Annotated in this window: 55 protein-coding genes and 1 pseudogene (2 of these 56 only partly in view); 22 read left to right on the top strand and 34 right to left on the bottom strand. The window is 71.6% G+C overall.

Translation table 11 applies throughout. The features are described 5' to 3' along the window. Together OQ02_RS23865 and OQ02_RS23860 are read right to left on the bottom strand one after the other, a co-directional pair. A protein-coding gene (locus tag OQ02_RS23865) for a glycosyltransferase (RefSeq protein ID WP_033440773.1) crosses the window boundary here: on the bottom strand, positions 1-332 show its 5' end (the start). Its footprint begins 1,693 nt before the window's first position; only the first 332 of its 2,025 coding nucleotides appear in the window; the start codon lies at positions 330-332; its stop codon lies beyond the left edge, outside the window. Further along, a complete protein-coding gene (locus OQ02_RS23860) occupies positions 329-955 on the bottom strand; it encodes a DUF998 domain-containing protein (RefSeq protein ID WP_033440772.1) in 627 nt (208 codons plus the stop codon). The genes OQ02_RS23865 and OQ02_RS23860 overlap by 4 nt, the downstream gene beginning before the upstream one ends. 137 nt (positions 956-1,092) lie before the next feature. Here OQ02_RS23860 and OQ02_RS23855 point away from each other — a divergent pair, with 137 nt between their 5' ends. The 3 genes from OQ02_RS23855 to OQ02_RS23845 all read left to right on the top strand — a co-directional run bounded on the left by OQ02_RS23855 (position 1,093) and on the right by OQ02_RS23845 (position 3,815). Next, entirely contained in the window at positions 1,093-2,028 is a 936-nt protein-coding gene (locus OQ02_RS23855) for an ABC transporter ATP-binding protein (RefSeq protein WP_033440771.1), read from the top strand. Positions 2,029-2,096: 68 nt separating this feature from the next. After that, entirely contained in the window at positions 2,097-2,816 is a 720-nt protein-coding gene (locus OQ02_RS23850) for an ABC transporter permease (RefSeq protein WP_081915892.1), read from the top strand. 45 nt (positions 2,817-2,861) lie between these two features. After that, the gene (locus tag OQ02_RS23845) at positions 2,862-3,815 is read left to right on the top strand and encodes a COX15/CtaA family protein (RefSeq protein WP_033440769.1); all 954 of its coding nucleotides are present in this window, start codon (positions 2,862-2,864) and stop codon (positions 3,813-3,815) included. Here the strand turns inward: OQ02_RS23845 and OQ02_RS23840 are convergent. The 4 genes from OQ02_RS23840 to OQ02_RS23825 form a co-directional block, all read right to left on the bottom strand. After that, positions 3,752-4,216, bottom strand: coding sequence for a GbsR/MarR family transcriptional regulator (locus OQ02_RS23840; RefSeq protein WP_033440768.1), 465 nt, complete (start codon positions 4,214-4,216; stop codon positions 3,752-3,754). The two genes, OQ02_RS23845 and OQ02_RS23840, sit on opposite strands and share 64 nt — an antisense overlap. A 176-nt stretch (positions 4,217-4,392) precedes the next feature. Then, complete coding sequence (locus tag OQ02_RS23835; RefSeq protein WP_033440813.1) at positions 4,393-4,917, bottom strand: DUF742 domain-containing protein; 525 nt, start codon at positions 4,915-4,917, stop codon at positions 4,393-4,395. Between the two features lie 7 nt (positions 4,918-4,924). Then, positions 4,925-5,368 (bottom strand): roadblock/LC7 domain-containing protein, encoded by a 444-nt coding sequence (locus OQ02_RS23830; protein WP_033440767.1) that lies wholly within the window; start codon positions 5,366-5,368, stop codon positions 4,925-4,927. After that, positions 5,365-7,998 (bottom strand): sensor histidine kinase, encoded by a 2,634-nt coding sequence (locus tag OQ02_RS23825; RefSeq protein ID WP_033440766.1) that lies wholly within the window; start codon positions 7,996-7,998, stop codon positions 5,365-5,367. Before OQ02_RS23825 ends, OQ02_RS23830 begins: the two co-directional genes overlap by 4 nt. Positions 7,999-8,326: 328 nt before the next feature. Between OQ02_RS23825 and OQ02_RS23820 the strand changes: the two genes are divergently transcribed. Both OQ02_RS23820 and OQ02_RS23815 read left to right on the top strand, forming a co-directional pair. After that, the gene (locus tag OQ02_RS23820; protein WP_033440765.1) at positions 8,327-8,743 is read left to right on the top strand and encodes a DUF485 domain-containing protein; all 417 of its coding nucleotides are present in this window, start codon (positions 8,327-8,329) and stop codon (positions 8,741-8,743) included. Then, positions 8,743-10,317, top strand: coding sequence for a solute symporter family protein (locus OQ02_RS23815; protein ID WP_033440764.1), 1,575 nt, complete (start codon positions 8,743-8,745; stop codon positions 10,315-10,317). Before OQ02_RS23820 ends, OQ02_RS23815 begins: the two co-directional genes overlap by 1 nt. A 170-nt stretch (positions 10,318-10,487) precedes the next feature. On the opposite strand, the gene OQ02_RS23810 is transcribed toward OQ02_RS23815, so the two are convergent. From OQ02_RS23810 to OQ02_RS23800, 3 genes are all read right to left on the bottom strand, one after another. Next, the gene (locus OQ02_RS23810) at positions 10,488-11,339 is read right to left on the bottom strand and encodes an ATP-grasp domain-containing protein (RefSeq protein WP_033440763.1); all 852 of its coding nucleotides are present in this window, start codon (positions 11,337-11,339) and stop codon (positions 10,488-10,490) included. Beyond that, positions 11,336-11,623: a hypothetical protein gene (locus OQ02_RS23805; RefSeq protein ID WP_033440762.1), complete on the bottom strand. Its 288-nt coding sequence runs from the start codon at positions 11,621-11,623 to the stop codon at positions 11,336-11,338. The genes OQ02_RS23810 and OQ02_RS23805 overlap by 4 nt, the downstream gene beginning before the upstream one ends. A 62-nt stretch (positions 11,624-11,685) precedes the next feature. After that, entirely contained in the window at positions 11,686-12,474 is a 789-nt protein-coding gene (locus OQ02_RS23800) for a nucleotidyltransferase domain-containing protein (protein WP_033440761.1), read from the bottom strand. A 106-nt stretch (positions 12,475-12,580) separates the two neighbouring features. Here OQ02_RS23800 and OQ02_RS23795 point away from each other — a divergent pair, with 106 nt between their 5' ends. Continuing rightward, positions 12,581-14,203, top strand: coding sequence for a DUF885 domain-containing protein (locus OQ02_RS23795; protein ID WP_231500186.1), 1,623 nt, complete (start codon positions 12,581-12,583; stop codon positions 14,201-14,203). 97 nt (positions 14,204-14,300) lie between these two features. Beyond that, positions 14,301-15,272: a quinone oxidoreductase family protein gene (locus tag OQ02_RS23790; protein ID WP_033440759.1), complete on the top strand. Its 972-nt coding sequence runs from the start codon at positions 14,301-14,303 to the stop codon at positions 15,270-15,272. A 55-nt stretch (positions 15,273-15,327) separates the two neighbouring features. Here OQ02_RS23790 and OQ02_RS23785 read toward each other — a convergent pair whose 3' ends face one another. Further along, positions 15,328-15,918, bottom strand: coding sequence for an FKBP-type peptidyl-prolyl cis-trans isomerase (locus OQ02_RS23785; protein ID WP_033440758.1), 591 nt, complete (start codon positions 15,916-15,918; stop codon positions 15,328-15,330). Positions 15,919-16,139: 221 nt separating this feature from the next. On the opposite strand from OQ02_RS23785, the gene OQ02_RS23780 reads away from it, so the two are divergent. The 3 genes from OQ02_RS23780 to OQ02_RS23770 are packed head-to-tail and all read left to right on the top strand — an operon-like array spanning position 16,140 to position 18,511. Beyond that, a complete protein-coding gene (locus OQ02_RS23780; protein WP_033440757.1) occupies positions 16,140-17,147 on the top strand; it encodes a hypothetical protein in 1,008 nt (335 codons plus the stop codon). 6 nt (positions 17,148-17,153) lie between these two features. Further along, positions 17,154-17,801 (top strand): hypothetical protein, encoded by a 648-nt coding sequence (locus OQ02_RS23775; RefSeq protein ID WP_081915887.1) that lies wholly within the window; start codon positions 17,154-17,156, stop codon positions 17,799-17,801. A 59-nt stretch (positions 17,802-17,860) separates the two neighbouring features. Then, positions 17,861-18,511 carry an HD family phosphohydrolase gene (locus tag OQ02_RS23770; protein WP_033440756.1) on the top strand — a complete coding sequence of 217 codons (651 nt, stop codon included), beginning with the start codon at positions 17,861-17,863 and terminating at the stop codon, positions 18,509-18,511. Here OQ02_RS23770 and OQ02_RS23765 read toward each other — a convergent pair. Next, positions 18,508-19,332, bottom strand: coding sequence for a hypothetical protein (locus tag OQ02_RS23765; protein ID WP_033440755.1), 825 nt, complete (start codon positions 19,330-19,332; stop codon positions 18,508-18,510). The genes OQ02_RS23770 and OQ02_RS23765 overlap by 4 nt on opposite strands. A 31-nt stretch (positions 19,333-19,363) precedes the next feature. After that, positions 19,364-20,287, bottom strand: a complete 924-nt coding sequence (locus tag OQ02_RS23760) for a heme o synthase (protein WP_051772715.1) — start codon at positions 20,285-20,287, stop codon at positions 19,364-19,366. Between the two features lie 254 nt (positions 20,288-20,541). On the opposite strand from OQ02_RS23760, the gene tkt reads away from it, so the two are divergent. The 7 genes from tkt (at position 20,542) to OQ02_RS23725 (ending at position 30,388) form a co-directional block, all read left to right on the top strand. After that, the gene (gene tkt, locus OQ02_RS23755) at positions 20,542-22,632 is read left to right on the top strand and encodes a transketolase (protein WP_033440754.1); all 2,091 of its coding nucleotides are present in this window, start codon (positions 20,542-20,544) and stop codon (positions 22,630-22,632) included. Between the two features lie 20 nt (positions 22,633-22,652). Continuing rightward, positions 22,653-23,765, top strand: a complete 1,113-nt coding sequence (gene tal / locus OQ02_RS23750) for a transaldolase (protein ID WP_033440753.1) — start codon at positions 22,653-22,655, stop codon at positions 23,763-23,765. A gap of 31 nt (positions 23,766-23,796) precedes the next feature. Continuing rightward, the gene (locus OQ02_RS23745; RefSeq protein ID WP_033440752.1) at positions 23,797-25,413 is read left to right on the top strand and encodes a glucose-6-phosphate isomerase; all 1,617 of its coding nucleotides are present in this window, start codon (positions 23,797-23,799) and stop codon (positions 25,411-25,413) included. 47 nt (positions 25,414-25,460) lie between these two features. Further along, positions 25,461-26,951, top strand: coding sequence for a glucose-6-phosphate dehydrogenase (zwf, locus tag OQ02_RS23740; RefSeq protein ID WP_051772722.1), 1,491 nt, complete (start codon positions 25,461-25,463; stop codon positions 26,949-26,951). After that, a complete protein-coding gene (gene opcA / locus OQ02_RS23735) occupies positions 26,948-28,108 on the top strand; it encodes a glucose-6-phosphate dehydrogenase assembly protein OpcA (protein ID WP_033440750.1) in 1,161 nt (386 codons plus the stop codon). Before zwf ends, opcA begins: the two co-directional genes overlap by 4 nt. Then, positions 28,105-28,875: a 6-phosphogluconolactonase gene (gene pgl, locus OQ02_RS23730; protein ID WP_033440749.1), complete on the top strand. Its 771-nt coding sequence runs from the start codon at positions 28,105-28,107 to the stop codon at positions 28,873-28,875. The genes opcA and pgl overlap by 4 nt, the downstream gene beginning before the upstream one ends. A gap of 235 nt (positions 28,876-29,110) precedes the next feature. Next, on the top strand, positions 29,111-30,388 hold the full coding sequence (locus tag OQ02_RS23725; protein ID WP_081915886.1) for a sensor histidine kinase: 1,278 nt from the start codon (positions 29,111-29,113) through the stop codon (positions 30,386-30,388). A 14-nt stretch (positions 30,389-30,402) separates the two neighbouring features. Here OQ02_RS23725 and OQ02_RS23720 read toward each other — a convergent pair whose 3' ends face one another. Further along, positions 30,403-32,088, bottom strand: a complete 1,686-nt coding sequence (locus OQ02_RS23720) for a serine/threonine-protein kinase (RefSeq protein ID WP_033440748.1) — start codon at positions 32,086-32,088, stop codon at positions 30,403-30,405. Next, complete coding sequence (locus OQ02_RS23715) at positions 32,085-32,942, bottom strand: hypothetical protein (protein WP_156077246.1); 858 nt, start codon at positions 32,940-32,942, stop codon at positions 32,085-32,087. Before OQ02_RS23715 ends, OQ02_RS23720 begins: the two co-directional genes overlap by 4 nt. Positions 32,943-33,023: 81 nt before the next feature. Between OQ02_RS23715 and OQ02_RS45980 the strand changes: the two genes are divergently transcribed. Then, the gene (locus OQ02_RS45980) at positions 33,024-33,905 is read left to right on the top strand and encodes a hypothetical protein (RefSeq protein WP_231500185.1); all 882 of its coding nucleotides are present in this window, start codon (positions 33,024-33,026) and stop codon (positions 33,903-33,905) included. A gap of 75 nt (positions 33,906-33,980) precedes the next feature. Here the strand turns inward: OQ02_RS45980 and OQ02_RS23705 are convergent, their stop codons facing one another. From OQ02_RS23705 to gap, 5 genes are all read right to left on the bottom strand, one after another. Continuing rightward, positions 33,981-34,325, bottom strand: a complete 345-nt coding sequence (locus OQ02_RS23705; protein WP_033440747.1) for an RNA polymerase-binding protein RbpA — start codon at positions 34,323-34,325, stop codon at positions 33,981-33,983. Positions 34,326-34,361: 36 nt separating this feature from the next. Further along, the gene (gene secG / locus OQ02_RS23700; RefSeq protein WP_033440746.1) at positions 34,362-34,595 is read right to left on the bottom strand and encodes a preprotein translocase subunit SecG; all 234 of its coding nucleotides are present in this window, start codon (positions 34,593-34,595) and stop codon (positions 34,362-34,364) included. A gap of 90 nt (positions 34,596-34,685) precedes the next feature. Next, entirely contained in the window at positions 34,686-35,474 is a 789-nt protein-coding gene (gene tpiA, locus OQ02_RS23695; RefSeq protein ID WP_033440807.1) for a triose-phosphate isomerase, read from the bottom strand. Continuing rightward, complete coding sequence (locus OQ02_RS23690) at positions 35,474-36,670, bottom strand: phosphoglycerate kinase (protein ID WP_197043456.1); 1,197 nt, start codon at positions 36,668-36,670, stop codon at positions 35,474-35,476. The genes tpiA and OQ02_RS23690 overlap by 1 nt, the downstream gene beginning before the upstream one ends. 20 nt (positions 36,671-36,690) lie before the next feature. Continuing rightward, entirely contained in the window at positions 36,691-37,695 is a 1,005-nt protein-coding gene (gene gap, locus OQ02_RS23685) for a type I glyceraldehyde-3-phosphate dehydrogenase (RefSeq protein ID WP_033440745.1), read from the bottom strand. A 359-nt stretch (positions 37,696-38,054) separates the two neighbouring features. Between gap and OQ02_RS23680 the strand changes: the two genes are divergently transcribed. Next, positions 38,055-40,166 carry an acyltransferase family protein gene (locus tag OQ02_RS23680; RefSeq protein WP_231500184.1) on the top strand — a complete coding sequence of 704 codons (2,112 nt, stop codon included), beginning with the start codon at positions 38,055-38,057 and terminating at the stop codon, positions 40,164-40,166. Positions 40,167-40,203: 37 nt separating this feature from the next. On the opposite strand, the gene whiA is transcribed toward OQ02_RS23680, so the two are convergent. The 7 genes from whiA to OQ02_RS23645 all read right to left on the bottom strand — a co-directional run bounded on the left by whiA (position 40,204) and on the right by OQ02_RS23645 (position 47,008). Further along, positions 40,204-41,190, bottom strand: a complete 987-nt coding sequence (gene whiA, locus OQ02_RS23675; protein ID WP_033440743.1) for a DNA-binding protein WhiA — start codon at positions 41,188-41,190, stop codon at positions 40,204-40,206. Beyond that, a complete protein-coding gene (locus OQ02_RS23670) occupies positions 41,181-42,206 on the bottom strand; it encodes a gluconeogenesis factor YvcK family protein (protein ID WP_033440742.1) in 1,026 nt (341 codons plus the stop codon). The genes whiA and OQ02_RS23670 overlap by 10 nt, the downstream gene beginning before the upstream one ends. A gap of 2 nt (positions 42,207-42,208) precedes the next feature. Beyond that, positions 42,209-43,066, bottom strand: coding sequence for an RNase adapter RapZ (rapZ, locus tag OQ02_RS23665; protein ID WP_051772721.1), 858 nt, complete (start codon positions 43,064-43,066; stop codon positions 42,209-42,211). A 26-nt stretch (positions 43,067-43,092) separates the two neighbouring features. Continuing rightward, positions 43,093-45,063 carry an excinuclease ABC subunit UvrC gene (gene uvrC / locus OQ02_RS23660; protein ID WP_081915885.1) on the bottom strand — a complete coding sequence of 657 codons (1,971 nt, stop codon included), beginning with the start codon at positions 45,061-45,063 and terminating at the stop codon, positions 43,093-43,095. Positions 45,064-45,543: 480 nt separating this feature from the next. Next, positions 45,544-45,999 (bottom strand): Rieske (2Fe-2S) protein, encoded by a 456-nt coding sequence (locus tag OQ02_RS23655; protein ID WP_231500182.1) that lies wholly within the window; start codon positions 45,997-45,999, stop codon positions 45,544-45,546. A gap of 110 nt (positions 46,000-46,109) precedes the next feature. Continuing rightward, positions 46,110-46,502 carry a Rieske (2Fe-2S) protein gene (locus OQ02_RS23650; RefSeq protein ID WP_033440738.1) on the bottom strand — a complete coding sequence of 131 codons (393 nt, stop codon included), beginning with the start codon at positions 46,500-46,502 and terminating at the stop codon, positions 46,110-46,112. Between the two features lie 14 nt (positions 46,503-46,516). Beyond that, positions 46,517-47,008 carry a hypothetical protein gene (locus OQ02_RS23645; RefSeq protein ID WP_033440805.1) on the bottom strand — a complete coding sequence of 164 codons (492 nt, stop codon included), beginning with the start codon at positions 47,006-47,008 and terminating at the stop codon, positions 46,517-46,519. Positions 47,009-47,456: 448 nt separating this feature from the next. On the opposite strand from OQ02_RS23645, the gene OQ02_RS23640 reads away from it, so the two are divergent. From OQ02_RS23640 to OQ02_RS23630, 3 genes are read left to right on the top strand one after another with little or no spacing between them, the layout of a single operon-like run. Next, on the top strand, positions 47,457-48,842 hold the full coding sequence (locus OQ02_RS23640) for a helix-turn-helix domain-containing protein (protein WP_231500181.1): 1,386 nt from the start codon (positions 47,457-47,459) through the stop codon (positions 48,840-48,842). Between the two features lie 56 nt (positions 48,843-48,898). After that, a complete protein-coding gene (locus tag OQ02_RS23635; protein ID WP_331281548.1) occupies positions 48,899-49,330 on the top strand; it encodes a hypothetical protein in 432 nt (143 codons plus the stop codon). A 30-nt stretch (positions 49,331-49,360) separates the two neighbouring features. Then, positions 49,361-50,335, top strand: a complete 975-nt coding sequence (locus tag OQ02_RS23630) for a helix-turn-helix transcriptional regulator (RefSeq protein WP_033440736.1) — start codon at positions 49,361-49,363, stop codon at positions 50,333-50,335. Between the two features lie 256 nt (positions 50,336-50,591). Here OQ02_RS23630 and OQ02_RS47205 read toward each other — a convergent pair. From OQ02_RS47205 to rpe, 8 genes and pseudogenes are all read right to left on the bottom strand, one after another. Continuing rightward, positions 50,592-50,963: pseudogene (locus tag OQ02_RS47205) on the bottom strand (DUF7919 family protein); the annotation flags it as partial. Positions 50,964-50,976: 13 nt separating this feature from the next. Beyond that, positions 50,977-52,314, bottom strand: coding sequence for a M28 family peptidase (locus OQ02_RS23625; protein ID WP_033440735.1), 1,338 nt, complete (start codon positions 52,312-52,314; stop codon positions 50,977-50,979). Between the two features lie 215 nt (positions 52,315-52,529). After that, positions 52,530-52,967: a PH domain-containing protein gene (locus OQ02_RS23620; protein WP_033440734.1), complete on the bottom strand. Its 438-nt coding sequence runs from the start codon at positions 52,965-52,967 to the stop codon at positions 52,530-52,532. 8 nt (positions 52,968-52,975) lie between these two features. After that, positions 52,976-53,470: a 6,7-dimethyl-8-ribityllumazine synthase gene (gene ribH / locus OQ02_RS23615; RefSeq protein WP_033440733.1), complete on the bottom strand. Its 495-nt coding sequence runs from the start codon at positions 53,468-53,470 to the stop codon at positions 52,976-52,978. Next, positions 53,467-54,735 (bottom strand): bifunctional 3,4-dihydroxy-2-butanone-4-phosphate synthase/GTP cyclohydrolase II, encoded by a 1,269-nt coding sequence (locus OQ02_RS23610; protein WP_033440732.1) that lies wholly within the window; start codon positions 54,733-54,735, stop codon positions 53,467-53,469. Before OQ02_RS23610 ends, ribH begins: the two co-directional genes overlap by 4 nt. Beyond that, on the bottom strand, positions 54,732-55,373 hold the full coding sequence (locus OQ02_RS23605; protein WP_051772712.1) for a riboflavin synthase: 642 nt from the start codon (positions 55,371-55,373) through the stop codon (positions 54,732-54,734). Before OQ02_RS23605 ends, OQ02_RS23610 begins: the two co-directional genes overlap by 4 nt. A gap of 9 nt (positions 55,374-55,382) precedes the next feature. Further along, complete coding sequence (gene ribD, locus OQ02_RS23600) at positions 55,383-56,378, bottom strand: bifunctional diaminohydroxyphosphoribosylaminopyrimidine deaminase/5-amino-6-(5-phosphoribosylamino)uracil reductase RibD (protein WP_033440802.1); 996 nt, start codon at positions 56,376-56,378, stop codon at positions 55,383-55,385. A 14-nt stretch (positions 56,379-56,392) separates the two neighbouring features. Further along, positions 56,393-56,893, bottom strand: the 3' portion of a protein-coding gene (gene rpe, locus OQ02_RS23595) for a ribulose-phosphate 3-epimerase (protein ID WP_156077251.1). It continues 150 nt past the right edge of the window; 501 of the gene's 651 nt are visible here — the last part of the coding sequence; its start codon lies off the right edge, out of view; the stop codon is at positions 56,393-56,395.

Genomic DNA, 56,893 nt, shown 5'->3' with positions numbered 1-56,893 from the left:
CCGGCGGCCAGCAGCACGAACGCCCCGACGCCGAACGTGGTCCACGCGACCGCCGGCAGCTCACGCCGCCGCCCGTCCAGCACGGCGGTGATGCCGATCGCGACCACCCCGACGGGCTGGACCACGCTCAACGGCGCCATCCCCAACGCCGCCGCGTGCACACCGGCGCCGACGACGAGCAGCACCAGGCCCAGCAGCCACCGCGGCCGGCCCAGCAGCTCCCGGACCTTCAACGCGCCGTCGCTCGCCCGCACGGCCTCGTGCTGCAAGCGTGCGGCGAACGCGAAGAACACGGCGCCGAGGACCGCGAGAAGGACGGCGAACCACGTCATGACGCCACCCCACGGCGGAGGACCGCGGAGGCGAGCGCGAACAGCAGGCAGTACAGGAGAGCGAACAGAATCCGCTCGAAAAGCCCCAGCACGACCGCGCCGTTGCCCGGGTAGACCACCGCCGCGTGACTCACCATGAATGCCAGTGAAGTGATCCCGGCGGCGACCGAGAACCGGCGCACCGTGGTACTCGTGATGAACGTCCGGGAAATCAGCCACCCCGCCAAAGGCAGGCTCGCGAACATCACCGCCCCCGCGTACCGGTGCACCGCGCCGGAGAACGACGTCGGCGTGCCGGTCGGGTCGGTGGGGAACACGGTGGCCACGGCCAGCCCCGCCGCCCACAGCCCCATCAGCACCGCGACCGGCCCCCGCCTGGGCAGACCGGACCGGACGAGGACGACGAGCAGACCGACCGAGGCGGCGGCCAGGGACAGCGCGGTGACGGCCAGCAGCCCGCTGCCGTTGTCGACGAAGATGTAGTCGCTGATCGTGTGGCTGATCGGACTAAGTTCGCCGACCGACGCCACGTGCAGGTAAACAATCGGGAACAGCGACAGGACAAGGCCCACAACAGCCAGCGGCAACACCGCCGTCCGACTTTTCCCCCGGATCTCCACCACGAGGAAAATCCTGGTGCGGAATGGCGTCCGAAGATATCCGGAACACCCCCGAGCCGACCCTGAAGCCACCCCGAGAACCCTGGTAGGGCTGACCCCACCATGGAGGTGGGGTCGGCCACGCCCTAGGCTTCCCCGTCGTGAGCCCGCACCAGCACCCTGCCGTCGAAGTGTCGGGGCTGGTCAAGCGCTACGGCTCCACCGTCGCGGTGAACGGGCTCGACCTCACCCTGGAAACCGGCACGGTCCTCGCGCTCCTCGGCCCGAACGGCGCCGGGAAGACGACCACCGTCGAAGTCTGCGAGGGATTCCGGACCGCCGACGGCGGCGAGGTCCGCGTCCTCGGACTCGACCCCAAGCGCGACGGCGACAAGCTGCGCCCCCGGATCGGCGTCATGCCGCAGGGCGGCGGCGGCTACCCCGGCGTGCGGGCGGACGAGATGCTGCGGCTCGTCGCCGCCTGCGCCGCCAACCCCCTCGACCCCGCGTGGCTGATCGACGTGCTCGGTCTGTCGTCGTCGGTGCGCACCCCGTACAAGCGGCTCTCCGGCGGGCAGCAGCAACGCCTGTCGCTGGCCTGCGCCCTCGTCGGACGACCCGAGCTGGTGTTCCTCGACGAACCCACCGCCGGCATGGACCCGCAGGCACGCCGCCTGGTGTGGGAACTGGTGTCGGCGCTGCGCTCGGACGGCGTCACCGTGCTCCTCACCACGCACCTGATGGACGAGGCCGAAGCCCTCGCTGACCACGTCGTCATCGTGGACGCCGGCCGGGTCGTCGCCCAGGGCAGCCCCGCCGAGCTCACCGAACACCACGCCGACGACCGGCAACTCCGCTTCCGCGCCCGCCCCGGCCTGGAACTGACGCTGCTGCGCGACGCCCTGCCGGAAGGCCTGGAAGTCCGCGAAGCCGGCCGCGGCAACTACCTCGTCCAGGGTCACATCGACCCGCAGGTCCTCTCCACCGTCACCTCGTGGTGCGCCCAGCAGGGCGTGCTGGCCGAGGAGCTGACGGTGGCGAGGCGCAGCCTGGAGGACGTGTTCCTCGAGCTGACCGGCAGGGAGCTGCGCTCGTGACCGACTCACCCGGCACCTTCGCACCGGGCACGTTCACGCCCGCCCCCGGCCGGGGCAGGCTCGGCCGGATGCTGCTCGCGCAGGCCCGCACCGAGACCGTGCTCACGCTCCGCAACGGCGAGCAGATCCTGCTGACCGTGCTCATCCCGGTGGCGCTGCTGCTGGCGATGGGCCTCCTGGACGTCATCCCGGTGCCCGAACCGCGCGTCGGCTCGGCCACCGCGCGCATCCTCGCGCTCGCCGTCATCTCGTCCGCGTTCACCGGGCAAGCGATTGCGCTGGGCTTCGACCGGCGTTACGGCGTGCTGAAACGGCTCGCCGCGACCGCGTTGCCGCGCTGGCTCCTCGTCGCCGGACGGGTCGCCGCCGCCCTCTCGGTGGTCGCCGTGCAGGTCACGATCATCGCCGTCGTCGCCCTGCTGATGGGCTGGCGACTACCGTCCGCGACCGGCGTGCTGTGGGCGGTCGTGCTGATCGTCCTCGGCACGTTGTCGTTCGGGGCGCTGGGCGTGCTGCTCGGCGGTGCGCTGCGGGCGGAGATCGTGCTCGCACTGGCGAACATCGTGTGGTTCGGGCTGCTGCTCGTCGGCGGCCTGTCGCTCGGCGTGGACAGCCTGCCGACGTGGCTGGCGACGGTCGTGGACGCCCTGCCGTCGGCCGCGCTGGCGCAGGCGCTGCACGACGCGGTGGTCGACGGCGCCGCACCGGGCCTCGGCCACGTCACCGTGCTGGTGGCCTGGGGCGTGGCGGCCGGCGCGCTCGCCACGAGGACGACGAAGCTCGGCTGACACCCCGGCGGGCCGGTCTCAGCCGGCGGTACCTACCATCGGTCCGTGTCCGCCCCATCCTGGCTCACCACCTTCCTGAGCACGTTCCAGCGCACGTTCGCCATCGCCGTGGTGATCGCCCAAGGCGGCATCGCGGTCACCGGGTCGATCGTGCGGGTGACCGGGTCGGGCCTCGGCTGCCCCACCTGGCCGCAGTGCTTCGAAGGCAGCCTCGTGCCGGTCGAACACCCCGAGGTCGCGTCGCTGCACCAGTGGGTCGAGTTCGGCAACCGCACCCTGACCGGCGTGGTCGGCGTCATCGCCGGCCTGTGCGTGCTGGCCGCGTGGTTCCACCGGCCGCGGCGCAAGCGGGTGCTCACGCTGGCGTTGGTGCAGTTCGGCGGGGTCGTGCTCCAGGCCGTGATCGGCGGCATCACCGTGCTGACCGGCCTGCTGTGGTGGACGGTCAGCGTGCACTTCCTGGTGTCGATGGGGCTGGTCTGGTTCGCGGTGCTGCTGGTCGCGGCGCTCGGCGAGGGCGACGAACCCGCCCGGCCGCTCGTGCCGAAGGCGCTGGTCGCGCTCCAGGCCGTGCAGGCCGCCACGCTCGGGCTGCTCCTGCTGGCGGGCACTTTCGTCACGGCCGCCGGGCCGCACGCCGGTGACGCCGCCACCCCGCGCCTCGACCTCCCGGTTGACACGCTGTCCCAGGTGCACGCCGACCTGCTGTTCCTGTTCCTCGGCATGCTCATCGCGCTGGGGTTCGCGTTGCGGAGCCACCCGGTGCCCCGGCGGCCGTACTACGCGCTCGTCGCCACGGTGCTCGCGCAGGGTTCGTTGGGCATGGTGCAGTACTGGACCGGGGTGCCGGAGGTGCTGGTCTCACTGCACGTGCTGGGTGCCGGCGCGGTGGTCGTCGCTACGGCGGCGTTGTGGGTTTCGACCCGTGACCGGACTCACCGCGAGGACGAGGGCCTGCGCTCCCAGACGGCCGGCAGTTCGGTCGCCAGCCAGGTGTAGAGGTCGTCCACCGTCCGCAGCCGCATGGCGCGTTCGGGGTCACCGCTCATCAGCCGCATCCCGGACTCGGTCAGCTCCCGCACGCTCACCAGCGCGTCCAGCTTGCGCTGGATCAGGTCGACCCACCGCTTCTCGTCGATCCGGTACTGCGCCGCCTGCCGTCCGCGCCGGGTGCGTTTCGTCACCAGGCCGGCGTTGACCAGGAACTTCAGGTTCGTGCTGATCGAGCCGCTGCTGGCTTCGAGTTCCTGCGACAGCTCGGCCGCGGTGCGTTCCGTCGGCTGGCATACCAGCAGGTAGCCGAGGATGCGGCCACCGATCAGCGGGATGCCTTCTTCGGCGAAGTGCGCCGCGAACCGCTCGATCCACGCCGACAGCCGCGTTTCCCGTCCGACGCTCATCCGACCCCCTGGGCTCTCCGGTCGACACTTCGGTCGACACTGAAGCCATAGTAGGTCGGATGCTGATCATCGCGCAAAGGCCACGCCGTCCCGAGCGTTGAATTCGGGGGTCCTGAACGTAGGACACGGGGGTTCCGAAGGTACGACTCGCGCGTTCTGAACGTAGGACTCTCGGGTTAGAGGCGGCGGAGGCCTGCCAGGACGCGCTCCATGAGGCCCAGGTCCGGCAGTTCGCCGTCGGTGGTGGCGGTGCGGTGGACCTCGATCAGGCCGCGCTCGGCCATGTCGCCCAGGAGCACCTTGGCCACGCCGAGCGGGAGGCGCAGCAGCGCGGCGATCTCGGCCACCGACCGCGGCCGGGCGACCAGCGCGATCACCTCGTTGTACTCGGCCTTCATCCCTCCCGGGTACTCCCAGTCCACCGCCGAGACCAGCGTCTCGATCTCCAACTGGTACGACGACGTGGTGCGGCCACCGGTCCACGAGTAGGCGCGGACGATCGAGGCCGCCTCCTCCCGCGGGTACTCGAAGTCGTCCTCGTCGTCGAACACCGGTCGGTGCGGCTTGGTGTCGCTGGTAGCGGGTTGCTCGGTCGGCTTCGGCTTCGGCGGCGGCTTGCGACGCCGGGCGGAGTCGAGGCTGAACCCGTTGAGCAGAGCCGCGAACGTCTCGTCCGACGCGGGCTCGTCGTTCCGGTCCATGACCACCTCACGCAGACGGGCGGGCCATCATCCGCTTCGCGCCGTGGAGCTGGGCGCGCAGCTCGGGGGTGAGGAGCTGGCCCACCTGGTCCACCACCACGGTCATCTCGTAGGCGACCTGGCCGACGTCGGCGTCCGGCGCGGCCAGCACGGCCAGGCACGACCCGTCCCGGATGGACATCAGCAGCATGATCCCGTACTGCATCTCGATCACCGAGCGCAGCACGCCACCGCCGTCGAAGCACCTCGCCGCCGACTCGGTCAGGCTGGCCACCCCCGCGGCGATCGCGGCCAGCTGATCGGCCCGGTCGTCCGGCAGACCGCTCGAAGCGGTCAGCAGCAGACCGTCCACCGAGATCACCACCGCGTGGGCCACCCCGGGCACGCGATCGGCGAAGTTGCCCACCAGCCAGCCGAACTGGTCGACCTGTCGCGACTTCTGCGTGCTCATCCGTTCTCCTGCCCAGCTCGATTTTCACCGGATCCCCGCACACCTTGCCGGATTCCGGTCTGGTAGCTGGCGAGAAACCCGCGTGTCGCCTGCGGATCCCTCCGAACGGGTGCGACCGCGTCGGGCGCGTTCGGCCGTTCGGCCACCAGATTGGTCCGCGGCTGCCGTTTCGGCAGTTCCGCCGGATTGTCGTTCACCGGCTTCTCGTGCACCGGCTTGTCGTGCACCGACTTGTCGTTCACGGGCGCCTCCCCGCGCGCGTGGATGTCCCCGGCGCGGTGCCGCGCCGGTTCCGCCGGCCCGGCGGGCCCCGAGGCGCCGCCGAACCAGGTCGAGGCCGTTCGCCGCGGCGGGGGCGCCGCTGCGGCCGGTGGTGCGTCGACGGTCCGACCGCGGAACGGCGCCCACCCGTCCTGGGCCAGCGGCACTGCCGGCGGTAGGGCCGGCTGCTGCGACTGGACCTGCGACTGGGACGTCGACTGCGGCAGGGCCGCGCGCGGGCTCGTGCCGTGCGGCAGAGCGGGCTGCGGGCCGGTCTGGTGGTGAGGCGTGCGCCCGTTGGCGTTCGCCAGGCCGTTGGAGTTGGCGAGGACGACCCCGGAGTCGGCGAGCGCGCCGGACTTCGAGAGGCCCGAGGAGTTCGAGAGGGCCGCCTGGATCGGGGACTGCGCCTGCACGGGCACCGGTCGGGCCGACGACGGGCCGGTCGCGCGCACCAGTTCGGCGGGCAGCGCCACGACCGCGCGCAGACCGTCGCCCTGCTCCCGCAGCATCACCTCGATGCCGTGCCGACCGCCGAGCCGGCCCACCACGTACAGGCCGAGCTGGCGGGACACCGGCAGCTCACCGGAGTCCTCCGACGCGGCCAGCGCGATCCGGCGGTTCGCCTGCGCCAGGTCCTCTTCCGACATGCCGACGCCCTGGTCGACCACGTCGACCAGCACGCCGCCGCCGGGTCGCGGCCGTCCGCCGACGACGACCTGGGTGCGCGGCGGTGAGAACGTGGTCGCGTTGTCCAGCAGTTCGGCGACCAGCCGGACCAGGTCACCGGCGGCGTAGCCGACGACCTCGACCGACGGGGTGGTCTGCACGACGACCCGCTGGTACTGCTCGATCTCGGACGCGGCGGCGCGCAGCACGTCGCCCAGCGGCACCGGGCGGGTGAACCGGCGGGCCACGTCGCTGCCCGACAGCACCATCAGGTTCTCGTTGTTGCGGCGCATCCGGGTGGCGAGGTTGTCCAGCTTGAACAGGTTCGCCAGCTGCTCGGGGTTCTCCTCCTGCCGCTCCAGCTCCTCCATGAGCTTGAGCTGCCGCTCCACCAGGCCCTGGCTGCGGCGGGACAGGTTGATGAACGCGTTGCGCATGCCGGTGCGCAGGTCGGCCTGTTCGGCCGCGGAGCTGACCGCCTGCCGGTGCACCGCGTCGAACGCGCGCGCCAGCTGGCCCAGTTCCTCCCTGGTGTCCACCGGCACGGGCTCGACCGTGATGTCGTGCGCGACGTTCTCCCGCAGCTGCGCCACCAGCGTGGGCAACCGGTGTTCCGCGACGTCCAGCGCGGCCGTGCGCAGCGTGCGCAGGGAGCGGAGGAGGTAGCTGCCGATGACGTAACCGACGGCGGCGGCGGCGAACAGCGATGCCAGCAGGATCACCGACGCCGCGCCCGCCCGGTCGCTCGTGGCGTCCTGCAACCGGGACGCGGAGGCGGCGAGCTGGTCCTCGAGGGACCGCAGCACCACGCTGACCTGCTTGAGGGTGCTTTCCGCGCCGACGTCCCAACCCTCGGGGTTGATCATCGTGTCGACCGCGCCGGGGTTGGTGCGGACCTGTTGGTACAGGCTGTTGCGGAGGTCGACCTCCTGGCCCGCGACGGTGCTGCGGTAGTCCGCCTGCTGCTGCGGCGTGGCGACGGCGGTGAAGTCGGCCAGCTTGTCGTGCTGGCGGGTGTAGGACTGCTCCAGCATCGTGATCTCGGTGTCGAGCAGCCAGCCCCGGCTGATGCCGGCGTGCACGGTGGCGTGCTGCCACGAGATCTGCTCGCTCGCCATGGCGAGGTTGTGCAGCGCGGTCGCGGTGCCGGACAGCGCCGGGTCGCCGAAGTCGCCGACCATCGCCAGGTCGAAGTCGAGCAATGCTCGCAGTACCACGGTGTAGCCGCCGATACCGCCTTCGAGGTCGACACTGCCGGACAGCACGCGTTCGCGCAGCTGCGGCAGTCCGTCGAGCTGGACGATGACGTCGCGGAACCGGGCGTTCGCGACCTCGCCGAGCGACGTGGTGCGCTCCATCAGGTTCCGCACGCCGGCGGCGGCGTTGTCGGTGGCCCGCACCAGGTCCGGGAACTCCTGGACGTTGGCCCCCGCGCCTTCCGGGCGTCGCGCCGACTGGGCGCGTTCCGCCTGGACACTGGCGATCAGCGGGTCGAGGCCACCGCGCAGCGTCACGATGCGCTGCATGGAGGCGTAGTTGTCGGCGCTCCTGACGTAGCCGTGGATCTGCACCACACCCGCGCCGACCGCGACGAGGACGGGCACCGCCAGCACGGCGGCCAGCTTCACCGGCAGTCGCCAGTTGCGCCAGTCCGCGACGGCGCTCCACCACTGCCTGCGCGCGTTGTTGTCGCCAGTCACCAGACAAGCCCCGGGGAGTCCGTAGTTGTTTCGAGCAGAACGACGCCGACGCTTGGTGACGACGAACGTGGATGTTGCTGCGCGATAGTAGGTGGTCAACAAGCGTCCGACAACGACCTTGCGGTCGGTTCTCATCCGATCGGCGCAGCGTGACGGCCGAGAAGCCCCGGGGGTTCCAAACGAGACGTACAGCCCGTCTGCGACGCCCGGCGGTGACACGATCGAGGCCGTCTTGTCGTTGACTGACGGCCTAACGCGGTTACGCTGAGCGCTCGCTGCCGGTCCGCGCATCCGCCTGCGTGGCGAGTCGAATCCCCGTGGAGGATTGATGACGAAGGCGATCCTGCCTCCGCCGGATTCGCGACCCGCCAGAGGTGGTCGCGGCTTCGCCACCTTCGACGACCCGGGATCGTCGCTGCTGGTCGACGAATACGGGGCGCCGGACTTCGTCGCACTCCAGGACAGCGCCGACTTCCGCGAGCTGCGCCGGCGGATCACGGTCTTCGTGGTACCCGCCACGTGCGGGTTCCTGCTCTGGTACTTGGGTTATGTCGCGCTGTCGGCGTACGCGCCCGACCTCATGGGCACGCCGGTGATCGGCGTCATCAACCTCGGTCTGCTGTTCGGGATTCTGCAGTTCGTCAGCACGATCACACTGACCCTCACTTACGCCCGTTACGCGCGGCGCAGGCTCGACCCGCAGGTCGACGCGGTCCGCTCGCTCACCGCGGAGGACGAAGCCTGATGGGCGGCAACACCGCGATCAACCTGGGCGTCTTCAGCGTCTTCGTGTTGATCACGCTCTACGTCGTGTACCGGGCGGGCACCCGCAACGCCACCGCGTCCGACTACTACGCCGCGGGCAGCAGCTTCACCGGCCCGCAGAACGGCATCGCGCTCTCGGGGGACTTCCTGTCCGCCGCGTCGTTCCTCGGCATCTCCGGCAGCATCGCGGTCAACGGGTACGACGGCTTCCTCTACTCCATCGGCTGGGTCGTGTCCTGGCTGCTCGGCCTGATGATCATCTCGGAGAGGTTGCGCAACACCGGCCGGTTCACCCTCGGCGACGTGCTGGCGTTCCGGATGCGGCAACGCCCGGTGCGCGCGGCGGCGGCGAACGTGACCCTGGTGATCTCCCTGTTCTACATGATCGCGCAGATGGCGGGCGCGGGCGCGTTGATGGCTCTGCTGCTGGACGTGCACAGCAAGGTCGGCCAGGCGATCATCATCGCCGTGGTGGGCATCGTCATGGTGCTCTACGTGCTGGTGGGCGGCATGAAGGGCACCACGTGGGTGCAGATCATCAAGGCCGTGCTGCTGATCATGTGCGTGACCTTGATGACGGTCTTCCTGCTGGGCAAGTTCGGGTTCAGCCTGTCCGCGATCCTGGAGACGGCGTCGCGGAACACGCCGCTCGGGCCGGAGGTGCTGGAGCCGGGCGTGCGGTACGGCAGCACGCCGACCAACAAGCTGGACTTCATCTCGCTGGCGCTGGCCCTGGTGCTCGGCACCGCCTCGCTGCCGCACGTGCTGATGCGGTTCTACACCGTGCCGAACGCCCGTGAGGCGCGGCGTTCGGTGGTGTGGGCGACGTGGATGATGGCCACCTTCTACCTGTGCACGCTGGTGATCGGCTTCGGCGCGCTGGCGTTGGTGGGCAGCAAGGACATCGCTTCGGCGCCCGGCGGCGAGAACTCGGCCGCGCCGCTGCTGGCGTACGAGATCGGCGGCGCGGTGCTGCTGGGCGTGGTGAGCGCGGTGGCGTTCGCGACGATCCTGGCGGTGGTGGCGGGTCTGACGTTGACCGCGTCGGCCTCGTTCGCGCACGACGTGTACGCGAACATGATCAAGCAAGGTCAGGCGGACCCGCGGTCGGAGGTCCGGGTCGCCCGGTTGACGGCGGTCGTCGTCGGTCTGCTGGCGATCGTGGGCGGTATCGCGGCCAACGGGCAGAACGTGGCGTTCCTGGTGGCGCTGGCGTTCGCGCTGGCCGCGTCGGCGAACCTGTCGACGATCATCTACTCGATGTTCTGGAAGCGGTTCAACACGATCGGGACGCTGTGGGCGGTGTACGGCGGGCTCGGGTCGTGCATCTTCCTGCTCGCCTTCTCCCCCGCCGTGTCGGGTGGCAAGTCGTCCATCTTCCCGGACCTGGACTTCGCGTGGTTCCCGCTGAGCAACCCGGGTCTGGTGTCGATCCCGTTCTCGTTCCTGTGCGGGTACCTCGGCACGGTGCTGAGCAAGGAGACGTCGGACCCGGTGAAGCAGGCCGAGATGGAGGTCCGGTCGCTGACCGGCATCGGCTCGGGGCTGAAGTAAGGCGCTGAGGTCGGGCACTGAGCTCGGGCAGCGAGGCCGGGCGCTGACGTCTGGCGCTGACGTCTGGCGCTGACGTCTGGTGCTGAAGATCGGGTGCTGAGGGTCGGGTGCCGAGGCCGGGCGCTGACGTCTGATGCTGAAGATCGGGCGCCGAGGTCTGGCGCCCGATGTCAGCGGCGGGCGAGGGCGGCGCGGACGGCGGAGGCGAACCGGAGCGGCGCGGTGGCGTCGGTCTGGCGGAAGCCCAGGGAGGGCTCGACCAGTTCGAGTTCCAGCAGCAGCGGCGAGCCGTCGGCGCCGGGGATCAGGTCGACCCGCGCGTACAGGAAATCGTTGCGGCGCAGCCCGGTCAGGGTCGCGGCGGCGTCCATGACGTCCTCGGCGACGCGGCGCTGCGCTGGCGACGGAGCCGCGCCGGACAGCCGTTCCACCACGTACAGCCCGGATTCGTCGAACTCCGCGTCGGCCGTGAGCATGGCGCCCTTGGTGAACGCGTGCGAGTACTGGCCGCCGAGGAACACCATCGCCGTCTCGCCGACCTCGTCCACGTTCGCCTGGTACGGCTGCACCAGCGCGGGCACGTCCAGGGTGGCGAGGTGCGCGGCGGCGGCTTCGTGGTCGCCGGCCGGGACGCGCAGCGCGCCGACCGACCCGGCGCCGACGGTCGGCTTCACCACGAACTCGCCGTCCGGCCAGGCGGTGAAGCCCGGCTTCGCCACGGCCGTCGGCACCACCGGCACGCCCGCGTCCGCGAGTTCGACCAGGTACGTCTTGTCGATGTTCCACCGGACCACCGGCGCCGGGTTCGCCAGCTTGGGCTCGCTGTCGCACCACGCCAGGAACTCCGGCAGCCGTTCCGGGTAGTCCCAGGTGGAGCGCAGCACGACCAGGTCGGCCTCGACCGGCGTGCCCCATTCCGCCCACGACGCCTGCACGCCGACGTCGGCCAGGGCCTCCACCAGCGCGTCGTCGTCGCCGTCCCCGGCGGGCAGCGCCGCGCAGGTGGCGAAGAGGACCTTCATCGACCCGCCATGCGACGGCGGTGCGCCGGTCCGATCTTCACCGCGTCCGTGGTCTCGCGGTCCCACTCGTGCCGGTCCAGGTCCGCCACCGCCTCGACCACGGCCTCGGCCGACGCCACGTCCGGGAGCACGACGTCTCCCATGGCTCCGTCCGCACCGACCAGCACGACCCGCGCGCTCGTCCGCCCGACGTTCTGCACGACGGCGCGCGCGGGCTTGCCGTGCGCGGCCACGAACTCGGAAGCCGTCTTCACGGCGCGACCGATCTTCTTGTCCTCTGCCACGTCGGCCAGACTAGAACCTGTCGGTAACTTCCGCGCACGTGACCGCACTCACGACGTCTGCCTCACCGCGCCGCCCACGCCGATTCGTACGCGTCGACCAGCCACTTGTCGGCCCGCGCGTGATCCGGCTGTTCGGGCAGGTCGGAACCGGTGGTCAGCTCCTCCAACCGCGCCTCCAGCCCTTCCGCCGCGTCCATCGCCTCCTGCTGCGTGTGCCGTCCCTGCCGCAGGTCGCGGATCCACGTGAGCCACGGCTCGGGCATCGGCAACGTGATCCGGCCGGTTTCCAGCAGCTCGACGCCCTGCACACCCAGCCGCACCATGTGCGACGCGTACTTCGAGTCGAAACCGTGCCGCGCCACCAGTGCGGGCCGGTTGACCCGGCGCGCGACGGTGCCGTCCACCATGCGCCGGCGCTGGCTGTGCAGGTATCCGATGAACCGACGTCCGGCCTGGCGGGACACGATCATGTCCGGGTTGTCGCGCAACTCACGTCCCAGCGGCGTGATCGACACGATTTCGTGCTCGGGCGCGAACAGGAGCAGCAACACCGTCGGGTTGCCCTGCAGCGCGAGGCGCAGCCACTTGCGCAGCGAGTACACGACCAGGTCGAGGTCACCGGGACCGGACGGCGTGTTCAGCACTCCCGTGCGCTCCTCGGCGCTGCGGTAGATGTACTGCTCGAAGCGGCGCAGCCCGATGACGTACTCGGGCGGCTCGACGCACACGCCCATCTCGTCGCGGTCGTCGGTGCCCTCGATGGCGGTGCCGTGCACGCCCGAACCCACCTGGGTGCGCAGGATCGTGCCGTTCCGGGCGATCTCGGCGAATTCCGGGCTGTTGTGCCGCATCGCGTTCTCCTTCCGCCGAGGCAGAACCTAGAGCGTCAACAGGCAACGCCCAACAGGATTTGCGCCATCGCCCGATCGGCGCGGGTACGGGGTAGCTTCCGTGGTCGTGACGGGAAACGCAGCCATCAGCCACCTGGTCGAAGAGTTCCTGAGCTGGCACTTCGACCACAACCCGGGCAACGCCGCGATGCTCGGCTCACTCGCGCACGACCACACGCTCGGTGATTTCTCGGCTACCGCTCTCACCGAGTACGAACGCGGCGCGGACGCCTGGCTCGACCGCTTCACCGTGATCGAGACCGACGACCTCCAGGGTTCGGTCGACCGGGACCTGGTCGTCGCCGTGCTCCGCGGCACGCGGGCGAAGGCCACGTGGCCGGTGTGGCGGCGCGACCCCTCCCTCTACACCGGCGCGGTGCTGTACCCGTTGTTCAGCGCGTTCCTCAACCGGCTGCGGCCGGAGCCGGAACTGGTCGCGACGGTGGTGAAGCGGCTGGCCGAGGTGCCGGGCGTGCTGGCCGCGTGCCGGGCGAACCTCGACCCGGGCCTGGCCTCGGCGAAGATCGTGCGGCGGGCCGCCGACCAGGCCAGGACGGGGCGGGCGTTCCTCACCGCGACGCTGCCCGCCGAGGTGTCCGACCCGGCGTTGCGCGCGGAGGTCGCCGAGGCCGCGGAACCGGCCGCGCGGGCGTTCGACGAGCTGGCGGCGTTCCTGGACGAGTTCGCCGGGCGGGCCGCGGGTGACTGGCGGATGGGCGAGGAGCTGTACTCGACGCTGTTGCAGGACCAGGAAGTCCTGGGCTACGGCGCGGCGGAGCTGCACGAGCGGGGACGGGCCGCCTACGCCGAGCTGGACGCGGAGATGCGCGAGCTGGCCGGGTCGGACGACTGGCACTCGGTGATGGCGTCGTTCCAGGACGACCACCCGCCGACGCCGGAGGCGATGCGCGCCGAGTACGAGGCGGAGACGCAGCGGGCGCGGGCGTTCCTGGTGGAGCACGGGCTGGTGACGTTCGCGGACGGCGAGGAGTGCCGGGTGGTGCCGTCGCCGACGTTCCAGCGGCCGATCCTGTCGGTGGCGTCGTACATGTCGCCGCCGCCGCTGACGGACCAGCGGACGGGTCACTTCTTCGTGCCGTTCCCGCCGGACGGGTTCACCGCCGAGCAGACCGCCCAGCGCCTGCGCACCAACTCACGCGCCCAGCTGGCCACCATCGCGGTGCACGAGGCGTACCCCGGCCACCACTGGCACCTGTCGTGGCTGGCCGCGCGGGACCGGCCGGTGCGCAAGGTGTTCCGCACCCCTTACTTCTCCGAGGGCTGGGCGCTGTACGCGGAGAAGCTGTTGCGGGAGCACGGCTACTTCACCGCCAAGGTCGTCGGCGACGCCGCCAAGGCCCGCGCGCAGGAGTTGGCGCACGTCGAGGCCCGGTTGTTCCGGGCGGCGCGGATGATCGTGGACACCGCGCTGCACTGCGGCGACATGGGCGTCGAGGAGGCCGAGGAGTTCATGGCGACCAAGGCGTCGCTGACCCCCGGCACGGCGGCCGGCGAGGTCAGCCGGTACTGCGCGTGGCCGACGCAGGCGCCGTCGTACCTGACCGGCGCGCTGGAGATCGAGCGCATCCGGTCCGAGTACACGGGATCGCTGCGCGAGTTCCACGACACCATCGCCGGTTCGGGCGCGCTGCCGCTCGGCCTCGCCCGGCGGGTCGTTCTCGGCAGCTGAGACGCGTCGCCGGCGGATGGCCGCACTGAGGAACAGGCGGGCGGGCGGCACGGTTGGCCGTACTGAGGTACGGACATCGCAACAGGAGGAACGACACATGCCGAAGGCAGTGGTGGTGCGCGCGACCGGTGGGCCGGACGCGCTGGAGTTCACCGACGTCGAGGCGAAGTCGCCCGGCGCCGGCGACCTGCTGGTGGACGTGGCCGCGGCCGGGGTGAACTTCATCGACTGCTACCACCGCGAGGGCCGCTACCCGCTGCCGCTGCCGTTCGGGCTGGGCCTGGAGGGCTCCGGCCGGGTGAGCGCGGTCGGCGCGGACGTGACCGGGTTCGCCGTGGGCGACCGGGTGGCTTGGTCGCAGTCCCTCGGCAGCTACGCGGAACAGGCGGTGGTGCGCGCCGGGGACGCGGTGCCGGTGCCGGACGGCGTGGACGACGACACGGCCGCCGCGTTGCTGCTGCAAGGGCTCACCGCGCACTACCTCGTGGCGTCCACGTACCCGGTGCAGCAGGGCGACACGGTGCTCGTGCACGCCGCCGCCGGTGGCGTGGGGCTGCTGCTGGTGCAGCTGGCGAAGGCGCGGGGCGCGCGGGTGATCGGCACGGTGTCCACGGAGGCCAAGGAGGCGCTGGCCCGCGAGGCGGGCGCGGACGAGGTGATCCGGTACGACCTGACCGACTTCGCGCCCGAGGTGCGGCGGCTGACCGACGGCGTCGGCGTCGCGGCCGTGTACGACGGCGTGGGCGCGACGACGTTCGACGGGAGCCTGGCCAGCCTGAAGCCGCGCGGTGTGCTCGCGCTGTTCGGCGCGTCGAGCGGTGCGGTGCCGCCGGTGGACCCGCAGCGGCTCAACCAGGCGGGGTCGGTGTACCTGACCCGGCCGTCCCTGGGCGCGCACGTGGCCACCCGCGACGAGTTGGAGTGGCGGGCGGGTGAGCTGTTCGCGGCCATCGCGGCCGGGTCGCTGACCGTGCGGATCGGCGGGCGCTACGCCCTGGCCGAGGCACGGCGTGCGCACGAGGACCTGGAAGGCCGTCGCACGACCGGCAAGCTGCTGCTCGTACCGTGAACGCGCGGGAGGGCGGACCCGTGGTGGGTCCGCCCTCCCGGTGGAACGGTCCGGCTCAGCCCTCGACCTTGACCGCGTCCACCACGAAGATCAGCGTCTCACCGGGCTGGATGGAGCCGCTGCCCTGCGGGTAGCCCTTGTCGGACGGCACGACGAGCAGCCGGCGGCCACCCTCCTTCAGCCCGATCAGACCCTCGTTCCAGCCCTTGATGACCTGGGCCTGGCCGACGTTCTCGACGGTGTAGGGCTCGCCGCGGTCCCAGGACGCCTCACGGGTCTTCTGGTCGCGGAACGTCGCCAGCACGTAGTGGATCGCGGCGCTGGAGCCCTGCTTGATCTCCGGGCCGGTGCCCTCGGTGATGTCCTCGACGACCAGGCCGTCCTGCGGCTTGCAGCCGGTCGGGACGGTGATCGTCGGCTTGGCACCCGCCGCGCCGCTCACCTGGTACTGCGTCACCTGGCACGGCGGACCGCTCGGCTCCGGCAGGTCTGCCTCGGCGGTCTCCTCCGCCTCCGGCTGGGCGGCGGTCGCGGACGGGGTGTTGGTGAGGGTGGACGGCCGGTCGCTGGCGGTGCACGCGGTCAGGGCCAGACCGGCGGACAACAGGGACACGAGAGCGAGGGCCGTGCGGCCGACAGTACGCATGGTTGCCGAGCTTAGGGTCCGTCCCCGAACGCCCCGCCGCAGACCCCACCGGCAGGCCCAACGCGATCACCGTCCGCTGTCGTCGGGCGTCGAATTGTTCGGTGAATCTGCCACTAATTGCGGCTTCCGCCGTTGCGTACCCGCGAGTACAGTAACTCCGCGCACTTGATCGGACACTTGGCGCATTCGTCCGTTCGAGTGCCCACCAGGGAGGTGACGCTGTGTCCGCGGAGCCGAAGGGCGTCCGCACCACCTTGCTGCAGGAATTGTTCTGGACCCGGACCGGTCTGCTCCTACTGATCCTCGTCGTCACTTCCGGCAGTTGTCTCGCTATTTCCAGCACAATCGACCCGGGCGCCTTGCGCACGTTCCTCACGTCGGTCGGCACCGGCACGCTGATCTCCGCCGTCGTCGGGTTCGGGCAGACGCTGATCACCAGTTCGGCCACGCAACGGGCGCTGATCACCCCGGTCGTCGAGGAGAGCCGCAAGGCCCTGCGCGACCTCACCGCCGAGTACCGGGCGCTCGACCGCGAGTTCTTCCCCAGCCACGTGTTCGAGCCGACCGCCAAGCCCGACCCGGCGTTCAACCAGGTCATGATGCAGGACCTGGAACGCACCCGGCTCTACGTGTTCCGCGGCTTCGCGGGCCGCTACGCCGCCTGCCGGCTGCTGCTGTCCCACACGGAATGCGAGCTCAAAGCCGTCCTGGCCGATCCCCGGGACGGTGACGCGATCAGCGGGCGTGCGCGCTACCTGCTGCGCAACGAAGGCGCGGACGGCGACTACGACTCGATCGTGGCGAGGCTGCGCGAGCAGGTCTACGTCGGCCTGGTCGGCCTGTTCCTGGCCCGCGGCCGGTGCTCGCGGATCGACCTGACGATCGTGTCCGACCCGCCGCTGGACCGGCTGGAGCTGTTCGACGACAGCGTGTGGCTCACCCTCTACAGCAACACCAACGCGGGCGTCGTCCGCCTTTACCCGCGCACGGTGCGGTTCACCGAGGGCTCGTTCGTCTACGGGATGGAACGCGCGGAGTTCCTGCGGATCAGCAATTCCAAGGCAGGGCTCCACATCGTCATCACACCGGGAACCAGTCGGGCGGACTTCCTCGCCCTGTTCGAGAAGATCACCGGAACCGCGCTCACCGAGGACGGGTTCCGGGCGCTCGAAGAGAAGTTCCACCTGTTCCGCAAAGAATTCTCCGCCTTCGCTCAGTTGGGGAGCTGATAAGTCGTGCTGACCGAGTTGACCGGGTTCTCCGCCCTCGCGGAGCTCGCCAGGATCGTCACCGTGGCCGACCCCCCTGTCGTCGACCACTGGGAGCACGTCGAGAGACGGTTCCGGGAGTGGGCGGGCCGACCCGGCCTGCGGGAGAGGCTGCGCGGGCACCTGCGCGCCCTCTCACCGCAGGACGAGATGCGCGTGGCGGCCAGGTCGCGCGAGACGACCACGCACTTCGCGTGGTGCCTGCGCGACGAGCCGGCCGAGCCGTTCACGTTCTGGCTGCACGAGTACAAGCCGCAACGCGACTGGCGTCCCGGCTACGCCGACTCGATCCACAACCACCGGTACCACTTCTGCACCATCATCCTGTCCGGCTCCTACCTGCACGAACGCTTCACCGCGGACGTGGCGGACGACGGTCGGGCGATCCTGTCCACCACCCTGCTGCGCAGCGCCGAGGCCGAGGCGGGCGCTTCGGGGACCATGCTGGCGCACGAGTTCCACCGCATCCCGAAGGCGGCGGACGACACCATGACGTTCCTGGTGAAATCGCGCGCGGTCCGCCCGTGGAGCCTGAGCTACGACCCCGACACCCGGACCAGCCACCGGCACGTGCCGGTGGAGGCCCGGTTGGAGGTCCTGACGAACAGCCTGTAACCAGCGCCGAGGACCGCCGCGCGCCCTTACCATCGGCCCACCCGGAACGGGAGGGTCCAATGAGCACTGTCACCAGTGGCGTCACGGCGCGGGCGATCTCCGAGGTGGAGCACGAGGTGTGGCGGCTGTGCCGCGACCTCGCCGCGAAACTGCAGTTCCACGGCTGGCACCACGTCAGCTTCGTGCGGGACAAGGCCGTCCACTTCGCCCGGCGGAACGGTTCGGACGTCCCGCTGGTCGAGGTGGCCGCACTGGTCCACGACGTCAACTACATGGTCCGGCGCAACTCACTGCCGGTGGACGGCCGGTGGTTGAGGCTGGACATCCTGACCCGCGCGGGCGTGCCCGACTGCGCCGCGGCCCGGGTCGACGAGGTGGTCGAGGAGGCCGAGATGCGCACCCGCCACCGCGACATCTCGCTGGAGGCGCAGGCCCTGTCCGACGCGGACACCCTGTTCAAGGCGCTGCCGGTGACGCCGGTGGTGCTCGCGCCCAAGTACCTCGAAGAGAACGGGATCACGCTCAAGGAGCTGGCGCACAAGATCGTCGGCGAGCAGCGGGACAAGCACGACGAGGGGTACTACTTCTACGACCCGGAGGCGGCGGCCACCTACTCGCGGTGGGCCACGGCGAACCTGGAGCTGTGGTCGTGCATCGTGGAGTCGCTGGACGACCCGACGGTGAACGAGCTGCTGTCGGCGATGCCCTAGGGCTTGTTCCAGACGACCACGTCGAACTTGAGGGCGGCCCGGTCGGACTCGACCACGGCCAACCTCGCCCACCGGCCCTCGGAGGTCTTCACGCAGAAGGACTCGCCGGGGTCGACGTCGCTCTGGGACGCCTCCGCGATGCGACCGGTGCCGGACACGCACTCCTGGTAGCTCGGCGTGCCGGGCAGCAGGAGGAAGTGGTCGGCCCTGATCCCGAGGATCTTGTCGTACCGGAAGTCGACCTTCTCGGAGATGTCGTCGGTGACCCCGCCGTTCTCGCCGGTGGAGTCGAGGTCGATCGCGAAGTCGGCGCTGATCGTGACCGGCCCGGAGCGGTGCACGGACGGCTCCCCGCCGGCCGGCCGGGCCACGCCCGACGTGGTGGTGGTGGTGGCGGCGACGGCCTTGGTCGTCGTCGTCGGGTCGGTGGCAGGTTCGGTGGTGGACCCGGTGGTGGGTCCGGCGGTCGTCGTGGACGGGTCCGCACCGGGTTCGGCGCTGCCCGCGGCGGGCCGCAGTTCGAGCCCGCCGAGCACGCCGGCCGTGGCCGCCCCGACCACCGTGATCAGGACCGGCAGGACGAAGTGCCGGGTCACGTGCCGCTGAGGGCGGCGGCCCCAGCGGTAGAGGAGACCGATGCCCAGCACGGTGACCACACCGGCCGCGAGCAGCGACAACGGCACGAGGTTCCGGATGCCGCTGACGACCGAGAGGAGCAGGGCGACCACGCTCGCGGCGCCGCCGAAGACCTGCCAGCGGTCCACCGTCGCCTTGTCGAACGAACGACCTCCGGGCGCCGGCCCATCCCCCTGCTCGGACATGGGGATCATGCTAGCCGGCGGCGAAATCCCGTCAGAAGGGCCAGCCGAGGACCGGGAGGCCGACCACGGCGTCCACGGCGAGGCCGCAGAACACGAGCATCAGGTACAGGTTCGACAGGTGGAAGAACTTCATCGTGTTCGTCGACCCGCCGCGCCGCACGACCCCGTGCAGCCGGTGCGCGAACACCGCGAACCACACGCCCGACACCGCCGCCACGGCGACGTAGATCCACGACGTGACGGGTGCCAGCAGCAGCGTGCACACGACCGTGATCCACGAGTAGATGACGATCTGACGCGTGACCTGCTGCGCCGTCGCCACCACCGGCAGCATCGGCACGCCCGCCCGCGCGTAGTCCTCCTTGAACTTCATCGCGAGCGCCCACGTGTGCGGCGGCGTCCAGAAGAAGATCACGCCGAACATCACCAGCGCGGGCCACGCCACCGTGCCGGTCACCGACGACCAGCCGATGACCACCGGCATGCAGCCGGCCATGCCGCCCCAGATGACGTTCTGCGAGGTGCGGCGCTTGAGCACCAGCGTGTAGACGAAGATGTAGAAGAGGATCGTGGCCACCGCGAACACGGCCGACACGAGGTTCGTCGTCAGCCACAGGAACCCGAACGACACGATGCCGAGCACGATGCCGAAGATCAGCGCGTTGCGCGGCGGGATGGAGTCCTTGGCCAGCGGCCGGGCGCTGGTGCGCTTCATCACCGAGTCGATGTCGGCGTCGATGTAGCAGTTCAGCGCGTTCGCCGAGCCGGCCGCCAGGGTGCCGCCGGTCAGCGTGCACGCGATCAGCCACAGCGGCGGCAGGCCGCGGGCGGCCAGCAGCATCGCCGGGATAGTGGTGATCAGCAGCAGTTCGATCACCCTGGGTTTGGTCAGCGCCACGTACGCGCCGACGACCTGCCGGGGCGACCGCGCCGGAGCCTCGGTGACGGCACTCATCGCGTCGCTCCTCGTCAGGTCAGGGATGTGCGCAGATCGTAACCGCGCGTTCCCCGGGCAGCCCGTTCGGGTACTCCCTGAACGCACCAACCCTGCCTGTGCGTACACCCACAGAGCGTGAGTAGTACGAGTGTCCGCTCGTCAGACTAGGCTGGCCGCGGACCTTGGGAGCTGCGGATCGGGCCTGACGGGATCGATTAAGTTGACCGCCGGCCGTCACAACCGCCGCCTAGTGAGTTTGGAGCTGGAAGTCAGTGTCCGTCACCGATGACATCGCCCGGTTGACCGAAGCCCGCCTGCCCGAAGACTGGACCGACCTGGACAAGCGCGCGGTCGACACCGCCCGCGTCCTGGCCGCGGACGCCGTGCAGAAGGTCGGCAACGGCCACCCGGGTACCGCCATGAGCCTCGCGCCGCTGGCCTACGCGCTGTTCCAGCGCGTGATGCGGCACGACCCCGCCGACGCCGACTGGATCGGCCGCGACCGGTTCGTGCTCAGCGCGGGCCACTCCAGCCTGACGCTGTACGTGCAGCTCTTCCTCAACGGCTACGGCCTCGAACTCGACGACCTCAAGGCGCTGCGCACGTGGGGCTCGAAGACGCCGGGTCACCCCGAGGTCGGCCACACGCGGGGCGTCGAGACGACGACCGGCCCGCTGGGCCAGGGCCTGGCCAACGCGGTCGGCATGGCGATGGCGGCCCGCCGCGAGCGCGGCCTGTTCGACCCGGACGCCCCGGCCGGCGAGAGCCCGTTCGACCACCACATCTTCGTGATCGCCTCCGACGGCGACATCGAGGAGGGCGTGACGTCCGAGGCGTCGTCGCTCGCGGGCACCCAGAAGCTGGGCAACCTGACCGTCGTCTACGACGACAACAAGATCTCCATCGAGGACGACACCACGATCGCGCTGTCCGAGGACACCGCGAAGCGGTACGAGGCCTACGGCTGGCACGTGCAGGTCGTCGAGGGCGGCGAGAACGTCTCCGGCCTGCTCGAAGCCCTGGAGAACGCCAAGGCGGAGACCCAGCGCCCGTCGTTCATCCTGCTGCGCACGATCATCGGCTACCCGGCGCCGACCAAGCAGAACACCGGCGCGGCGCACGGCGCGGCCCTGGGCGCGGACGAGGTCGCCGAGGTCAAGCGCATCCTGGGCTTCGACCCGGAGCAGACGTTCGAGGTCTCCGACGAGGTGCTGGAGCACACGCGCTCGGTGGTCAAGCGCGGCGAGGCGGCCAAGTCCGAGTGGCAGAAGTCGTTCGACGCGTGGGCGGAGGCCAACCCGGAGCGCAAGGCGCTGCTGGACCGCCTGGTCGCCCGCCGGCTGCCGGACGGCTGGGCCGACGCGCTGCCGTCGTGGGAGCCCGACGCCAAGGGCGTGCCGACCCGCAAGGCGTCCGGTGAGGTGCTGACCGCGCTCGGCCCGGTGCTGCCGGAGCTGTGGGGCGGCTCGGCCGACCTCGCCGAGTCCAACCTGACCACCATCAAGGGTGAGGGCTCCTTCGGTCCGGAGGAGATCTCCACCAAGATGTGGTCGGCCACGCCGTACGGCCGCACGCTGCACTTCGGTGTCCGCGAGCACGCCATGGGCTCGATCCTCAACGGCATCGCGCTGCACGGCCCGACCCGCCCGTACGGCGGCACGTTCCTGGTGTTCAGCGACTACATGCGCCCGGCCGTCCGACTGGCCGCGATCATGAACGCCGCGGTCACCTACGTCTGGACGCACGACTCCATCGGCCTGGGCGAGGACGGCCCGACGCACCAGCCGATCGAGCACCTCGCGGCGTTGCGCGCCATCCCGGGCCTCGCCGTGCTGCGCCCCGGTGACGCGAACGAGACCGCCGCCGCCTGGAAGGCGACGCTGGAGCAGACCGGCCCAGTCGGCCTCGCGCTGACCCGCCAGAACATCCCGGTGCTCGAAGGCACGAAGGAGAAGGCGGCCGAGGGCGTGGCCCGCGGCGGCTACGTGCTGGAGGGCGAGGGTCAGCCCGAGGTGGTGCTGATCGCGACCGGCTCGGAGCTCCAGATGGCGGTCGAGGCCCGGAAGGTCTTGGAGGCCGAGGGCGTTGCCACCCGAGTGGTGTCCATGCCGAGCGTCGAGTGGTTCGACGCCCAGGACCAGGCGTACCGCGACGGGGTGCTGCCCCCGTCGGTGAAGGCGCGCGTGGTGGTGGAGGCGGGCATCGCCCAGCCGTGGCACCGGTTCGCGGGTGACGCGGGCGAGATCGTGTCCATCGAGCACTTCGGCGCCTCGGCGGACTACCAGACCCTGTTCCGCGAGTTCGGCCTCACGACGGAGAACGTCGTCGCAGCGGCCCGCCGGTCGCTCGCCCGGACCAAGTAGACCTTCAGGGAGTTGACGAGATGACCACCAATCCGCTGGCCGCGCTCAGCGACGCGGGCGTGTCGATCTGGCTGGACGACCTGTCGCGCGAGCGGCTGGACACCGGCAACCTGGCCGGCCTCGTCGCCGACCGGCACGTCGTCGGCGTGACCACCAACCCGACCATCTTCGCCGGCGCCCTGTCCAAGGGCACGGCGTACGACGAGCAGGTCCGCGAGCTGGCCTCGCGCGGCGCCGACACCGACGCGGCGGTCCGCGAGATCACCACGACGGACGTGCGCAACGCGTGCGACCTGTTCCGCGACATCTACAACGCCACCGACGGCGTCGACGGCCGCGTGTCGATCGAGGTCGACCCGCGGCTCGCGAACGACACCGACGCCACCATCGCCGAGGCCCTCGACCTGGCCAAGGCGGTGGACCGGCCCAACCTGCTGGTGAAGATCCCGGCCACCGTCGAGGGCCTGCCCGCGATCACCCGGGTGATCGCCGAGGGCATCAGCGTGAACGTGACGCTGATCTTCTCCGTCGAGCGCTACCGGCACGTGATGGAGGCGTTCGTCGCGGGCCTGGAGCAGGCCAAGGCGAACGGGCACGACCTGCGCGGCATCCACTCCGTCGCGTCGTTCTTCGTGTCCCGCGTGGACAGCGAGATCGACAAGCGGCTGGACGCGCTGGGCACCCCTGAGGCGACGGCGCTGCGCGGCAAGGCCGCCATCGCGAACGCGGTCCTCGCCTACGCGGCGTTCCAGGAGACGTTCACCGGTGCGCGTTGGGAGGCTCTGGCCGCCGACGGCGCCCGCGCGCAGCGTCCACTGTGGGCGTCCACCGGCGTGAAGGACCCGCAGTACTCCGACACGCGGTACGTGGACCAGCTCGTGGTGGCCGACACGGTCAACACGATGCCGGAGAAGACCCTGCACGCGGTCGCCGATCACGGCAAGATCGAGGGCGACACCGTGACCGGCCGTGCGGCCGGGGCGCAGGAGGTCTTCGACGCGCTGGTCGGCGTCGGCATCGACCTCGACGACGTGTTCGTCGTCCTGGAGACCGAGGGCGTCGACAAGTTCGAGAAGTCGTGGGCCGAGCTGCTGGACACGGTGACCGGACAGTTGAACCAGGCCAAGGGCTGACGACGAAGCCAGATCGGGACGGGTACTGAAGATGACCGAGGTGATCTCCGTGGAGATCGTCCGCACACCGAACCAGGACCAGGTCGACACCGTCATCGGTGACCTGGTCCGGGATTCGGCGTCGAGCAAGCTGACCGCCGGTGACGCCACGCTGTGGGGTTCCGAGGCGGAGTCGGAGGCGTCGATCCGACTGGCGTGGACCACCCTGCACGAGACGTCCCGCCCGCTGGTCGCGGAGATCACCGCGCTGCGCGACGAGCTGCTCGCCGACGGCGTCGACCGCGTGGTCCTCGCCGGCATGGGCGGCTCGTCGCTCGCGCCCGAGGTGATCACCGGCACCGCGGGCGTGCCGCTGGTCGTGCTCGACACCACCGACCCCGGCCAGGTGGCCGAGGCGTTGGCGGGCGACTTGCAGCGCACGGTGCTGGTGGTGTCGTCGAAGTCCGGCGGCACCGTCGAGACCGACAGCCACCGGCGGATCTTCGAGGCGGCGTTCGAGGCGGCGGGCATCGACCCGTCGTCGCGGATCGTCGTGGTGACCGACCCCGGCTCCCCGCTGGAGGCGGCGTCCCGGGAAGCGGGCTACCGCAGGGTGTTCCTGGCCGACCCGAACGTGGGCGGCCGGTACTCGGCGCTGACCGCGTTCGGCCTGGTGCCCTCGGGCCTGGCCGGCGCGGACGTCGGCAAGCTGCTGGACGAGGCGGCCTCCGCCGCGCCGCTGGTGTCGGCCGACTCGCCGGACAACCCGGCGGTCGTGCTGGCCGCCACGTTCGCCGTGGCGCACGCGCACGGCGCGGAGAAGATCGTGTTCGCCGACACCGGGTCCGGCATCGCGGGCTTCGGCGACTGGGCCGAGCAGCTGATCGCGGAGTCGACCGGCAAGAACGGCACCGGCCTGCTGCCGGTGGTGGTCGAAGGTCCGGGCGCGGCCGGCTTCGTGGACGCCCGCTCGGACGCCACGACCGTCGCGATCGGACCGGCCACCGGGTCGTCGTCCATCGCGGTCGAAGGCTCGCTCGGCGCGCAGTTCCTGGTGTGGGAGTACGCGACCGCGCTGGTGAGCCGGGTGCTGGAGATCAACCCGTTCGACCAGCCCGACGTCGAGGCCGCGAAGAAGGCGTCCCGGTCCTTGTTGGACGCGTCCGCCGCGACGCCCGTCGACCCGGCCTTCGTGGACGGTCCGATCGAGGTCTACCCGAGCGAGGGCTGGCTCCCGGCGGACATCAAGACGGTCGCCGAGGCGTTGCAGGCGCTCGTCGCCGCCGCGCCGCAGCACGGCTACCTGTCCGTCCAGGCCTACCTCGACCGGATCGACGACGCCTCGTTCGCCCTCGTTCGCCCGGAGTTGGCGCAGCGTTCGCACCTCCAGACCACCTTCGGGTGGGGACCGCGCTTCCTGCACTCGACCGGCCAGTACCACAAGGGCGGTCACCAGAACGGCGTGTTCCTCCAGCTGACCGGCGCGTCCGAGGCGCGGCTCGACGTGCCGGGCAGGCCGTACGACCTCAGCACGTTGCAGCTGGCCCAAGCCCTCGGTGACGGTCAGGTGCTCGCCGAGCGCGGTCGTCCGGTGCTCCGCCTGCACCTGACCGACCGCGTCGCCGGGCTCGCGCAGCTCGTCGAGGCAATCCAGGAGGATGGTTCGTGACTGCGCCGACCAAGCGCAACCCGTTGCGGGACCCGCGCGACAAGCGGATGCCGCGCATCGCCGGGCCCTCCGGCCTGGTGATCTTCGGCGTGACGGGCGACCTGTCGCGCAAGAAGCTGATGCCCGCGATCTACGACCTGGCCAACCGCGGCCTGCTGCCGCCGGGCTTCGCGCTCGTCGGCTTCGCCCGCCGCGACTGGGCCGACCAGGACTTCATGCAGGTCGTGCACGACGCGGTCAAGGAGCACGCGCGCACGCCGTTCCGGCAGGGCGTCTGGGACCAGCTCGCCGAGGGCATCCGGTTCGTCCAGGGCACGTTCGACGACGACGTCGCCTTCGACACCCTGGCCACGACGCTCTCCGACCTCGACCGCGACCGCGGCACCGGCGGCAACCACGCGTTCTACCTGTCGGTGCCGCCCAGCGCGTTCACCACGGTGGTCAACCAGCTCAAGCGCGCGGGTCTGGCCACGCCGCCCACCGACAACCCCGGCCAGTGGCGCCGGGTGGTCATCGAGAAGCCGTTCGGCCACGACCTGGCCAGCGCCAAGCAGCTCAACAAGACCGTGAACGAGGTCTTCCCCGAGGAGTCGGTGTTCCGCATCGACCACTACCTCGGCAAGGAGACGGTGCAGAACATCCTGGCGCTGCGCTTCGCGAACCAGCTCTACGAGCCCATCTGGAACGCCAACTACGTCGACCACGTGCAGATCACCATGGCCGAGGACATCGGCCTCGGTGGTCGCGCGGGCTACTACGACGGCATCGGCGCGGCTCGTGACGTGATCCAGAACCACCTGCTCCAGCTGCTCGCGCTGACCGCGATGGAGGAGCCGGTGTCGTTCCGGCCGAGCGACCTCCGCGCCGAGAAGGTGAAGGTGCTGTCGGCGACGCGGCCGGTCGAGCCGTTCGACGAGACGACCGCGCGCGGCCAGTACACCGGCGGCTGGCAGGGCGGGCAGAAGGTGCTCGGCCTGCTGGAGGAGGGCGGGTTCGCCAAGGACTCGGTCACCGAGACCTACGCGGCCATCACCTGCGAGGTGAACACCCGCCGCTGGGCCGGCGTGCCGTTCTACCTGCGCACCGGCAAGCGCCTCGGTCGCCGCGTCACCGAGGTGGCCGTGGTGTTCAAGCGGGCGCCGCACCTGCCGTTCGACGACACCGCGACCGAGGAGCTGGGGCAGAACGCCCTGGTGGTGCGGGTGCAGCCGGACGAGGGCGTGACCATGCGGTTCGGCTCCAAGGTGCCCGGCAACACCATGGAGGTCCGGGACGTCACGATGGACTTCGGCTACGGCCACGCGTTCACCGAGTCGTCGCCCGAGGCCTACGAGCGGCTGCTGCTGGACGTGCTGCTGGGCGAGCCTTCGCTGTTCCCGAAGAACGACGAGGTCGAGCTGTCCTGGGAGATCCTGGACCCGGTCCTCAAGCACTGGGCCGCCACCGGCGTCCCGGAGAAGTACAAGGCAGGCACCTGGGGGCCGGCGTCGGCGGACGAGATGCTGGCCCGCACCGGCAGGCACTGGAGGCGTCCGTGATCATCGACCTGCCCTCGACCACCACGTCGCAGGTCAACAGCAAGCTCGTGCAGCTGCGCGAGGAAGGCGGGGCCGTCACCCTCGGCCGGGTGCTGACGCTGGTCATCGTCACCGACGACGGCTCCAAGACGGAGGCCGCCGTCGACGCGGCGAACGACGCCAGCCGCGAGCACCCGTGCCGGGTGATCGTGGTGGCGCGTGGCGCGCGCAAGGCCGCTCCCCGGCTCGACGCGCAGATCCGCGTCGGCGGTGACGCGGGCGCGTCCGAGGTCATCGTGCTGCGGCTGTACGGCGAGCTGGCCAACGAGGGCGCTTCCTGCGTCGTGCCGCTGCTGCTGCCGGACACCCCGGTGGTGGCGTGGTGGCCGCACGAGTCGCCCGCCGTGCCCGCGGCGGACCCGATCGGTCAGCTCGCGCAGCGCCGGATCACCGACGCGGCGGCGGAGAAGAACCCGATCCGGGCGTTGGAGCAGCGGCGCTTGTCCTACACACCGGGTGACACGGACCTGGCGTGGACGCGGCTGACGCTGTGGCGGGCCATGCTCGCGTCGGCGTTCGACCTGCCGCCGTACGAGAAGGTCACCGACGCCGAGGTGAGCGGTGAGAGCGACTCGCCGTCCACCGACCTGCTGGCCGCGTGGCTGGCCGGGTGCCTGAAGGTGCCGGTGCGGCGCTCGAAGGCCACGCACGGCGAGGGCATCGTGGACGTGCAGCTGGAGCGGCGGTCCGGTGGCGTGTCGCTGACCCGGCCGGACGGGAAGGTCGGCACGCTCCGGCAGCCCGGCCAGCCGGAGCGGCGCGTGGCGTTGCAGCGCCGCGAGGTGCGGGACTGCCTCGCGGAGGAGCTGCGGCGGCTCGACCCGGACGAGGTGTACGAGACGGCGCTGCGGTCGCTGGGCAAGGTCGTGCGCGGTAGGCCCGCGCCGAAGGCCGCCGCGGCCCGCAAGTCCAAGCCGTCGTCGAAGTCTGCCGCGAAGCCCGCGACGAAGACGGACGTGAAGGCTGACGGCAAGGCTCCCGCGCCCGCTCCGGCCTCGGCTCCTGCTTCGGGAAAGCCGTCCGCGCGGACGTCGGGCAAGGCGAAGGCCGACAGCTCGCCCGACGGCCAGGTGAAGTCCGCCGCGCCGAAGGCGGCCAAGGTCAAGGCGGGCCAGTGAGCCGTCCCGAGGTCGTGGTGCACCGCGACGGCGACCTGCTGGCCGCCGCCACGGCCGCCCGCCTGGTCACCAGCCTGGTCGACGCGCAGACCGCGCGCGGCTCGGCGTCACTGGTGCTGACCGGCGGGCGGACCGGTATCGCGGTGCTGGAGAACCTGCGCGACACACCCGCCCGGGACGCCGTGGACTGGACCCGCGTCGATTTGTACTGGGGCGACGAGCGGTTCCTGCCCTCCGGGCACCCGGACCGCAACGAGACCCAGGCACGGGAGGCGTTGCTGGACCACGTGCCGGTGCCGGTGTCGCGGGTGCACGTGATGGAGCCGTCGGACGGCCGGTTCGGTGACGACCCGGACGCCGCCGCCCGGGCGTACGCCGAAGTCCTGGCCGCCGCCGCGCGCCCGGAGGACCACGGCTCCGTGCCGTCGTTCGACGTGTGCCTGCTCGGTGTCGGGGAGGAGGGGCACGTGGCCTCGATCTTCCCGGACAGCCCCGCCGTGCACGAGGGCGGGCGCAGCGTCGTCGGGGTGCGCGACTGCCCCAAGCCCCCGCCGACCCGCGTCAGCCTCACCCTGCCCGCGATCCGCGCGGCCCGCGAGGTGTGGCTGATGACGACCGGAACGGCCAAGGCGGACGCCGTGGCCTCGGCCCTGACCGGCACGGCCGAGACCGAGCTCCCGGCCGCGGGCGCGCTCGGCCGCCGGCGCACCCTGTGGCTGCTCGACTCGGCCGCCGCGGAGAAGGTGCCGGACCTGCCGTCGGCGTGATGCTCGTCTCCGGTTCTGACCGCTCGTCGCTGCCGCCGTCGCTTCCAGGGCGCGGCGGCAGCGGCGTCTTCACGGTGACGTGCCCCACTCCCCACCTCTCCCCCAGCCACGATGTCCGCTTATCGGACGTTCGCGCTCGCAATTTTGTTGCCCGCCCCGCGTCCCGTCCGGGTCATCAGCGCATCTCGAATGGTGAGCGGGTCGATCGAGCACGTCGGGGGCGGGGAGGCGAGCCATGCCAAGCGTGATGACGGCGCAGTACGGTGAGGACCGGCGGATAGCTGACACAGGAGGTCCGACCCTGGCCGGCAAAGCTGTCGAGAGGCTGCCGAGCGGTCGGGTCAACGGCGTTCCGACCGGACGGGTGCGCCGCCCTGCCTTGGTGGAGGCGCTCGCGCGGTTGGTCGGACGGCACCGGCAGTTGGCGTTCGACGCCGGCGCGGTGGCGATCGCTGCGCTGGACGTGTGGCTGCGGGTCGTGCCCGAGGCGGAGCCCTACAACTACGTGCTGTCGGTGGTCTCCGTGGCGGCGGTGGCGTTCCGGCGGCGGTTCCCGTTCCTGGTGGTGCTGATCGCCGTGCCGGGGTTCCTGGCCGGGTGGGCGCAGTTGGCGGCGATGATCGCGCTGGGCACGTTGGCGCGGCGGAAGCTGTTGTCGAGGCAGACGTACATCGCGGCCGGTCTGGTGTGGTTGAGCCGGTTCTTCCTGTGGCCTCCGGGCGACTTCCTGGCGTTGGACTGGAAGACGCACGTGCACGATGCGATCTACGGGTGCATCGTGGCGGGGATGCCCATCGCGATCGGGTTGCTGGCGCACGCGCGCGAGGAGTTGTCGGCGCGGATCACGGAGCTGGCGGCGAGTCGCGAGCGGGAGCGGCTGCTGCACGCGCACGCGGTGCGGGCGGACGAGCGGGCCAGGTTGGCGCGGGAGATGCACGACGTGGTGTCGCACCAGGTGAGCCTGATCGCGATGCAGGCGGGCGCGCTGCGGATGGCGGCGGCCGATCCGAACGCCAAGCAGGTGGCGGGGACGATCCGGATGCTGAGCACGCGGACGTTGGACGAGCTGCGGCAGCTGGTGAGCGTGCTGCGGACCACGAGCGGCGACGACTCCCCCCAGCCCCGGGTGGCGGACTTGCCGCAGTTGGTCAGCAGCGCGGGGATTCCGGCGACGTTGACGGTGCGCGGTCCGGTGGACGACCTGCCGGCGCCGGTGTCCGGTGCGGTGTACCGGACGGTGCAGGAGGCGTTGACGAACGTGCGGAAGCACGCCGGTGGTGCGGTGACGTCGGTGTTCGTGGTGGCGGAGGCCGACGAGCTGCGGGTGGAGGTGCGGAACGAGGCCCCCGACGGGCAGCGCGAGTGCGGAACGCTGCCCAGCGGCGGTCACGGGCTGGTCGGGTTGCGGGAGCGGGCGGCGCTGCTGGACGGCGAGTTCGAAGCCGGGCCGACCGACGGCGGCGGCTTCGCGCTCAAGGTCACGTTCCCCCTGGTCAGGCCACTGACCACCTGACGGGCCGCGCGGGCCTAGCGAAGGGCTGCCCGGCGGGTGGCCACGGCCGTGCACACGGCCGCCGCCACGCCCAGCCCACCGCACACCAGCGCCGGCCACACGTCAGGCGTGTGGCGCAGCAGCACGGACGGCAAGAGCCACACCGCAACCCCGAGCCCGAAGCCCAACGGCGCCGCCACGACCACCGCGCCCGTGCCCGCCTGACGCCGTCGCAGCGACCGCAGGATCGACTCCAGGTACGCGAGCGCGAACAGCAGCAGCACCACGCTCCCCGCGCCCATGATGCTGACCAACGGGTGGGTGTCCGGCTGGAGCGAGTACTCCTGCGACTTGCCGTCGGCGGTCACCGTGGCCACCGCCGCGCCGCCCACGATCCAGCGGCTCGCGCCGGGAAGCTCGAACGTCAACGGCACCGGGGTACCGGGCTGTGCGCCCGCGCCGGCCGCCGACGGGGGCACGGCGGGTACTTCGGCCAGGGTGATTCCGGCGGCCGTCACCGCCAGCCGTGCGGTCGCCGGGTCGCCGGTGACCGCCGGCACCTCGACCGGCTTGCTCAGGTCGGCGTGGAGCACCGGCAGGTCGCGGTCGGAGACGGTGAAGGGGACGGCGAGCATCAGCGCAGCGGCGAGGGCCGCGGCGAGCGTGAACCAGCGGGCGGGTTTGGGTGACGCCAGGACCTGGGACGCCGGAACCAGGGTCTGCGCGCCCAACTGCACGGGCGGCGTGGACGGCGAGTCGGTCAAGGTCGCGCGGACCGGGGTGTTCAGGGTTTCGCGCGGCGCTGAGGACGTGGTGGGCGGGCGGGTCACCGAGGCGGCGACTTGGGGTGACAGGTGGACCGGGGTTCCCAGTCGGAGCAGCCAGTCCGGGCCGAACAGGGCCGCGGCCGCGGCGGCGAGGTCCACCGCGAACGTCTCCGCGTTGCGGTAGCGGGACCGGGGGTCGCGTTCCAGGCCGCGCATGATCACGCGGGCCAGTGGCTCCGGCACCTCGACCAGGGGGCGCGGCTGCTGGTACACGTGCCGCTGGATCATCGCCAGCGCACCGCCGCCGCTGTCGAACGGCAGCCGGCCGCTCAGCAGTTCGTACAACACCGTCGCGGCGCCGTAGACGTCGGCGGCCGGGCTCAGGGGGTTGCCCAGGGCCTGCTCCGGTGACAGGTAGGCGGGCGTGCCGAGGACCTGGCCGGCGTGCGTCACGAGCGTCGCGCCCTCGCTCACCACCTGCGAGATGCCGAAGTCGGCGACCTTCAGCACACCGCCCGCCGTGAACAGCAGGTTCTTCGGCTTCACGTCCAGGTGCAGCACCCCGGCGCCGTGCGCGGCGTGGAGACCTGAGAGCATCGCCAGGCCGAACGCGCACGTCTGCGCCGGGGTCACACCGGCGTCGGTGAACTTCGACCACACCGTGCCACCGTCGAGCTTCTCCATCACCAGGAGGTGCTCGCCGCGGTCCTGGACGTAGTCGTACACGGGCACGATGTGCGGGTGGTCGAGCCGCGCCAGCAACCGCGCCTCGTGCGCGAACCGGGCGCTCATCCGCTCGTCCTCCGCCAACACCCCCGGCAGCCGCTTGACCGCCACCGGACGCCCCAACGGCCGGTGCACGCCCGCGTACACGACCCCCATGCCGCCGCGCCCGATCTGCGCGCCGATGTCGTACTGCGGCAACGCCGCGACGACGTTCGCGGACACCGTCACGCCCCACCGCCGGGCAACGGCCGCGTGATGCGCTGGGTCGAGTCCGGGTCGACGAACGGCGTGTTCGCGTACTGCTGCTCGACCGGAGGCGAAGGCGGCGGAGGTGCGGCGTGAGGCAGGTCGGGAAGGTCGTCGGCGTTCGGGTGCGGTGTCAGGTAGCCGAGGACGAACGCACCCGCCGCCGCGCCGAGGATGAACGGGATCTCGGCGGCCGGTGACGGCGCCATGATCCGCAGCACGGACAGCGAGATCACCGCGACCAGCCCGGTGCCGACGCCGGCCGGCAGGAACCGCATCGCGCGCTGCCACCGGTTCGCCGGCAGCCGGCGCCGCGCCAACGCGAACAACGCGCCCGCCCACGCCAGCACGGTCAACCCGAACACGGCCAGCCCGAACACCCCGTACACCGACCAGATCGACCCGCGCACGTCACCGGTCGTGCCGATCGACGCGATCACGTCGCGGTCGGCGGCCAGCACCTCCAGCTCGGTCGGCAGCAGACCGGTCGCCTGCTCGCCGAGCTGGCCGAGGTCGAGCGCGAACCCGCGGGTGACGCTCTGCTTCGCCGGCACTTCGAACGGGACCGTCGTGTCGTAGGCGAAGAACGTCAGCGCCAACGCCGTGCCGGACAACCTGATCGTCTTGACGTGCCGGGTGGTGTCCGTTCCGTTGTGGACGGTCACCGCGATGCGGGAGGAACCGGTGGGGTCGAGCAGCAGCTCGTCGTCACCCACCGGGGTGCCGTCCACAGTGACGTCGATGGTGACCTCGTCACCCGCGGCGGCTGCCGGGCCGACGCCCAGGAAGATCCCGCACAGGAGCAGTAAACCGACGCTGCTCATAATGCGTCTCACAAGGACACCTCGTCGGTGGGTAGCGGACTAGTCCGGGAGTCGGGCATGCGATCGGCAGGAACACTAGCTTTACTCGGTGCCTTGGCGTACGGCGTTACGGCGCTTGTAGCGGCACCGGTATCCGCGCAGCAGCAGGGCACCGCCACCGCGACCCCGGATTCCGGCCCGGTGGGGAGCACGTTCACGGTCAGCTGGTCCGGTGTGTACCTCGATCCGGACTGCCGGGACTACACCGTGCAGCTCCTCTGGGACGGCAGGCAGGTGGTCGGCAGCGGCCGGCACTCGGGCCGCGGCAGCGGTTCCGGAACGGCGACGGTGCCGGAGAAGGCGGCGATCGGCGGCCACCGGGTGACGGCGAAGCCGGTGTGCGCGGCGACGTCGAACCCGACGGACAGCTTCACCGTGACGCCGACGCCCACCACGACCACCACCCCGCCGCCGGTCGTCACCACGACCACCGCTCCCCCGGCCGCGACGACCACGACCAGCCGGCGCCCGACTGTCACCACGACCACCACGTCGACCACCACCACGACGACCACGACAACGACGACGAGCTCCGGAACGCCGCCCCCGGCGACCACGACGACGCCGTTCGACGGTGACGGCGCGCTGACCCTGGACAAGGACAACATCCAGCCGGGCGACCCGCTGACCGCCACCGGCACCGGCTGCGACCCCGGCGCGCCGGTGCGGCTCAGCTCGCTGGGCGAGGACGTCGGCACGGCGAAAGCGGACAACTCGGGCACGTTCAGCACCAGGGTCGAGTTCACCATGATCCAACCGGGGCGGCACGTGATCCGGGCCGACTGCGGCGTGGTGCTGGTCGGCAGCGTGGACATCGCCCTGACCAGCTCGACCGGCGGCACCACGTCGACGCTCGTGGTCCTGGTGTTCTTCGTGCTGGTGGGCGCGATCCTGGTCCGACGCCAGTTCTCCGGCCTGTTCACCAAGCGCCGCTGAGCAGCCGAGGGTCGACGGGAAACGGCGACGGCCCCCGCGGGAATCCGCGGGGGCCGTCGCACCGTTCTCGCCTGACTAGGGCTCTTCGCGCTGCTTGCGCAGCTTGATGAGCGCCTCTTCCAGGATCGCCTCACCGTCCGCGTCGGAGCGCCGCTCCTTCACGTACGCCAGGTGCGTCTTGTACGGCTCGTTGCGCGGCGGAGCAGGGGGAGCCTGCTCGTCGCGCCCGGCCGGCAGGCCGCACCGGGGGCAGTCCCAGTTCTCCGGGATCTCGGCTTCGACCGCGAACGACGGCCGAGACTCGTGCGCGTTCGCGCACCAGTACGACACCCGACGTCGGGGCGCGGACTCGCCGCGCTCCGATTCGCCCATCGGGCCTGCGCCGACGCGGGTACCGCGAATCGCGTTACCACCAGCCATCGACCCTCACACCCCCACCACGTGGTTTCCCTGCTGTCAGTTGACCTTCATCAGCAGTCCGATGCCCACGATGGCGATGACCCAGACCGAGCCGACGAACAACGTCAGCCGGTCGAGGTTCTTCTCCACCACGCTGGAACCGGACAGGCTCGACTGCATGCCGCCGCCGAACAACGAGGACAGACCGCCGCCACGCCCGCGGTGCAGTAGCACCAGCAGGATCAGGACGAGACTGGAGACGATCAACAGGATCTGAAGGAACAGGATCATTTCTTCCTCGCTGTCAGGCAGGTGACGCCACAGAGTACCCGGTCGACTGCCGACCGTGGACCACCGTAGTAGGAGTGCGTGTCAATCACATCAGGGTAGAGGTCCGCCCGCGGCGAGTGCGCACAGCTTGGCGAACTCGTCCGCATCCAGGCTCGCACCACCCACGAGGGCGCCGTCGACGTCCTTCTGGGCGATCAGCTCGGCGATGTTGCCGGACTTGACGGAACCGCCGTAAAGCACCCGAACGGCCGAAGCGACGTCCTCGCCGTACAGCTCGGCGAGCTTGACCCGCAGCGCCGCGCACACCTCCTGTGCGTCCGCCGACGAGGCGACCTTGCCGGTGCCGATGGCCCACACCGGTTCGTAGGCGACGACCACGTCGCGCACCTGCTCGGCGGTGAGGCCCTTCAGGCCCGCGACGAGCTGGTCGGTGCAGTGCTCGACGTGCCGGCCGGCCTCGCGGACGTCCAACTGCTCGCCGAGGCAGAAGATCGGGGTGACGCCGTGCTTGATCGCCGCCTTGACCTTCTTGTTGACGGTGGCGTCGTCCTCGCCGTGGTACTCGCGGCGCTCGGAGTGGCCCACGGTGACGTACGAGCAGCCGAGCTTGGCGAGCATCGGGCCCGAGGTGTCACCGGTGTAGGCGCCGGAGTCGTGCGGCGACAGGTCCTGCGCGCCGTACTTGAGCAGCAGCTTGTCGCCGTCGACCAGGGTCTGGATCGACCGGATGTCGACGAACGGCGGCAGCACCGCGACCTCGACCTTGGCGAAGTACTTCTCCGGCAGCGAGAAGGCGATCTTCTGCACCAGGGCGATGGCCTCGAGGTGGTTGAGGTTCATCTTCCAGTTGCCCGCGATGAGGGGCTGACGCTGAGCCATCACGCTCCGCCTTCGCTCGACCCTGCAAGCAGGTCTTCGTCCAACACGGACACGCCCGGGAGCTCTTTGCCCTCCAGGTACTCCAGGGACGCCCCACCACCGGTGGAGATGTGCGAGAACCCGTCCTCGGGGAGGCCGAGCGCGCGCACGGCCGCGGCGGAGTCGCCGCCGCCGACCACGGTGAACGCGTCGCTCTTGACGAGCGCCTCGGCCACCGCGCGGGTGCCGCCGGAGAACGCCTCGAACTCGAACACGCCCATCGGGCCGTTCCAGAAGACGGTCTGGGCGTCGGCGAGCTTGGACGCGAACAGCTCGCGCGTCTTCGGCCCGATGTCGAGGCCCTGCCGGTCGGCGGGGATGGCGTCGGTGGCGACGACCTCGAACTTCGCGTCGGGCGCGAAGTCGTCGGCGGCCAGCACGTCGACCGGGAGCACCAGCTCCACGCCGCGCTCCTCCGCCTGGGCGAGGAAGCCGCGGACCTGGTCGAGCTGGTCCTCCTGGAGCAGCGAGCCGCCGACCTCGTGGCCCTGGGCCTTGAGGAAGGTGTAGGCCATGCCGCCGCCGATGAGCAGCCGGTCGACCTTGCCGAGCAGGTTCGCGATGACGCCGAGCTTGTCGGACACCTTCGCGCCGCCGAGCACGACGACGTACGGGCGCTTGAGGTCGTCGGTGAGCTTGCGCAGCACCTCGACCTCGGCCAGCACGAGGCCGCCCGCGTAGTGCGGGAGCTTCTTGGCCACGTCGTAGACGGAAGCCTGCTTGCGGTGCACCACGCCGAAGCCGTCGGAGACGAACGCGTCGGCCTTGGCGGCCAGCTCGTCGGCGAGGGCGGCGCGCTCGGCGTCGTCCTTGCTGGTCTCGCGGGCGTCGAAGCGGATGTTCTCCAGCAGCACCACGGTGCCGTCGCCGGCGGTCTCGGTGCCGATCCCGACCGCCTGGCCGAGGAGCTCACCGAGCCGCACCGCGACGGGCGCGAGGGAGAACTTGGGGTCGGGCTCGCCCTTGGGGCGGCCCAGGTGGGCGGCGACCAGCACGCGGGCGCCCGCGTCAACGAGCGCCTTGATGGTGGGGACCGACGCGCGGACGCGGCCGTCGTCGGTGATCCGGTCGCCGTCGAGGGGGACGTTCAGGTCGGCGCGCACGAGGACGCGCCGACCCGAGACACCCTCGCTGAGCAGATCGTCGAGAGTCTTCACAGCGAGTGACCCGTTTTCGCTCAGAGCTTGCTGGCGACGAGGTTGACCAGGTCGGCGAGGCGGTTGGAGTAGCCCCACTCGTTGTCGTACCAGCCGATGACCTTGACCTGGTTGCCGATGACCTTGGTCAGCGGCGCGTCGTAGATGCACGACGCCGGGTCGGTGACGATGTCGGCCGACACGATCGGGTCGGTGTTGTAGCGCAGGTAGCCCTTGAGCGGGCCGTCCGCCGCGGCCTTGTAGGCGGCGTTGACCTCGTCCAGCGTGACCTCGCGGCCGACGGTGACGGTGAGGTCGGTGGCCGAGCCGGTGGGCACGGGCACGCGCAGGGCGTAGCCGTCGAGCTTGCCCTTGAGCTCCGGCAGGACCAGGCCGATCGCCTTCGCGGCACCGGTGCTGGTGGGCACGATGTTGAGCGCGGCGGCCCGGGCGCGGCGCAGGTCCTTGTGCGGCGCGTCCTGGAGGTTCTGGTCCTGGGTGTAAGCGTGGATCGTGGTCATGAGGCCACGCTCGATGGTGAAGCTGTCGTGCAGCACCTTGGCCAGCGGGGCCAGGCAGTTCGTGGTGCACGAGGCGTTCGAGATGACGGTCTGCGAACCGTCGTACTGGTCGTCGTTCGCGCCCAGGACCACGGTGAGGTCTTCACCCTTGGCCGGTGCGGAGATGATGACCTTCTTCGCGCCACCCTCGTCGACGTGCTTGCGGGCGGCCGAAGCGTCGGTGAAGAAGCCGGTCGACTCGACGACGACGTCGACGCCGAGGTCCTTCCACGGCAGCTTGCCGGGGTCGCGCTCGGCCAACGCCTTGATGACCTTGCCGTCAACCGCGATGCCCTCGTCGGTGACGGTCACCTCGCCGTCGAGACGGCCGAGGATGGAGTCGTACTTGAGCAGGTGGGCCATCGTGTTGACGTCACCGAGGTCGTTGAAGGCGACGATCTCGATGTCGTGCCCACTGGCCTGAACGGCGCGCCAGAAGTTGCGACCGATGCGGCCGAAACCATTGACACCTACGCGAACCGTCACGGTGAGTCTCCTCGGTACTCGACTGGCGTTGTCCGCCAGGGGCGTGCAGTCATGGGCTGACCAGGCAGCCGAGAGCCAGCCTAGCCTCCGGGCTGCGGCCCTGGTCACGTGGACCACCAGGATCTCTTTATCGAACAAGAAAATCCAGCTCGACGGCCTTGTTACCTCCAGGTAACCCGGCGCCGGGCGTTCGGGACCCCGGAGTGAGCGGCTCACAGCGACGCCGCTCCTGGACCGGCCAGGTTGCCAGCGTAGGTCTCACGGTGCGTGAACGCAGGACTCGCGGTGCCCGACCGGATGACGCGCGGTGCCGACCGGATGACTCCTGGTATCGGTCCGGAACACCCGAACGGGTTTCGGTGCCGGTGCGGTTAGGCTGCGCGCCTTTCCTCGACCTGTGGCGGTGGGCAGTGGCGTTGGCGACGGGCGATCCCGGTGTCGCGGCACCTGCCGCCAGGACTTCGGCCGTGCGCGCCGACGTCCAAGGCCTGCGGGCGCTGGCCGTGGGTTTGGTGGTCTGCTACCACCTCCGCCCCGAGTGGCTGACCGGTGGTTTCGTCGGCGTCGACGTGTTCTTCGCGATCTCCGGCTTCCTGATCATCGGCACGCTCACGGGCGAGGTCCGGCGCACCGGGCGGGTACGCCTGCTCGACTTCTACGCCCGCCGGATCCGCCGGTTGCTGCCCGCCGCCACCGCCGTGTTGCTGGTGATCACCGCGGCGGCGCTCGTGCTGCTGCCCCAGTCCCGCCGGCCGGTGGTGCTGCGCGAGGTGGTGTTCTCCGCGCTCAACGCCCAGAACTGGCTGTTGGCGGTGCTGTCGGACGACTACGGGCACGCGACCGTCGGCGCGTCACCGGTGCAGCACTTCTGGTCGCTGGCCGTCGAGGAGCAGTTCTACCTGGTGATCCCGCTCGTGCTGCTGGCCGCCGCGGTGCTCGCGGCACGGCGGGGCGGCGGACCCGTGCGGTACGCGGTGGTGGCGGTCGGCGCGGTCACGGTCGCGTCGTTCGCGTTCTCCGCCTGGTACACGCCGGTAAATCACGGCGCGGCGTATTTCGTCACGCCGACGCGGATGTGGGAACTGGGCATCGGCGGGCTGGCCGCGATGGCGCAGCACCGGCTGCGACCGGGTCTGACGGCGCGCCTGCTGCTCGGTTGGGGTGGTCTGGCGGCCGTGCTGGTCAGCGCGTTCCGGTTCACCACCGACATGGCGTTCCCGGGCTGGATCGCGGCGCTGCCGACGGTCGGCGCGGTGGCCATGCTGGTCGCCCGGGACGACTCGCTGGGCCGGCTCCTGGGGCTCCGGCCGCTGACCTACGTCGGCGACGTCTCCTACAGCCTGTACCTGTGGCACTGGCCGGTGATCGTGCTGCTCCTGGAGTTGACCGACCGGGACGTGCTGAGCCGGTACCAGGTGGTCGCCGCCGCCGCGCTGAGCCTGGCACTGGCGGCGTTGTCCAAGCACTTCGTCGAGGACCCGTTCCGGCACCGCCGCAACCGCAAGCGGACGACGTACGCGATCGGCGCGGGACTGGTGGCGGTGACCGTGGCGGTCGCGTCGGGCGGCTGGGCGTCCGCCGAGTCGACGCTGGCCGCGCTGCGGACGAAGCCCGTGCTCGACGCGCGGTACCCCGGCGCGCTCGCCCTCGACCCGAGCCGGGCGCGGCCCGTGCCGACCGGTGTCGCGTTCGTGCCCGCGCCCGCCGTGGTCGAGCAGGACGGGCCGTTGGGCGACCTGCCCGGCGACTGCAACATCTACGACCTGAGCGGGCGGGTGACGTCGTGCATGTACGGCGACCCGGGCGCGGCCAGGACCGTGGTCGTGGTCGGCGACTCGCACGCCGGGCAGTTCAGCAGCGCCCTGGCCGAGTACGTGCGGCACGAGGGCGCGGGCCGGTGGCGGGTGAAGGTCGTCGTGCGCAACGGCTGCCCGTTCACCTCCGTGCCGCCGTCCGAGGCGGGCACGCCGATCGCCGTGTGCGCGGACGAGAACCGGCTGAAGCTGGACCTGATCCGCGACCTGGACCCCGACCTGGTGGTCACCGCCGCCATGTCGCCGGAGTCCTACCGCAAGGACCTGAACTGGACGTGGGAGTCGCCGGAACGCCAGGTCGAGGGCTACCGGACCATGCTGGCCGCGCTGTCCGACGCGGACATCCCGGTCGCCGTGATCCGGGAGGTGCCGCGCCCGGCGACGGTCGTGGCGCCGTGCCTGGAACGCCACCCGGACCGACCGGCCGAGTGCGACACGCCCCGCTCGCGGGCCGTCGGCTCGCCCACCGACCCGCTGGCCGACGCCGCGACCGGGCTGCCCGGTGTCCGGGTAGTCGACCTGACCGACTGGATCTGCCGGGCCGACGTGTGCCCGGCCGTGGTGGGCAACGTCGTCGTCTACCGCAACAACCACCTGACCGACACGTACGTGAGGTCGCTGGTCGACCCGCTCGTGTCCGCCCTGGGACTCCGCTAGACCCCCGGCGTCAGGCTCGCGGCGTCAGACCTGGACGTCAGACCTCGGCGTCGAGCATGTCTGCGGTCACCGCGGACTCGGTGTCGGGCATGCCCAGCTCCTTCGCCCGCTTGTCCGCCATCGCCAGCAACCGCCGGATCCGACCCGCCACCGCGTCCTTCGTCATCTGCGGCTCGGACAGCTGGCCCAGCTCCTCCAGCGACGCCTGCCGGTGCGCGAGCCGCAGCTCGCCCGCCGCCGCCAGGTGGTCCGGCGCCTCGGCGCCCAGGATCTCCAACGCGCGCTGCACCCGGGCCGCCGCCGCCACCGCGGCACGCGCCGAACGACGCAGGTTCGCGTCGTCGAAGTTCGCCAGCCGGTTCGCCGTCGCCCGCACCTCGCGGCGCATCCGGCGTTCCTCCCAGGCCAGCACGCTGTCGTGCGCGCCGAGCCTGGTCAGCATCGCGCCGATGGCGTCGCCATCCCTTATCACCACGCGCTCCGCGCCGCGCACCTCACGCGACTTGGAGCCGATGCCCATCCGCCGTGCCGCGCCGACCAGCGCCAACGCCGCTTCCGGCCCCGGGCAGGTCACCTCCATCGACGACGACCGGCCCGGCTCCGTCAGCGAGCCGTGCGCCAGGAACGCGCCGCGCCACGCCGCCTCCGCGTCGCACACACCGCCCGACACCACCGGCGCGGGCAGGCCGCGGACCGGTCGGCCGCGCGGGTCGAGCAGACCGGTCTGCCTGGCCAGGCCCTCGCCGTCCTTGACCACCCGCACCACGAACCGGGTGCCCTTGCGCAGGCCGCTGGACGTGATGGTGAACACGTCCGACTGGTGCCCGTACAGCTCGTGGATCTCGCGCCGCAGCCGCCGCGCCGTGGAACCCAGGTCCAGCTCCGCCTCGACGACCACCCGGCCGCCGACGATGTGCAGTCCACCCGCGAAGCGCAGGAGGGAGGCGACCTCCGCACGGCGGCAGCAGGTCTTCGAGACGGCCAGCCTGCTCAGCTCGTCCTTCACCGCCGACGTCATCGCCACGGTGCCTCGCCTCCCCTGCTCGCACGGTCTTCCTGGAGGGTTGTACTCGACGCCCCGCCGGTCCCGTCACCAGGGCCGGCCAACGCCCGCTGGATGCTCAACGCCAGCGCGGCCGGATCGTGACGGTCCGGCGCGCCCGCCACCGCGATCGGCGCGAGGTGCGCCGCAGCGCCGAGAGCTGCGGCGGCCCGCCCCAGCCGGTCCGGCACGGGGACCGCGCCGACGTCGGCGATCACGGCGTCCACGCGCAACGCCGGGGCGTGCTCGCACAGCACGTCCAGGTGGAGCTCCGGTGAAAACCCGGCGGTTTCCCCCGGTTGGGGGACGAGGTTGAGCACCACGACCTTCCGCGCCGACGTCCGGACCAACGCGTCGTGCAGCTCCGGCACGAGCAGGTGCGGCAGCACGCTGGTGAACCACGAGCCCGGTCCCAGGAGCACCACGTCCGCCGCCAGGACCGCTTCGACCGCCTGCGGGCAGCCGCGCGGCGCCTCACCGGGACCACCCGGGCCGTTCAGCCGGATGCGCTGCACCCGGCCGGGCGTGGTGGCGATCGCGACCTGGCCGCGGATCCGGCGCACCACGTCGGCGTCGTCGTCCAGCCCGGTCACGTCGGCCTCGATCGACAACGGCTCGGTGCACATCGGCAGCACCCGGCCGCGCACGCCGAGCAGCCGTCCGGCCTCCTCCAGCACCGCGACCGGGTCGCCCAGCTGCTCCAGCAGACCCGCCAGCACCAGGTTCCCGACCGCGTGCCCGGCGAGCGCGCCCGTGCCGCCGAACCGGTGCTGGAACAGCCGCGACCACAACGCGCTCGACTCGTCCGCACCGGCCAGCGCCACCATCGCCTTGCGCAGGTCACCGGGCGGCAGCAGGCCGAGTTCGCGGCGCAGCCGTCCCGAGGAGCCGCCGTCGTCGGCGACCGTCACCACGGCCGTCACGTCGTCGGTCAGCCGGCGCAGGGCGGTGAGCGTCGCGTGGAGCCCGTGACCACCGCCCAGCGCTACCGCTCTCAAGCTCACTCGCGTCCCAGATCCCGGTGGACCACCTTGACCGCCATGCCGTCCTCGCTGGCCAACCGGCCCGCCAGCTCCTCGGAGATGGCGACGCTGCGGTGCTTGCCGCCCGTGCAGCCGACCGCGAGCGTCAGGTACCGCTTGCCCTCGCGTCGGTAGCCGGCGCCGATAAGGCGCAGCAGTTCGTGGTAGCGGTCCAGGAACTCCTCCGCGCCCTCCTGGGTCAGCACGTAGTTCCGCACCTCGCCGTCCAGGCCGGTCTGCTCGCGCAGCTCCGGGATCCAGAACGGGTTCGGCAGGAACCGCACGTCCATCACCAGGTCGGCGTCCATCGGCAGGCCGTACTTGTAGCCGAACGACAGCACCGTGACCCTGGTGCGCATCGCCGACTCGGTGCCGAACGTGTCCTCGATCTTGGCCCGCAGCTGGTGCACCGACAGCGCCGACGTGTCCAGCACCAGGTCGGCCTCCTCGCGCAGCGGCGTGAGGAGGACGCGCTCGTTCTCGATGCCGTCGGCCAGCCGCCCGTCCGCCTGCAGCGGGTGGCCGCGCCGGACCGACTCGAACCGGCGGATCAGCACGTCGTCGGTGGCCTCCAGGAACAGCACCTTCGGCTTGTAGCCGCGCGCGTCCAGGTCCTTGATGACCGCCGCCAGGTCTTCGGTGAACGCGCGGCTGCGCACGTCCATCACGACCGCGACCCTGGTGATGGCGCCCCTGGCCTGCGCGCCGAGCTCCACCATGGTCGAGATCAACTCGGGTGGCAGGTTGTCCACCACGAACCACCCGAGGTCTTCCAGGCACTTCGCGGCGGTGCTGCGGCCCGCCCCCGACAGGCCCGTCACCACCGCGACTTCGATGCCGGACTTCTCGCCGGCCGGTGCGCTCACGTTCGCTCCTGTCCGATTGTCGACTCCGTCGACGGTCCTCCACCACCGGCCGCGCCCAGCGTCGCGTGCACGGCCTCGGCGGTGCGCCGGCCCACACCGGGCACCCCGCTGATCTCGTCGACGCTCGCCTCGCGCAACTTCTTCAGCGAGCCGAAGTGCCTCAGCAGCGCGGCTTTGCGCGACTGCCCCAGCCCCGGTACCTCGTCCAGCGCCGACGTCGTCATCCGCTTGGACCGCTTCTGCCGGTGGTAGGCGATGGCGAACCGGTGCGCCTCGTCGCGCACCCGCTGCAACAGGTACAGGGCCTCGCTGGTGCGCGGCAGGATCACCGGGTCGGGCTCGCCGGGCACCCAGACCTCCTCCAGCCGCTTCGCCAGGCCGACCACCGCCACGTCCGTGATGCCCAGCTCCGCCAGCATGTCGGAGGCTACCTGCGCCTGTGGCGCGCCGCCGTCCACGACCAGCAGGTTCGGCGCGTAGGCGAACTTGCGCGGCTTGCCCGTCTCCGGGTCGATGCCGGGGTTCGGCCCGTCGCCGTTCCTGGTTTCCCGCAGGTAGGCCTGGAACCGCCGCCGGACCACCTCGGCGATGGACCCGACGTCGCCCTGCTCGGCGCCCTCGCGGACGGCGAAGCGGCGGTACTCGGACTTGCGGGCCAGGCCGTCCTCGAACACGACCAGGGACGCGACCACGTCGGTGCCCTGGACGTGGCTGATGTCGGTGCACTCGATCCGGAGGGGCGCGGTGTCGAGGCCCAGCGCCTCCTGGAGTTCCTGGAGGGCCGCGGACCGGGCCGTCAGATCGCCGGCGCGGCGCAGTTTGTGCTGCTGGAACGCTTCCTTGGCGTTGCGCTCCACCGTCTCCATGAGCGCGCGCTTGTCACCGCGTTGCGGGACCCGCAGGGCCACCTTGCCCTTGCGCAGCCCGGTCAGCCACTTCTCGACCGCCTCCGCGTCGTCCGGCAGCTCCGGCACCAGCACCTCGCGCGGCACCGGCGCCGCCTCCACCCCGCCGGCCAGGGCCGACTCGACCTGCTCGCCGTAGAACTGGGTGACGAACTGGTCGACCAGGCCGGACACGCCCGTCTCGTCCACCTTGTCGACCACCCAGCCGCGCTGACCGCGGACCCGCCCGCCGCGCACGTGGAAGACCTGCACGGAGACTTCCAGGTCGTCCTCGGCGAAGGCGACCACGTCGGCGTCCGTGCCGTCACCGAGGACGACGGCCTGCTTCTCCAGGGCGCGCTTGAGGGCGGCCTGGTCGTCCCGGAGGCGGGCGGCCTTCTCGAACTCCAGCTCCTCGGCGGCGGCCGTCATCTCGCGTTCGAGGCGGCGCACCATCGAGTCGGTCTTGCCGGCCAGGAAGTCGCAGAAGTCCTCGACGATGTCCCGGTGCTCGTCGGCGCTGACCCGGCCGACGCAGGGGGCGGAGCACTTGTCGATGTAGCCGAGGAGGCAGGGGCGGCCGATCTGGCCGTGGCGCTTGAACACGCCGGCCGAGCAGGTGCGGGCGGGGAAGACGCGGAGGAGGAGGTCGAGCGTCTCGCGGATCGCCCAGGCGTGCGCGTAGGGGCCGAAGTACCGGACGCCCTTGCGGCGCGGGCCGCGGTAGACGTGCAGGCGGGGGAACTCCTCGTTCAACGTCACGGCGAGGACCGGGTAGGACTTGTCGTCGCGGTAGCGGACGTTGAACCGCGGGTCGAACTCCTTGATCCAGTTGTACTCCAGCTGGAGGGCTTCGACCTCGGTGCCGACGACGGTCCACTCGACGCTCGCCGCGGTGGTCACCATCTGGCGGGTGCGCGGGTGCAGGCCGGCGACGTCCGCGAAGTAGGAGTTGAGCCGTTGGCGCAGGCTCTTGGCCTTGCCGACGTACACCACACGACCGGCGGTGTCGCGGAACTTGTACACGCCGGGGGCTTCGGGGATGGTGCCTGTCGCGGGGCGATAGGTCGACGGATCGGCCACGTCCCAAGCCTAGTTGGACGCCGTGCCCGCAGGCGTCGCGGGCTGTGTTGTATAGCCGCCGTGTTGGATGACCGCTGCTCCGCAGGCGGCGGGCTCGGTCGCCTGGAAGTCGGCCGTTCGCGACTTCGCGTGGGGTGCTGTTTTCGGGCACGCGGCGAAGGGGGCGATCAAAGGCGCGTGGTCGGAGAGAGCGGGTGGAGAGCGCGGGTGGGAGCGTGGTCCGGGGCGCGGGTGAAGGAGCGCGGGTGAAGGAGCGCGATCGAGAGCGCGGGTGGGCGCGATCGGGAGCGTGGGAGAGCGCAGTCGGGGGCGCGGTGGGAGAGCGCGGTTGAAGGGTGGGGTCGGGGGCGCGAGGGCGGCTCGCGGCGGCGACTGCCTGGTGGACGGGGTGCCCGGTGGACCGTGCGGTCGGGGGCCGCGAGGGGCGGCTCGCGGCGCCTGCTTCCCGACTGTCCGGCCGGCGGGCCCGTCGGGGTGGGGTCAGGCCAGGAGGATCTGGCCCGCTTCCACCTTGACCGGGACCTCGGTCAGGCCCTTGGTGGCCGGGCCGTTCGTCACGGCGCCGTCCGCGGCGTTGAACGTGCTGCCGTGGTTCGGGCACGTGATCACGCCGCCCTCGGGCGGTGACACCGCGGTGCCCTGGTGCGGGCAGGTGGCGTCGTAGGCCTTCACCGTCTCACCGGTGCGCACGAGCACCAGCGGCTTGCTGTTGGACGGGTTGCCGGCCAGCGTGCCGCCGCCGTCGGGCACGTCGGCCAGCGCCGCGATGATCGCGGGGCCGGACGAGGTGCCGCCGGGGGTGGTGCCGCCCGCCGGCGCGGTGCCGGTGGCCGGCGGTGTGGTCTCGCTGCCGCAAGCGGCCAGGCCGCCCGGCACGGCCAGCGCGACCAGCACGCCGCACAGCATCGAGCGGCGAGACAGCGCTGTCTTCTCCACGGAACTCAAGACGATCCTCCGCTGCGTGGTGGGTAGTCGTTCGGATGCACAGGGAATACGACACCACGTGAAAGCGGGGTTCAACGCGTCCAACTGGTGGGACGGATCTTTCAGGAAAGCACCACGTCGGGCCCGGACACCGCGACCGCGACCTCGGTCAACCCCTTGGGCGACGGACCGGACAGCACGGCACCCGACGACGGGTCGAACGCGCTGCGGTGCGTGGGGCAGGTGATGACGCCGGCCGCGGGCGGGTTGACGGTGGTGCCCTGGTGCGGGCACGCCGGGTGGAACGCCCGCACCTCCGACTCCGACGGCCTGACCAGCAACAACTGACCGTCAGCGCCGACGTCGACGAGCGCTCCGGACCCCACCGGCACGTCGGCGAGCGCGGCGACCCGCTCCCCCGGCCGGGCCGAGCCGACACCGGGTTTGCGCGTGGGCGCCCCGGTCCCGCACGCGGTCAGGGCGAGCAGTCCGCACAGGAGGGTCCGTCGGTCCACTCGCCCATCATCGCCTACTTGTCCTTCGCGACCGCCGTCCGGGCCAGCGCCAGCACCGCCGTGAACGGCGGGAACCAGTGCCGCGAGTGCGACGGCGGGTTCGCCCACCTCAGCGACCCGTAGCGGGTCATGGTGGGCGGCAGGGCGATGCGCTGGGGCGAGCGGACGAACTGGACCTCGGCGGGCGCCTTCAGGTGCGTGGGCAGCAGGGCGACCAGCTCGGCGAGGAAGATCCAGTGCTCCCGCGGGCCGGGGATCACGGTGACGGGCCCGGCGAGCATCCGGGCCTTGAGGTCGGCCAGGACGCGGGAGCCGATGCGGGCGGGCATGGCCAGGGCGGTGGTCGCCGGGCCGAGCGGCAGGAAGACGCCCTGCTCGGTGACGGACACCTTCCAGCCCAGCAGGCGGTAGCCCGCGATCGCCTCGCCGAGTGCCTGCTGGTGCGCGCGGTCGCGCGGGCCGGAGCGCGGGCCCGTGTCTGCGGTGGTGGAGGCGGTGATGCTCATGGGCGGGGGTCCCTCCCCGGTCGGGTGGATCGGGCGGTGCGCACGGGCCGCGAGGTCGTCCCGGCACTGGCGCACACCACGCAGGGTCCGACCAACCAGCCCTCTCCACAACACCGTTATCGGGTGGGGAACATGCACCGTGCGGATCCACCCCATCCACCACACGGCGTCACGAGGGCTCCGACGGGGGGCCTACCCCGGCTTATGCACGAAATGCATGGACTCCTGATCACATCTCTATAGACTGGTGACCACGCTCAGTGACGGGAGCGAGCCGATGGAACGCAAAGCTCGAAGAGCAGCCAGTACCAGGCGCGCATGCCCGTCGTGCGGGGCGTTGATCGCCGCCGACAACACCGACCTGCTCTGCCAGCGTTGTCGCCGCAACGCGCGGACGGAGCTCTACGGACCACCCGGTGTCCCCGCGGATTTCTGGGACCACGAGGCGATGACTGCCGCATTCGCCGACCGGGACATGGGCGCCCTCCTCGCCGCCTACCGGCACCACCCCCAGCACGTCAGCCGCGTCACCCAGGACCGCATGGCGTCCTGGCTGGGGATCTCCCAGGCACAGCTGTCGCGCTACGAGACCGGTGAGAACCCGATCGACCGGATCGACCGCCTGCGCCACTTCGCGCGGGTGCTCGGCGTCCCGGCCGACCGGCTGTGGTTCGACCGCGTCGGAATCCCAAGCCAGGCGGGCCCCGATCGCGGTGCCCCGCCCGATGTGCTCGGCGCGGCGTGGGACGCGTCGAGCATTGCCAGATCGGTCGAGGAGACGGCGAGGAACGACTTGGCGATCAGCAGACGAGCGGCGCTCACCGGAGCTGCCGCGGTGGCGATGGGTCCCGCACTGGTCGAACCGCTCCAGCGGTGGCTCCACCCGTTGCAGCCCCTGTCCAAGTGGTCGTCCAGCGCGGCGATCAGCGAGGAGGAGTTGGCCGCGTTGCAGCGCGTGGCCGACGGGCTGCGCGGGTGGGGCGGACGAGGCGGGTACGGGTTGGCGCGCAAGGCGGTGCTCGGGCAGTTGGAGGAACTGGCCGAGCGGCTGTCGCGTGCACCGGCGGGCCCGACGACGGAACGGGCGTTCTTCATCGGCGCGGAGTTGTCCAAGGTCGCGGCGAGCATGTCGTGGGACGCGGGCATGCACGACGCGGCGCAGCGGTACTACGTGCTCGGCGTGCGCATGGCGAAGGCGGGCAAGAACGATCCGTTCGCCGCGCTGTGCCTGGCCGCGATGGCCCGGCAGATGTTCGACCTCGGCCGGCCGGAGGACGGGTTGGAGCTGGTCCAGCTGGGCCAGTACGGCACCAGGCGCACGGCGACGCCGACGTTACAGGCGCTGCTGCTGACCCGTGAGGCGTGGGCGTACGCGCAGATGGGTCGGGTGCGGGAGTTCCACCGGGCGGTCGGCGAGGCGCAGGACAGCTTCGCGCAGCGGCGGTCCGGTTCCGACCCGTGGTGGCTGGACTCGTTCGACGAGGCGGAGCTGGAAGGGGTCATCGGCGCCCGGATGCGCGACCTGGCCGGGCACGACCCGAAGCAGGCTCCGATGGCCGAGCAGCACATCCGGCGGGCGTTGAGCCTGCGGGATCCGGCACGGGTGCGGAACAGGGCGTTCGACGTCATCGGGTTGGCCCGCACGAAGATGGTGGCGGGCGAGCCCGAGGAGGCGTGCGGGCTGATCCAGGAGGTGCTGCCGACGGCGGCGGGCCTCGCGTCCGGGCGGGTCGTGCGGAAGTTGCAGGACTTCGCCAAGGAGGCCGAGCTGCACCACGACCTGGCCGTGGTGCGCGACACCCGTGAAGCGATCCGCGGGGTCCGGACGGCCTAGGGATGCGGGTGGGAGTCACCGGGCACAGCAAGCTGATGCCCGATTGCGTCGACGCCGTGCGTGCAGCGATTCGCGCCGCGTTGGAGGCCGAGGCGGCGGGCGGGTCATCCCTGGTCGGGGTGACCTGCCTGGCGCCGGGCGCGGACCAGCTGTTCGCGCGGGTGGTGCTGGAGCTGGGCGGCCGGGTCGAGGTGGTGCTGCCCGCGATGGACTACCGGGACAAGCTGAAACCGGACAAGCGGGCAGCGTACGACGAGTTGTTGGCGCAGGCGCACGTGGTGAGCGTGCTGCCGAACGAGCTGTCGGGGCGGCACGCGTACGTGATGGCGAACGAGCGGATGCTCGCGTCGGTGGAGCTGCTGATCGCGGTGTGGGACGGGCAGCCGCCGGACGGGCGCGGCGGCACGGCGGACGTCGTGGAGACGGCGCGGGCGTCGGGTGTCCCGGTCGCGGTCGTGTGGCCGGAAGGTGCAAGACGCGGACAGTAGTCGTCCGCGTTGGCCGGCAGACTCCCGCACATGCTGGAGACCTCGGCCCGTCTGCTGAAGCTGCTGTCGCTGTTGCAGGTGCGCCGCGACTGGACCGGTCCGGACCTCGCCGAGCGCCTGCGGGTCGACGTCCGGACCGTGCGCCGGGACGTGGACAAGCTGCGCAACCTCGGCTACCCGGTGAACGCCACGCCCGGTGTGTCGGGCGGCTACCAGCTGGGTCCGGGCGCCGAGCTGCCGCCGTTGCTGCTGGACGACGACGAGGCGGTGGCGGTCGCGGTCGGGTTGCGGACGGCGGCGAACGGGACCGTGTCGGGCATCGAGGAGACGTCCGTGCGGGCGTTGGCGAAGCTGGAGCAGGTGCTGCCGTCCCGGCTGCGGCGGCGGGTGAACGCGTTGCAGGCGCACACCGTCGCGTTGCCCTCGCGCGGGGTCCAGGTGGACGCCGGCACGTTGACCGCGATCGCGATCGCGTGCCGGGACCACCAGCGGCTGCGGTTCCCCTACGCGGGGCGTGAGGGGGGCACTCGCCGCCACGTGGAGCCGTTGGGCCTGGCCCACACCGGGCGGCGGTGGTACCTGGTGGCCTGGGACGTGGACAAGGCGGACTGGCGGACGTTCCGGGTGGACCGGATCGAGGGCGAGCCGACGCCGGGCGCCCGGTTCACGCCACGGGAGCCGCCGGCGGAGGACCTGGCCTCGTACGTGTCGCAGCGGGTGTCCGTCGCCCCGTACCAGTACGAGGCCCGGTTGATCATGCACGCGCCGTACGACGTGGTCGCCGCGCGCACTTCGTACTCGTCGGTGCACTTGGAGCGGATCGACGACGAGCGGACGTTGCTCACGGTCGGCACGTCGGCGTTGGAGGGGGTCGGGCCGTGGATCGCGATGATCGGCGTCGACTTCGAGGTGGAGGGCCCGGAGGAGCTGAAGCAGCACCTCCGGACCTTGTCGGAACGTCTTCTCCGGGCGTCCGGCGCGGCTGGTCCACGACCTGGAGGATGATCTGCCGCTCCTGGTCGGAGTGCCCGACGACCACCGCGTCGACCGGCACGTGGTACTCGACGTCGTCCCGGCCCGGACCGTACAGCTCGAACGGGACGGTGGCCTTCAGGTCGGGCGATCCCTCCGGCTCGAACGACAGCCCCCGCCCGGAGTAGCCGACGATCCGGCCGTGCATGGGCGTGCCGACGGGCAGGGACCGTTTGGTCTCCTCCCACGCGCGGGCGCGCGCTTCGGCTTCCGCCGGCACCGCCCGGACGAACGCGGCCGGCGGCCGGTAGTGGTGCCGCACGACGTAGTGGAACACCAGGTTCGGCGCCGCGTAAACGATCCCGTCCACACCCGGCACGTGGATCTCCGCGCTGCCCAGCGTGACCTCGCCGGCCGCGGACGGTTCGCTGACCGGGTACTCGGCGCCCGGTCCGCACAGCTCGCACCCGTGCCAACCCCGGGTGACGTGGACCCGGTGGAACCTGGCCAACGCCGGCAGGGCGTCGGCCAGGCCGGGTTCCGGTTCACCCACCTCGAACCGCGACTCCCGGCCCAGCCGGCCGACGTCGAGCGTCGGCTCCGTCTCCTCCGGTTCGAAGCGCCAGTAGGCGTAAGGCGTCAGGTCTTCGTACGTTGTCATGCCGTCCCGTCGTTCAGCCGCGTGTGCGGGCCAGACGGTAGGCGGCGGCGCCGATGAGCTCCATCGAGATCTGGAGGCGGTCCGGGCTCACGTTCTGGGCGATCGTGTCCTCGGGCGTGTGGTAGAGCGGTTCCAGCTGGTGGGGGCCTGCCTCGCCGCGCCAGCTGAAGTTCGCGGCGGCGATCTTGCGCTCGTGGAACGGCACGTGGTCGCTGCTGCCGCGCGGCACGGGGCCGTGGACCTGTGCGCCGTAGCCGAGTCGGGTGGCGGCGGCGGCTACCTGTGCGGTGGTGGCGTTGTCGCCGCCGTCCACGGACAGCAGCCAGTAGGCGGTCGCGGGGCCGTGGCTGGTGGCGACCATGTCGTTCTGGAACACGCCCGCGATGCGCGCCGCGTCCGCGTCGGACAGCTGGTTGACGTAGTGGCGGGAGCCGAGGGGGCCCTGCTCCTCCGAGCCCCACAGCGCGAACCGCAACGCCTTGTGCGTCGGCAGGTGGCGCAGCACGCGGGCCAGTTCGAGGGTCAGGACCGTGCCGCTGCCGTCGTCGTTCGCTCCGGGTGAGCCGGGCACGCTGTCGTAGTGGGCGGTCACCATGACCACGCCGTCGTCCTGGCCGGGGAACGTCGCGGGCCGGTCGGCGATCACGTTGTACGACGTCAGGCCCGCGAGGTGGGTGGTGGACACGGTCAGCGTGCCGGCGCCGGCCGCGCGCAGCCGTTCCACGTGCACCTGCGCGACGCCCAGCACCGGCACGGCGACGTTCGCGGTCAACGTGGGTGAGAACGCGCCCGTCTTGCCCGCCGGCGGGACGGACACCCGGCCCACCAGCACGGCCGCCGCGCCAAGCCGCACCGCGTCCAGCACCGCGGTCGAGCCGGTCGGGAGGTTCACCAGCAGCGCGATCTTCCCGGTCAGGTCTTCGGGCAGCGCCGTGCCGTTGTCCAGGTCGACCAGGGAGCCGGTGGCGGTCGCGCCGAGGGCGCCGAACCGTGACGCGGCGGCGTTCCAGGTGTCCGGGCCGACGGCGAGCGTGGACAGGTACTTGTCCGGCACGGCGAACGGCTGGAGCGTCACGTCGTACCGCAGACCGCGGAGCACGGAGGCGATGTAGTCACGGGCGCGGTGCTCGGACTCCGTGCCGCCGATGCGCTGGCCGATGCCTTCGCTGAGCGCCCTCAGGTGCTCCATCGCCTTGTGCGCCCGCACTCGCCCCACCACGGGGTAGTCGCCGAGAGCCAGGTCGGGCACGTCCGACGCGCCGGGCCGCTGCGCCCGTGCGGCCGGGTTCAGGCCGAACGTGACCGCTCCCGCCACCGCCGCGGCACCGGTGAGGACTGAACGTCTGCGCATGTGCGGGCTCCCAGGCTCGTAGATCACCCGAACCTAGGGAGGGCCGTGCACCCCTACAAGGGTGCCGTTGGCGGACATCGGTCCCCCAACGGCACCACGACGATCAGCGCTTCCGCCGCGAGCACGCGTCGGCTACGCGAACGTTGAACTCATGCGTTCCGAACGTAGGACACGGCTGTTCCGAACGTAGGACTCACGCGTTCTGGAGGTAGGACTCACTGGGTGGCGGCTCGGTGGAGGGCGCGGAGGGCGCGGACGGCGGCCACGGCGTGGTCTCGGTCGACGGCCTGCACGGCCATAATCGAGACGTACTCGTCGTCCGGCAGTTCCAACCGTGCCCAGGACGCGCCGTCCGGGAACGAGACGTGCAGGACGTCGGTCCACGCGAACCGGCGCACGGTCACCACGTTGCGCACCTCGACGCCCTCGGCGTCGGCACGGACGCGCGGCCGGGCCAGCAGCAGGATGCCGCACGCCAGCAGCACGCCCAGGACCACCATCGCGACCTGGTCGGAGGTCCGGAAGATCACGCCGGTCGGCGTGTCGCCCAGCAGCAGCCCGACCACGGTGAACACGGCCACCAGGAACACCGCGCTGAGCACGGCGACCAACCGGATCCTCTTCGGGCGGAACTCGACGGCTTCGGTGGCCACGGCGGTCCTCACGACCCCGCCCGCGGCGAGTCCGAGCGGAGCGAGCGCAGCACGAGCGCCGTGTCCAGCGCCGCCACGCAAGCCTCGAAGCCCTTGTCCTCCACCGAGTCCGGGAACCCGGCACGCGCCAGCGCCTGCTCCTCGTCGTTGGTCGTCAGCACGCCGTTGCCGACGGGCGTCGCCGAGTCCAGCGCCACCCTGGTCAGGCCCGCGGTCACCGCGTCGCACACGTACTCGAAGTGCGGCGTACCGCCCCGGATCACCACGCCCAGCGCCACCACCGCGTCGTGCGTCCGGGCCAGTTCCTGGGCCACCACCGGCAGCTCCACCGCACCCGACACCCGCACCACCGTCGGCGACACGACACCGGCCTTCGCGGCGGCGGACAACGCCCGCTCGACCAGGTTGTCGGTGATCCTGGTGTGCCAGCGGGTGGCCACCACGGCCAACGTCAGCCCCGCCGCGTCCGGCACGTCCGCTTCCGGCCGCCCCTCGCCGCTCATTCCGCTCCCTCCGTGGCGGACACCACCGCGCCGCCCTGGCCCAACGCCTCGTACTGCTCCAGCTGGTGCAGCTCGTGGCCCATCCGGTCGCGCTTGGTGCGCAGGTAGTTCAGGTTCTCCGGGTTGGGCGAGATCGACAGCGGCACCCGGTCCAGCACGGTGAGCCCGTAGCCCTCCAACCCCACCCGCTTGGCCGGGTTGTTGGTCAGCAGCCGCATCGACTTGATGCCGAGCGAGCACAGGATCTGCGCGCCGGTGCCGTAGTCCCGGGCGTCCGCGGGCAGGCCGAGACCGAGGTTCGCGTCCACGGTGTCCGCGCCGCGGTCCTGCAACTGGTACGCCTGCAACTTGTGCATCAGGCCGATGCCGCGCCCCTCGTGGCCGCGCATGTAGAGCACGACGCCGCGTCCCTGCGCCGCGACCGCCGCCAGCGCCGCGTCGAGCTGCGGGCCGCAGTCGCAGCGCAGCGAGCCGAACACGTCGCCGGTCAGGCACTCGGAGTGCACCCGGACCAGCACGTCCTCGCCGTCGCCGATGTCGCCGTAGACCATCGCGATGTGCTCGATGCCGTCGAGCTTGCTGTCGTAGCCGACCGCGGTGAACGTGCCGTGCGCGGTCGGGATGCGCGCCTCGGCCACCCGCTCCACCTGGGTCTCCACCCGCCGCCGGTACGCGATCAGGTCGGCGATGGTGATCAGCACCAGGTCGTGCTTGCGGACGAACAGCTCCAGGTCGTCGCGCCGGGCCATGGTGCCGTCGGCGTTGGCGATCTCGCAGATCGCGCCGGCCGGGCGCAGGCCCGCCATCCGGGCCAGGTCCACGGCCGCCTCGGTGTGGCCCGCGCGCCGCAGCACGCCGCCCTCCTTGGCGCGCAGCGGGAACACGTGCCCGGGGCGGACCACGTCGTGCGAGGTCGTCGCGGGATCGGCCAGCAACCGGATCGTGCGCGCGCGGTCGGCGGCGGAGATGCCGGTGGTGACGCCTTCACGGGCGTCGACCGACACGGTGAACGCCGTGCCCATCCGCTCGGTGTTGTTCCCGACCATCAGGTCGATGCCCAGCCGGTCCAGCGCCTCGGGTTCCATCGGCGTGCACAGCAGGCCGCGGCACTCGGCCATGGTGAACGCCACCAGCTCCGGCGTCGCCTTCTCCGCGGCGAAGATCAGGTCGCCCTCGTTCTCGCGGTCCTCGTCGTCCACGACGACGACGGGCCTGCCCGCGGCGATGTCCGCGATCGCCCTCTCGATGTCGGCGAAGTCCTTCACCGGGCCTCCTCGGCGGCAGGGTGTGTGTCCTGGAGGGGAGTGCCCTGGAGATGGGGCGCTGCGAGCCGCTCGACGTACTTCGCCAGCACGTCCACCTCCAGGTTGACGTGCTCGCCCGGCGCGCGCCGGCCGAGGGTGGTCAGCTCCAGCGTGGTCGGGATGAGGCTGACGGTGAATTCGTCGTCCGACACCGACACCACGGTCAGCGAGACGCCGTCCACGGTGATCGAGCCCTTCTCCACAACGTACCGGGCCAGGCCCGGCGGGAGTCCGATGTGGACGATCTCCCAGTGCTCGGCCTTCTCGCGGGCCAGCACCACGCCGGTGCCGTCCACGTGGCCCTGCACGATGTGGCCGCCCAGGCGCTGGCCGACGGCGGCGGCGCGCTCCAGGTTGACCTTCTCGCCCTCGGCGATCTTGGCCAGGCTGCTGCGGGTCAGCGTCTCGCGCATCACGTCCGCGGTGAACACGCCGTCGGCGACGTCCACCACCGTGAGGCACACGCCGTTGACCGATATGGAGTCGCCGTGCTTCGCGTCGCTCGTCACCAACGGGCCCGCGATGGTGACGCGGGCCGCGTCCGGCAGGTCGACGACGGCGACGACCTCACCCAACTCCTCGACGATCCCGGTGAACACCGTTCCTCCTCAACGCGCGGGGACTGCGGATATCCGCACGTCCAGCCCGCACATGCTTACCTGCTCCACGACCAAAGCGACCGCGCCGGTGACGGTCGACACCCCGGCGTCCCCCAGGGCGGGCGGACCCGCGCCGAGGAACTTCGGCGCGAGGTACGCGAGCACCCGGTCGATGCGGCGCGCTCCGGCGAACGCACCCGCCAGCGTAGGCCCGCCCTCCAGCAGCACGTCCACCACACCTCGCGCGGCGAGCGCGCCGAGCACCACGTCCGCGTCGCGCGTGCGCAGGTGCAGGGTCTCCGCCTCGTCGTCCAGGACGCGGGCACCCGGCGGCAGGTCCCCGGTACCCACCACGACCCGCAGCGGCTGGCGGACCACGTCCGGCCCCCGGCGCGGTCCGCGCGCGGTCAGCCGCGGGTCGTCGGCCCGGACCGTGCCGGTGCCGACCATGATCGCGTCGACCTTGGTGCGGAAGTCGTGCACCTCGGCCCGGGACTCCTCTGAACTGATCCAGCGGCTGGTGCCGTCGGCGGCGGCGACCCGGCCGTCGAAGCTGGCGGCGTACTTCCACGTCACGTGCGGGCGTCCGGTGCGCGCGTAGTGCAGCCAGGCGCGCAGCGGGCCGCGTTCGACGTCCTCGGCGAGCAGGCCGGACTCGACGCGCACACCGGCGGCGCGCAGCACGTCCGCTCCCCCGGCGGCCTTCGGGTTCGGGTCCGCCACGGCGTGCACCACGCGGGCCACACCGGCGTCGAGGAGCGCCCGGGTGCACGGCGGGGTGCGGCCGTGGTGGGCGCACGGCTCCAGCGTGACGAACGCCGTGCCGCCCCGCGCCCGCTCACCTGCCTGCGCCAGCGCGACGACCTCGGCGTGCGCCCCACCCGGCGGCCGGGTCGCGCCCTCGCCGACGAGGACCCCGTCCGCGTCCAGGATCACGCAGCCGACCGGCGGGTTGGGGCTGGTGGTGCCCCTGACCCGCTCGCTCGCCGCGACGGCCAGCGCCATCGCCTCGTCGGGGGTCACCGGGCGCGCGTCGCCTGTGCGCGCAACCGCTCCAGGGCCGCGCCGGGGTCCGCGGCGTCGTAGACGGCGGACCCCGCCACGAAGCAGTCCACGCCCGCCTCGGCGGCCTGTTCGATGGTGTCGGCGTTGATGCCGCCGTCGATCTCGATCACGAGCTTGAGGTGGCCGGTGTCGACCATGCGGCGCGCGGCGCGCACCTTGTCCAGCACCTCGGCCATGAACGACTGGCCGCCGAAGCCGGGTTCCACCGACATGACCAGCAGCGTGTCGTAGTGCTTGAGCACGTCCACGCAGGACTCCAGCGTGGTGCCCGGCTTGAGCGACAGCCCGGCCTTCGCGCCCGCCGCGCGCAGGTCCTTCGCCAGCCGCACCGGGTCGTTCGCCGCCTCGACGTGCACGGTCACGTTGTACGCGCCGGCCTCCGCGTAGCCGACCGCCCAGCGGTCCGGGTCCTCGATCATCAGGTGGCAGTCCAGCGGGATGTCGGTCGCCTTGCG

The sequence above is a fragment of the Saccharothrix sp. NRRL B-16314 genome, from assembly GCF_000716595.1.
GTDB lineage: Bacteria > Actinomycetota > Actinomycetes > Mycobacteriales > Pseudonocardiaceae > Actinosynnema.
Note: the sequence above shows the minus strand (reverse complement) of the source record. Positions and strands in the feature narration are given on the sequence as shown.

What these genes read in the sequence shown, in the direction of transcription:
- OQ02_RS23705 (WP_033440747.1), bottom strand. Translation starts at nt 34,325, where the DNA reads ATGGCTGGTGGTAACGCGATTCGCGGTACCCGCGTCGGCGCAGGCCCG.
- OQ02_RS23765 (WP_033440755.1), bottom strand. Translation starts at nt 19,332, where the DNA reads ATGTCCGAGCAGGGGGATGGGCCGGCGCCCGGAGGTCGTTCGTTCGAC.
- OQ02_RS23760 (WP_051772715.1), bottom strand. Translation starts at nt 20,287, where the DNA reads ATGAGTGCCGTCACCGAGGCTCCGGCGCGGTCGCCCCGGCAGGTCGTC.
- OQ02_RS23630 (WP_033440736.1), top strand. Translation starts at nt 49,361, where the DNA reads ATGCTGGAGACCTCGGCCCGTCTGCTGAAGCTGCTGTCGCTGTTGCAG.
- OQ02_RS23850 (WP_081915892.1), top strand. Translation starts at nt 2,097, where the DNA reads ATGCTGCTCGCGCAGGCCCGCACCGAGACCGTGCTCACGCTCCGCAAC.
- ribD (WP_033440802.1), bottom strand. Translation starts at nt 56,378, where the DNA reads ATGGCGCTGGCCGTCGCGGCGAGCGAGCGGGTCAGGGGCACCACCAGC.
- tal (WP_033440753.1), top strand. Translation starts at nt 22,653, where the DNA reads ATGACCACCAATCCGCTGGCCGCGCTCAGCGACGCGGGCGTGTCGATC.
- OQ02_RS23790 (WP_033440759.1), top strand. Translation starts at nt 14,301, where the DNA reads ATGCCGAAGGCAGTGGTGGTGCGCGCGACCGGTGGGCCGGACGCGCTG.
- OQ02_RS23625 (WP_033440735.1), bottom strand. Translation starts at nt 52,314, where the DNA reads ATGCGCAGACGTTCAGTCCTCACCGGTGCCGCGGCGGTGGCGGGAGCG.
- OQ02_RS23840 (WP_033440768.1), bottom strand. Translation starts at nt 4,216, where the DNA reads ATGAGCGTCGGACGGGAAACGCGGCTGTCGGCGTGGATCGAGCGGTTC.
- OQ02_RS23745 (WP_033440752.1), top strand. Translation starts at nt 23,797, where the DNA reads ATGACCGAGGTGATCTCCGTGGAGATCGTCCGCACACCGAACCAGGAC.
- OQ02_RS23725 (WP_081915886.1), top strand. Translation starts at nt 29,111, where the DNA reads ATGCCAAGCGTGATGACGGCGCAGTACGGTGAGGACCGGCGGATAGCT.
- OQ02_RS23785 (WP_033440758.1), bottom strand. Translation starts at nt 15,918, where the DNA reads ATGCGTACTGTCGGCCGCACGGCCCTCGCTCTCGTGTCCCTGTTGTCC.
- ribH (WP_033440733.1), bottom strand. Translation starts at nt 53,470, where the DNA reads ATGAGCGGCGAGGGGCGGCCGGAAGCGGACGTGCCGGACGCGGCGGGG.
- OQ02_RS23815 (WP_033440764.1), top strand. Translation starts at nt 8,743, where the DNA reads ATGGGCGGCAACACCGCGATCAACCTGGGCGTCTTCAGCGTCTTCGTG.
- OQ02_RS23640 (WP_231500181.1), top strand. Translation starts at nt 47,457, where the DNA reads ATGACTGCCGCATTCGCCGACCGGGACATGGGCGCCCTCCTCGCCGCC.
- OQ02_RS23770 (WP_033440756.1), top strand. Translation starts at nt 17,861, where the DNA reads ATGAGCACTGTCACCAGTGGCGTCACGGCGCGGGCGATCTCCGAGGTG.
- OQ02_RS23800 (WP_033440761.1), bottom strand. Translation starts at nt 12,474, where the DNA reads ATGCGGCACAACAGCCCGGAATTCGCCGAGATCGCCCGGAACGGCACG.
- OQ02_RS23830 (WP_033440767.1), bottom strand. Translation starts at nt 5,368, where the DNA reads ATGAGCACGCAGAAGTCGCGACAGGTCGACCAGTTCGGCTGGCTGGTG.
- tpiA (WP_033440807.1), bottom strand. Translation starts at nt 35,474, where the DNA reads ATGGCTCAGCGTCAGCCCCTCATCGCGGGCAACTGGAAGATGAACCTC.
- OQ02_RS23835 (WP_033440813.1), bottom strand. Translation starts at nt 4,917, where the DNA reads ATGGACCGGAACGACGAGCCCGCGTCGGACGAGACGTTCGCGGCTCTG.
- OQ02_RS23820 (WP_033440765.1), top strand. Translation starts at nt 8,327, where the DNA reads ATGACGAAGGCGATCCTGCCTCCGCCGGATTCGCGACCCGCCAGAGGT.
- zwf (WP_051772722.1), top strand. Translation starts at nt 25,461, where the DNA reads ATGCCGCGCATCGCCGGGCCCTCCGGCCTGGTGATCTTCGGCGTGACG.
- OQ02_RS23810 (WP_033440763.1), bottom strand. Translation starts at nt 11,339, where the DNA reads ATGAAGGTCCTCTTCGCCACCTGCGCGGCGCTGCCCGCCGGGGACGGC.
- secG (WP_033440746.1), bottom strand. Translation starts at nt 34,595, where the DNA reads ATGATCCTGTTCCTTCAGATCCTGTTGATCGTCTCCAGTCTCGTCCTG.
- OQ02_RS23645 (WP_033440805.1), bottom strand. Translation starts at nt 47,008, where the DNA reads ATGAGCATCACCGCCTCCACCACCGCAGACACGGGCCCGCGCTCCGGC.